The following is a 57,511-nucleotide window of genomic DNA, read 5'->3' as shown; positions in this document are numbered from 1 at the left end:
TGCTCCAGGAAGGCCAGCAGCGGGCGGTAGAAGCCGTCCGGGTCGAGCAGCAGACACGGCTTGCGGTGCAGACCCAACTGGGCCCACGACAGCACCTCCAGCAGCTCCTCCGCCGTACCCAGACCGCCCGGCAGCGCCACGAAGGCGTCCCCCGACTCGGCCATCCGCGCCTTGCGTTCATGGAGATCGGCCACGACCTCGAGCTCGGTGAGCCCGGTGTGCGTGATCTCGTACGGCAGCATGGCCCGCGGCACCACACCGGTCACCGCGCCCCCGGCCGCCAGGGCCGCGTCGGCGAGGGCGCCCATGAGTCCGGTGCGGGCACCGCCGTAGACCAGCCGTGTCCCCGCCGCGGCCAGTGTCCGGCCGAGGCGGGCCGCGGTGCGCAGATGGCCGGGCCGGCGGCCGGGGGAGGCGCCGCAGAAGACGGTCACCGTGCTCACGCCCACAGCCCGTACCCCCTGGTCAGGATGGCGTGCGGGTCGTAGCGGTCCTTGGCGTGCGCGAGGTCCGTCCAGCCGGGGCCGAAGTGGTGCCGCCAGTCCTCGGGTGTCATCGGCAGCGCGCTCATGGGGTGCAGGACCCCGCCGACGGCGCGGGCCCGCTCGTACAGCGCGCGATTGGCGGCGACCATGCGCCGTACCGTGTCCGGGTCGGCGGGCGGTGCGGTGCGCATCAGGGAGAGCAGGCACAGGAGTTCACCGGCCGGCCTGCGCAGCATGGGCGCGCGCAGCGTACGGCCGTTCAGCGGGCGCAGTTGGACCACTCCGCAGGTGCGCAGGCCCTGTTGCTCGGGCTCGGTGAGTACACCCGGGACGAAGGCCTCGGCCACCTCCTCGGGGAGCAGCAGGCCGAGCCACGGGTGCGGGCGGTCCCACTCGCCGGTGGCGCGCAGCAGCCGTTCGTCGCGGTCCAGGCGACGGAGGTACTCCCCGTACGACAGGTCCTCGATCTCCTCGGTGTCCCGGTCGTGGCCGAGGTCGCCGATCAACAGGTCGTCGACGCAGGGGAGTTCACCGCCGTGCGGGGCCACCGCCTCGATCATGTAGCGCCAGCCGCCGCCGAGGGCCGGGCGGGCCTGGCCCCCGACATGGGTGAACCGGCCGTCGCGGGCGATGCGCCGCTGGTCGGCGAAGTACGGTCCGGGATCGTCGTGGTAGAGGCGGTAGCGGCGGACTCGTTCGGGCGCGGGGACCAGGCGGAGGACGGCCCGCAGGATCAGCGCGCACTGGCCGAGACCCGCCAGGACCGCCCGGAAGAGGTCCGGGTGCCGTTCGGGGGAGCAGACGAGGCGCTCGCCGGTGCCGGTGACCACCTCCAACTCCCTTACCCAGTCGGCGACGAGCCCGCACCGGTGACTGGAGGCACCGAAGCTGCCGGTGCTGAGCACCCCGCCGACGCTGGCGCCGAGGTGGTCGGGGAGGACGGGCGGTACGAGGCCCGCTGCCAGCGCGGCGCGCACGACCTCGCCCCAGGTTGCCCCCGCCCCGGCGACGAGCGTCCGGTCGCCCGGCACGCAGCGCACCTCGTTCAGGGCGCCCATGTCGACGACGTATCCGCCATGGGCCTGGCCCTGCCCGTACGGGGCGAGTCCGCGGCCCCGGGCCGTGACCGGCAGCCGGTGCCGGTCCGCGAAGGCGACCAGGCCCTGGACCTCGGCTCCGGAACGCGGCGCGAGGACGTCGAGCGGCCGGGACTCGACGATGTGGCCGAAATCGTGCGCGGCGAATGCCCTGTCCTGATGGACCGTATTCATGCTGCCCGCTCCACTGTCCCGAACCCTGATCCGGACTCCGTTGTTCGACCGTCGAAAATTTCGGAGAACACGCGGTGCTGGAGAAATCCGTGCTCGGCGTGCCGTTCGGCGATCAGTGTGGCCATCCGGTCCAGAACATGCGTGGATAGCGGCTGTTCGCCGAGAGCCGTCACTTCGATTCCGTACTTGGCGCAGCATTCGAGGACCGCCTCGAAGCCGTTGACGGACGCCGCGAGCCACCGCTGCCGGGGCTCGCGCCAGAGCGCGGCGAGTTCGTCGAGGAGGCTGCGGCCGGGCGGGTCCGGGGCGAGCATCTCGTGGGCGCGGCGGGTGAGGGTCGCGACGTACTCGGCCGGGTCGGGCGGCGCGAGCAACTCGACCGTCAGCCGCCAGTCCAGCGCGCTCCGGCGGGCGGCGAGCTCCCGCAGCAGCGAGATCGAACCGCCCTCGACGATCACCAGCCGGTGCCGGCGGCCGAGCCGTTCCACCAGCTCTACCAGCGCGTCCGTGGCCGTCACGGCACACAGGTCGCCGTCGGCGAAGGTGCGGTCCCCGAGCCAGTGGCGGCGCACCCCCGGGACGTCGGCGCCCGCCCGGGCGCTGGTGGTGGCCAGGTCGGTGAAGCACTGCAACCGGTCGGCGACCACGATCGGGGCGCCGGTCTCGCGGGCCAGCGCGGTGGCCGCCGCGCTCTTGCCGACACCGGTCGGCCCGGCGATGAGGCGGACGAACGGACGTGCTGCGGAACGCGGGTCGCTGTGGACCATGACGGGATGTCCCCTTCCACTCCGTCTGCGGGCGAGACGGCGTCCACCTAAGCGCGAAAGGACACGGCGAAGAACCAGGCGGACATCTGGACCGGGCAAAAAGACGGCCACATTCCTGTGAGCTTGTTAAAGGTTGAATTTCACGGGGTGAATGGCTCAAGTGAGGGGAATCCAGAGCCCGATGAGAAACCGTCGAGTTGTTTCCTGACGGATTCTTGACGCCTTTGCAAGAAAACCTCACCTGGAGGCCATCTCATGCAGTCCGACATGCTCCTCGCCGCCGCCGATTCCCTCCAGCAGGACGTCCCCGGGGGTGGCACCCTCCTCCTGGGCTACGGCGCCGTGGAGGAACTGACCCGGTTCGCGGCCACCCCGGGGTGGACCGTGCATGTGCCCGGGCACCCCGACGAGGTGCGCAGGGCCGTGCTGGGCGCGGTGCGGGCCGGGGAGCGGGCGTACGTGCATGTCTCCGCCGAGTCCAACGCCGAGCCGCGCGGCGGCGGGGAGGGCTTCGAGCGCGTACGGGAAGGGCTCGGCGGCGTGGTCCTCGCGGTCGGCGCCACGCTCGACCCGGTGCTGCGCGCCACCGCCGGGCTGGACGTGACCGTGCTCTACGCGACGACCATCCGTCCCTTCGACGAGATCGGCCTGCGGACGGCCGCCCTCGCCGCCGACCGCGCGGATGTCGTGCTCGTCGAACAGGGCCGGCCGGGGATCTCGGCGGGGCACGTCGCCGAGACCCTGGTCCATGTGCCGCACCGGCTGCTGGTCCTGGGTGCGGCCGACACGCACGACGAGCCGGCGCTCGGGCGGTCCGTGCGGGACTTCCTGAGATGAGCCCGGAGGGCTCCGCTCCCGTCCCGTTACTGATCGGTTACACGTAGGGTCGGGGTGAGAACGGACAGGGCCGAAGGAAGGGTTCACCACCATGGCGCAGGAAGTACGCGGCGTGATCGCACCGGGCAAGGACGAGCCGGTCCGGGTGGAGACGATCGTGGTGCCCGACCCGGGCCCGGGCGAGGCCGTGGTGCAGATCCAGGCGTGCGGCGTGTGCCACACCGACCTGCACTACAAGCAGGGCGGCATCAGCGACGACTTCCCCTTCCTGCTGGGCCACGAGGCCGCGGGTGTCGTGGAGTCGGTGGGGGAGGGCGTCACCGACGTGGCCCCCGGTGACTTCGTGATCCTCAACTGGCGTGCGGTGTGCGGGCAGTGCCGGGCCTGTCTGCGCGGACGCCCCTGGTACTGCTTCAACACGCACAACGCCAAGCAGAAGATGACCCTGACCGACGGCACCGAACTGTCGCCCGCCCTGGGGATCGGCGCGTTCGCCGAGAAGACGCTCGTCGCGGCGGGCCAGTGCACCAAGGTCGACCCCTCGGTCTCCCCGCAGGTCGCGGGCCTGCTCGGCTGCGGGGTGATGGCCGGCATCGGCGCCGCGATCAACACCGGCAACGTCGGCCGGGGCGACACCGTCGCCGTCATCGGCTGCGGCGGCGTCGGGGACGCGGCGATCGCCGGGTCGAACCTCGCGGGCGCGGCCCGGATCATCGCGGTGGACATCGACGACCGCAAGCTGGAGAAGGCCCGCAGCATGGGCGCCACCCACACCGTCAACTCGCGCGAGACGGACGCCGTGGCGGCGATCCGCGAACTGACCGGCGGCTTCGGCGCCGACGTCGTCATCGAGGCGGTCGGCCGCCCCGAGACGTACCAGCAGGCCTTCTACGCCCGCGACCTCGCCGGCACCGTCGTCCTCGTCGGCGTGCCCACCCCGGAGATGAAGCTGGAACTGCCGCTGCTGGACGTGTTCGGCCGCGGTGGCGCGTTGAAGTCCTCCTGGTACGGCGACTGTCTGCCCAGCCGTGACTTCCCGATGCTGATCGACCTGCATCTGCAAGGCCGCCTGGACCTGGAGGCGTTCGTGACCGAGACCATCGAACTCACCGACGTGGAGAAGGCGTTCGAGCGCATGCACCACGGCGACGTCCTGCGCTCGGTGGTGGTGCTCTGATGACCGCCCGCATCGAACGCCTCGTCACCTCCGGCCAGTTCAGCCTGGACGGCGGCACCTGGGACGTCGACAACAACGTGTGGATCGTCGGCGACGACCACGAGGTCGTCGTCATCGACGCCGCGCACGACGCCCGGGCGATCGCCGAGGCCGTCGGCGACCGTCGCCTGACGGCGATCGTGTGCACCCACGCCCACAACGACCACATCGACGCCGCGCCCGAACTGGCGGACCTCACCGGCGCCACCATCTGGCTGCACCCCGACGACCTGCCCCTGTGGAAGCAGACCCACCCCGACCGCGACCCCGACGCCCATCTCCAGGACGGCCAGGTCATCGAGGCCGCGGGCGCCGACCTGCGGGTCCTGCACACGCCCGGGCACGCGCCCGGCGCGGTCTGCCTCTACGACCCCGGGCTCGCCACCGTCTTCACGGGCGACACCCTGTTCGCCGGCGGACCGGGGGCGACGGGACGGTCGTACAGCCACTTCCCGACGATCATCGACTCGATCCGTGACCGGCTGCTGGCGCTGCCGCCCGAGACGAAGGTCCTGACCGGTCACGGCGACTCCACGACCATCGGGGCGGAGGCCCCGCACCTGGAGGAATGGATCGCCCGGGGCCACTGAAATTGCCCCAGGTCCACGGCGCGTCGAGGCTAGGCTCGCCTGTCATGACCACTGACGAACTCGTGAACCTCCATGGCGTCACCGTGCTGCGCTGCACGCCCGACGGACCCGCGCTCGACGGCGAGCGTGCCGCGCTGGATCTGATCGGAGACGCCATGGGGCGCGGGGCCGACGTGGTCGCCGTGCCCGCCGAGCGCGTGGCGGAGGAGTTCTTCCAACTGCGCTCCGGCGTGGCCGGGGCGGTCATGCAGAAGTTCGTGAACTACCGGGTGCGACTCGCCGTCGTCGGGGACGTCTCCCGCCACCTGGGCGAGAGCGCGGCGCTGCGCGACTTCGTGCGCGAGACCAACCAGGGCGGGCACGTCTGGATCGTCGCGGACCACGACGAACTGGGCGAGAGACTGCGCCCGGCCGGGTGACCCGGCACGGAAAGCGCTAAAAGGCGACAGAAGATGTCCGGCTTACCGGAGACCGTGGACTCGACACCAACGGTCGTACGGGAGGTTCGGACATGGCAGCACAGCCGCTGAAGGGCAAGGTCGCGCTGGTCGCCGGGGCGACACGGGGAGCCGGGCGGGGCATCGCCGTGGAACTCGGGGCGGCCGGCGCCACCGTGTACGTCACGGGACGCAGCACCCGCGAGCGCCGCTCGGAGTACGACCGCCCCGAGACCATCGAGGACACCGCCGACCTGGTGACCGAAGCGGGCGGCACCGGCATTGCCGTCCCCACCGACCACCTCGAACCGGCACAGGTCCGCGCGCTGGTCGACCGCATCGCCGACGAACAGGGCCGCCTCGACGTCCTCGTCAACGACGTCTGGGGCGGCGAGCGGCTCTTCGCATGGGACAGCCCGGTCTGGGAGCACGACCTCGACGACGGACTGCGGCTGCTCAGGCTCGCCGTCGAGACCCACGCCATCACCAGCCACCACGCCCTGCCCCTCCTTCTGAGGCATCCCGGCGGCCTGGTCGTCGAGATGACCGACGGCACCGCCGAGTACAACGGCACGCACTACCGCAACACCTTCTTCTACGACCTCGCCAAGTCCTCCGTCCTGCGGATGGCCTTCGCGCTCGGCCACGAACTCGGCCCCCGCGGAGCCACCGCCGTCGCCCTGACGCCGGGCTGGCTGCGCTCGGAGATGATGCTCGACGGCTTCGGAGTGCGCGAGGACAACTGGCGCGACGCCCTCACCCAGGTCCCGCACTTCGCCATCTCCGAGACCCCGCGCTATGTCGGCCGAGCGGTGGCGGCCCTCGCCGCCGACCCGGACGTGGCCCGCTTCAACGGCCAGTCCCTCTCCAGCGGCGGCCTCGCCCAGGTCTACGGCTTCACCGACCTCGACGGCAGCCGGCCCGACGCCTGGCGGTACCTCGTCGAGGTCCAGGACGCGGACAAGCCGGCCGACGTGACCGGCTACCGCTGACGGGCGGGGCCGCCTACGGTTCGGCGGCATGACACGTTTCGAGGGGTACGGAGTTCTCGTCACCGGCGGCGCCCGCGGCATCGGCGCCGCCACCGCCCGACGGTTCGCCGCGGAAGGCGCCCGCGTACTGGTGACCGACAAGGACACCGAGGCGGCGGAGAAGACCGCGGCGAGCCTGCGGGAGGAGGGCCTGGCGGCGGAGGCGTACGGCTGTGACGTGGGCGACCGGGCGGCGGTCGAGGCGGCCGTCGCCCACGCGGCCGACGCCTTCGGGACCCTCGACGTCCTGGTCAACAACGCCTTCCACTGCACACCGGACGCCCCGCTGTTCGAGGACGAACCCGACGACGTGTGGACCGCCGACCTCGATATCACCCTCACCGGCGCCTACCGCTGCGCCCGCGCCGCCCTGCCCCACCTGGCCGCCTCCGGGCGCGGTGCGATCGTCAACGTCGGCTCCGTCAACGGCCTCGCGGACTTCGGCAACCACGCCTACAGCGCCGCCAAGGCGGGCCTGGTCTCCCTCACCCGCACCCTCGCCGGGCACGCCGCCGAGCGGGGCGTCCGCGTCAACCTCGTCGCGCCCGGCACCGTCCGCACCACCGCCTGGGAGGGCCGCGACGACCAACTCGCCCTCCTCAGCGCGCTGTACCCCCTCGGCCGCGTCGGCGAGCCCGAGGACATCGCCGCCGCGATCACCTTCCTCGCCTCCCGCGACGCCGCCTGGATCACCGGTACGACTCTCGTCGTGGACGGCGGTCTCACCGCGGGCGACACCGGGTTCCGCCGGGCACGACGCCAACCGCTCGACTAACGGGGCGCGAGGACCCGCCTCACCGCTCCGACGATCCGCTCCACGTCCGCCGCCGACGTACGCCAGTTGCTGAACGCCGCCCGCAGCCCGGGAGTGCCGTCGTAGACGGTCGGGGTCACGAAGACCTCGCCCGTCTCGGCGAGCGCGTGCGCCAAAGCACCCACCCGGTCCTGCGTCGGCTCCTCGGCCAGGGTGAAGCACACCACGTTGAGCCGGACCGGCGCCAGCAGCCGCAGCCCGTCGAGCCCGGCGATCCGCTCCGCGAGGTCACGGGCCAGCGCCACGTTCCGCTCGACGATCTCGCGATGCCCCTCACGGCCGTACGCGACCAGGGAGAACCACGCCGGCAGGGCGCGCAGCCGCCGGGAGTTCTCCGGCGTCAGATGCACGAAGTCGGGCTCGCCGACCGGCAGTCCGAGATACGGCGACGCGTTGTGGAACACCGCCACCTGAAGATCCCGGCGCCGGGTGAACTGGACGGCCGCGTCGTACGGCACGTTCAGCCACTTGTGCAGGTCGACACAGACGGAGTCGGCGGCGTCGAGACCGTCCACGAGAGCGGCGTACGACGGGGAGAGCGCGGCGAAGCCGCCGAACGCGGCGTCCACGTGCAGCCAGAAGTCGTGCCGCTCCTTGAGAGCGGCGATGGCCCGCAGATCGTCGAAGTCGACGGTGTTCACCGTGCCGGCGTTGGCCACCACGATCGCCGGGCGGCCGTCCAGCTCGGACAGCGCCCGGTCGAGGGCGGCGACGTCGACGGCCTCCCGGTTTCCGGCCAGCACGGGCACCGGCCGCAGTCGGTCGCGGCCGATGCCGAGCACGGACAGGGCCTTGCCGATGCTGGAGTGCGGGCTGCCGGACAGCACGTCGACCTGGCCGAGCGCGGCGGTGCCGTCGCGGGACACGGACACGCCGAGCCGCTCGCCCAGCCACTCGCGGGCGATGGCCAGACCCACGGTGTTGGACGTGGTGGCCCCGGTGACGAAGGCGCCGCTGTGCGCCTCGCCCAGCCCGAACAGCTCCCGCAGCCAGCCGACCGTCTCGCGCTCCAGCGCCGTCGCCCAGGAACCGGTCGCCCCCGAGCCGTTCTGGTCGTAGGCCCCGGTCAGCCAGTCCCCGGCGACCGAGGCGGGCGTCGCGCCACCGGTGACGAAACCGAGATAGCGCGGGCCCGCCGAACCGGAGAATCCGGGCGCCCACCGCTCGGCGAACCGCGCCAGCGCCGCCTCACCCCCGGCACCGGCGCCGGGCAGCGCCTCGGGAAGGGGCGCCTTGTCGAGCCGTACGACCGGCCGCTCGGCCAGCCCGGCCAGCTCCTGGACGGCCAGGTCGCGGGCGGTGGAGAGGAGTTCGGGGAGCCGGGAGAGATCGTCGGCGAGAGTGCGGTGCATGGAGGGGAGCGTAGGGGAGGGGAGGTGACGAGAGACTGGTCCACTTGGGTCAAACTGGACCGGTGAACGGACCGGTGAACGGACCGGTGAACGGACCGGTGAACGGACCGGCGAACGGACCGGCGATGATCGGAGCGCATCCATGACCGCAGGCTTCGCGACCGCCCTCGGCCCCTGGCGCGACCGCCCCGGCCCCCTCGCCCGCGCCCTCTCCACGGCCGTCCGCGAGGCCGTCGTCGACGGCCGCCTGCCCGCCGGCACCCGGCTGCCCTCCGAGCGGGAGCTCTCCCGCGTTCTCGGCGTCAGCCGCGGCACGGTGGTCGCCGCCCTCACCCAGCTCCGCAACGACGGCTGGCTGCACACCCGGCACGGCAGCGGCAGCCACGTCCGGCTCCCGGCCCGCCTCACCGAGCGCACCACCCCCTGGTCCCTGGACCGCGGGGGCGCGGGCGACGCCGACCTCGACCTCACCCTCGCCCTGACGGCCGCACCGCACGAGGCCTACCTCGCCGCCCTCGCCCGGGCCGCCGAACGCAGCGCCGCCCTGCTCGTCGACTCGGGCACCGCCACCGCGGGCCTGCCGCGGCTGCGGGAACTGCTGGCCGACCGGTACACCCGGGACGGCCTCGCGACCCGCCCGGAACAGATCCTCGTCACCTCCGGAGCGCAGGCCGCCCTGACCCTGCTCCTCGACCACCTCCACACCGACCGCCGCCGTCCGGTTGCCGTGGAGAGTCCGTCGTACCCGGGCGCCCTGGCGGTCCTGCGGGCCCGCCGCGCCCGTCTGCTGCCCGTGCCGGTGACGTCGGACGGCGGCTGGGACACCGGGCACCTCGCCGCCGCCGCACGCACCCGAAGTCCCCAACTCGCCTATCTCGTCCCCGACTTCCAGAACCCCACCGGCGCCCACATGGACGCCGCGACCCGCGCGGAGATCGCCCGGCTGCCGCTGACGGTCATCGCCGACGAGACCCTGCGCGACCTCGATCTGCGGACCCCGCCCGGCACCGAGCCCCACCTGGCCGGGCCGCGCGTGATCCAGATCGGCTCGGCCAGCAAGACCCTGTGGACCGGCCTGCGGATCGGCTGGATCAGGGCCACCGCCGATCTCGTACGACAGCTGCGGCGCAACCCGCTCCAGGCGCAGCTGTCGCCACCGCCGCTGGAGCAGCTCATCGCGGCCGAGCTGCTGGGCGAGGGGCTGCCCGCGGTTCTCGCCGACCGCCGGTCACGGCTGCGTGCCCAGCGCGATCACCTGGCCGGACTCCTCGACGGGACCGGATGGACGTACACGGTCCCGGACGGCGGGCTGTCCCTGTGGCTGCACCTCGGTGCGACCCCCGCGACGGAGCTGGCCGCCCGCGCGGCCCGGCACGGGCTCGCGGTGACGCCGGGCCCGCACTTCGCCGCCGACCGTGCCACGCTCACCCACCATCTGCGCCTGCCGTTCACCGCGACCCCGGACGTCCTCGGCCGGGCGGTGGAGCTGCTGCGCCGCCGTGACGAGCAGGAAGTTCACCGTTTCGTCACAGCCTGAACCGGCATACAACCGCCGCCCCCGTACACCGGTCAAACAGGGAGATCGCACCGGACACGTACTGGAAAGGCAAGGCCCACCATGGGGGACATACGCAGACGAGGGGCCGTCGCCCTCGCTCTCACCGGACTGGCCGCACCGCTCACCCTCGCGCTGGGCACCGCGCCCGCGCAGGCGGCCACGAGCTGCACCACCCAGACCGGCCCGTACCAGAAGCAGGTCGAGAAGTTCCTCGGGCTCCCGGTGGACGGCAAGCAGTCGACGACCGACTGCAAGGCCATCCAGGCCTTCCAGAACAAGCACGGCATCACGCCGAACGTCGGCTACGCGGGTCCTGTCACCTGGGGTGTGATGGACCTGATGAAGAAGCAGAAGGCGGTCGGCAACAACCCCAACAAGGAAGGCAAGTGCCCGACCAACAAGGGCCGCATCGCCTGCGTCAACCTCACGCTCCAGCTGAGCTGGATCCAGGACGGCGACAGGCTCGTCTACGGCCCCGTCCCGGTGCGCACCGGCCGCGACGGCTACGAGACCCGCACCGGCCTGAAGAAGATCTACTGGCGGGACATCGACCACGTCTCGAACATCTACAACGTGCCCATGCCGTACAGCCAGTTCTTCGACGGCGGCCAGGCTTTCCACTCGGTGAACCTCAGCATGTGGAACCCGCCGGGGTCGCACGGCTGCGTCAACATGACGAAGACGACCGCGAAGAAGTACTGGTCGTTGCTGAAGAAGGGCGACGACGTCTTCGTGTACGGCCGCAAGCCGGGCACCTGATCGCCACCCGGCCCACGGCGTACGCGTGTTACTGCGGCGCGTCCCCGAAGTCCGGGATCTCCAGTCGTACCCCGCCCTGCCGCGCGGACTCGTGCGCGATGATGCCCGGCAGGGTGTAGCGGGCCGCCACCCAGGCGTTGACGGACGGCAGCGTGCGGGAGTTGACCGCGGTGACGAAGTCGTCCACCAGGAAGTGGTGGCTGCCCTCATGGCCGTTGTGCAGGTGGTCGAACTCCCGCGGCAGCCGCGAGCGGTCGTGCACCGGCGCCGAGCCGGAGGTGAAGGCGGCCCGAAGGTCCGGCGCGATGTGCTGGAGTGACGGGTCGTCAGGCGACAACGTCGGCTTGGGCTCCAGGAGTTCGCTGATGTCCTTCACACCCTTCTTGTCCTGCCACAGCGCGTACGTGGCGAGCTGCTCCATGCTCGCCTCCGTGCCGAAGAAGCGGAAACGGGACTCGCGGATGTGCGAGGGGTAGCCCACCCGCCGGAACTCGTTGGTACGGAACGAACCGCCGCCGGCCACCTCGAACAGCGCGGTGGCGTTGGAGAAGTCATTACCGAACTGGCTGACCTCCTTGTCGAACACCCCGTCCCCGCGGTCGTCCACGACCCCGATCGCCGACACGCTGACCGCGTGCGTCTGCCAGGCGCCGAGTACCCCGCCCACCGAGTGGGTCGGGTACAGCAGCGGGGGATAGCTGGCGGTGGCCTTCCAGTTGTCGCCGCCGCTGTACTGGTACGCCTCGTAGAAGCCGAGATCCATGTCGTGGACGTAGTCGCCCTCGGCGTAGAAGAGCCGTCCGAAGGCGCCCTCGGCGATCTGGTTGCGGGCGTGCACGGTCGCCGGGTTGTACTGGCTGGTCTCGCCCATCATGTACGTCAGCCCGGTCGCCTTGACCGCGTCGATGATCGCCGCGATCTCCTCGGTGGTGATCGCCATGGGGACCGCCGAGTAGACGTGCTTGCCGGCGTTGAGACCCTGGAGGACCAGCGGGCCGTGCGTCCAGCGCTGGGTGAAGATCGCGACCGCGTCGACCGCCTCCGACTCCAGCATGGCCTGGTACGACGGGAAGGTGCCCGACAGGCCTTCGGCGGCGGCGAGTTGCTCGGCGCGCTCGGGCAGGAGGTCGGTGACGTAGACGTCGCGGACACCGGGATGGGCCAGGAACAGCTTGGCGAACTGGCCCGAGAACTGCCCGGCGCCGACGATGCCGAGGGAGAACGTCATGGAGGAGATGCCTTTCACTACTGGGCTCGCTACCGAGCTCACTACCGGCCTCACTACTGGCCGAGGATGAAGTTGATCTGGTCGTTGGTCTTGGTCAGGCCGCTCACCGGGGCGTCGTTGGCGAAGACGTCCTGCATGGCCGGGCGCATCAGCGCGTACACGTCCGCCGCGTAGTCGGTGACCGGGAAGGAGAACGTCCGGGCGTGCTGCTTGTCGGTGACCGGTTCGGTGAAGGCGGACACGTCGATGCCCTTCTTCCGGTACGCCGCCACGGCCGCCGCGGTGCCGTCAGGGGTGGCGGGGAAGACGATGCCGTAGCCGCCGACGGTCTTCTGGCACTCGTTCGAGGCCAGGTACTTCACCCATTTCTTCGCGCCCTCCTTGTTGCGGGCGTTCTTGGTGACCGAGTCGGCGAGGCCGTTCATCATGGTGGCCCGCTTGCCGCTCGGACCGGTGGGGGTGACGGCGGTGCCGACGCTCAGCCCCTTGGTGCCGTAGTACGTCGAGATCATCCAGGCGCCGTCGAAGGCCGCAGCGGCCCTGCCGGACGCCACCTGCGCGTTGGCCGGGTTGGCGCCGTCGGTGTAGTCGGTGAAGGGCGCGAGATAGCCCTTCTTCGCCAGCCCGAAGTACCAGTCGATCACCGACTGGAAGGTCTTGCTGTTGTACTCGTAGGCGTCGCCCCAGCGGGCCTTGTCCGTGTAGTTCCAGCCCGTCGAGGCGGTGAACGGGCTCCAGGTGGTCTGCCCGTCGCCGTCGCCCGCGCCGCCCGTGGCGAGGCCGTACACCTTGACGTGGTTCTTGTCGAAGCCCGGTTCGTCGCCGCGCTTGCCGTTGCGGTCGACGGTCAGATGGGCGATGGCCTTCTCGAAGGTGCCGCCGTCCTTCGGGTTCCAGGACAGGGAGTTGAGCTGGTCGGCGGTGAGACCGGCCGCCTCGGTCAGCTTCTTGTTGTAGAAGAGGGCGACGGTGTCCCAGTCCTTGGGGGCGCCGTAGCGGTGCCCGTCCTGGCCCACCCAGTTGGCGCCGAGCCCGGCCTGGTAGGCGGAGTCGTCGATGCCCAGGTCGTCCAGCGGTTCGAGCACGTTGAGGTCGGCGAACTGGCCGAACTTCTGGATGTGGTCGGTGAAGACGTCCGGCTCGGTGCCCGCGATGAAGCTCGCGGTGAGCTTGGTCCAGTAGTCCGCCCAGCCCATCTGTGTGATCTTGACGTTGAGGCCCGGGTTCTCCTTCTCGAAGCCCTTCGCGCAGGCCTGGTAGGCGGGCAGCTGGTTGGCGTCCCACAGCCAATACGTCACGGAGTTGGCGCCCGAGCCGGCCGCGCCGCCCTGCGCGCAGCCGGAGACCAGGGACAGCGTCAGCGCTCCCGTGAGCGCCATGACGGTTCGAATTCGCATCCCGGTCCCCTTACTTGACGCCGGTGAAGCTGATGGTGCTGACGATGCGGCGCGCGAAGACACCGAACAGCAGCAGCATGGGAAGGGCCGCGATGAGCGTGGCGGCCATCAGGCCGGACCAGTCGTAACCGGTCTGCGGGGTCTGCGCCCGGAAGATGGCGAGCGCCACGGTCAGCACCCGCGAGCTGTCGCTGTACGACACCATCAGCGGCCAGAAGTAGTCGTTCCAGGAGGTGATGTACGTCAGCACACCGAGCGTGAGGACCGGCGTGGACGCCATCGGCAGCATCACCCGGAAGAAGATCCTGACCTTCCCGGCGCCGTCGAGCAGCGCCGCCTCCTCGACCTCGCGGGGCACGTTCATGAAGAACTGCCGCAGGAAGAACACCGCGAACGGCGTCATGAACATCGTCGGCAGGGCGATGCCCAACAGGTTGTCGATCAGGCCGAGTTGCTTGATGAGCACGAAGTTCGGCAGCAGCGTGAAGATGGTGGGCACCATCAGCCCGGCCAGGAACAGGCCGAAGACCTTGTCCCGGCCGCGCCAGCGCAGCCGGGCGAAGGCGTAGGCGGCCATCGCGGAGAAGAAGATCTGGCAGACGGTGATCAGGGTCGAGACGGCGACCGAGTTGATCAGATAGCGCCAGAACTTCAGCCCGCCGCCCGATCCGCCCTGGGCGATGGCCTCCTCGGTGGACTGGAGTCCGAGCGCCCGCTCGAAGCCGCCGGTGGTGAAGTCGACGGGCAGCGGGTCGCCGGGGTGGGCGGCGAGCGCGGTGTTGGAGGACAGCGCGGTGCGCAGGATCCAGTAGAACGGCAGCAGCGTCACGAGCACGATCGCGGCCATCACCACCCAGGCCGCGACCCGGCCCAGGGAGGGCCGGCGCCTGAGCGGTCGTACGGACACGGGACTCGTCGTTGCGGTCACAGCGGCCATGTCGATGTCTCCCCTCTCCTCAGCCCAGGTCCGTCTGGCCGGCGCGCGTGATCCGGTACTGGAGCACCGTGATCGCGCTGAGCACCACCAGCAGCGCGACCGACATCGCGGAGGCGTAGCCGAACTGGAAGCGGCCGAAGGCGGAGCCGTAGATGTAGAACTGCAGGACGTTGGTGGCGTTCGCCGGTCCGCCGTTGGTCGTCACGGCGACCGTGTCGAACACCTGGAACGACCCGATCACCGTCATGATCAGCACGACCGCCAGGACCGGACGCAGCAGCGGCAGCGTGATCCGCCAGAACATGCGCCACTCGCTCGCGCCGTCCACCTTCGCGGCCTCGTACATGTCGTTCGGGATGGCCTGGAGCCCCGCGAACAGCAGCAGCGCGGTGTAGCCGACGTGCCGCCACACGTTGATCAGCGCGATCGTCGGGATCGCCCAGGTCTCGTCGTTGAGGAACGGGATGCGGTCGAAACCGAGCCCGGCGATGATCTCGTTGCCTATGCCGAGCTGGGTGTCCAGGACCCAGAGCCAGACGATGCCCGCGACGACGTTGGACATCAGATACGGCGTGAGCACGATGCCGCGCAGCACGGCCGACTGGGTCAGCCGCTGGAGCAGTACGGCGATGGCGAGCGCCGACACCGTCTGCACCCCGATGTTGATGACCACGTAGACGACGGTGACCCGTAGCGAGTCCCAGAAGATCGGGTCGTGGACCATCCGGTCGTAGTTGTCGAGGCCGACCCACTCCGCGGGCGTCAGCAGGTTGAAGCGGGTGAAGCTCAGATAGATGCCCCGCAGGGTCGGCCAGAGCAGGAAGACCAGGAAGCCCAGCAGCGCCGGCGCGAGGAACACCGCGGCGAGCCGGCCGTCCCCGCCGCCCTCCCGGGCTTTCACCTTCCTCGTCCTCGGTGTCGTCCGTGCGCCCTCGGCGCCACCCACGGGGAGGCGCGACGGAGGGCTGCTGGAGGCGATGGTCATCGGGAGACTCCCTCGTCTGCGGCGGCTCGTCCTCGGCCACTTACTTTTGTAGCGAAAGAATAAGGGCGTCAAGAGGCGTGCGAACATTGTTTCCAAGCCACTCCTCGCGTCCTAGAGTGGTCATGTTGCTTCCATGGCAAAAGAAATGATCGGGGGATACTGATCGTCATGACCGCAGCAGCCGCCAGCTGGCACCCCCTGAGTCCCGGTGAGCGCTCGGTGGCGATCGAGGTGCTCGTCCACGGGCCGCTGTCGCGCACCGAGCTCGCGCGCCGACTCGACCTGTCCGCGGGCAGCCTCACCCGGCTGACCAAACCGCTCATCGAGTCCGGGCTGCTGATCGAGGTCCCCGAAGCGGGCGGCCCCGCCGAGGTCCGCCAGGGCCGACCCTCGCAGCCGCTCGACGTCGTCGCCGACTCCCGGTCCTTCATCGGCTTCAAGGTGACCGGTGACATGGTCTACGGCGTCGTCACCACCCTGCGCAGCGAGATCGTCGCCCGCCACGACCGCGCCCTCACCACCCATGACCCCGCCGAAGTCGCCGACGTGCTCGCGGAGATGACCGACGAGCTGTCCCGCGCCCACCCCTCACGCGTCGCCGGTATCGGCATCGGCGTGGGCGGGCTGGTCCAGGAGCGTGCCGTCGTGGGGGAGTCGCCGTTCCTGGACTGGCGCGACGTCCCGCTCGCCGAACTCGTCGAGGACCGCACGGGGTTGCCGGTCGTGGTGGAGAACGACGTCGCCGCGCTCGTCGAGGCGGAGACCTGGTTCGGCGCCGGCCGCGGCCTCGAGAGGTTCGTCGTGCTCACCATCGGCGCCGGCATCGGCTACGGACTCGTGCTGAACGGACGGCGGGTGCCCTACGCCGAGGAGGACCGCGGCTTCGGGCGCCACTGGATCGTCAACCCCAACGGCCCGCTCACCCCCGAAGGCGAACGAGGCAGCGCCGTCTCCCTGTTGACCATTCCCAACATCCGCTACCAGGTGCGGGCCGCGACCGGCCGTGACCACACCTACGAGGAGATCCTCGCCCTCGCCGCCGCGGGCGAGCCCATGCCGGCGCGGGTCATCGACGAGGCCGCGCGGGCGCTGGGCACCCTGGTCGCCCAGATCGCCAACTTCGCGATGCCGCAGAAGATCCTGCTCGCCGGTGAGGGCGTCGGCCTGATGGACGTGGCGGGCAAGGTCGTGGACGACACCGTCCGCTTCCACCGGCATCCGCTGGCCGCGCCGATCGACCTGGAGACCAAGGTGTCCGACTTTCACGACTGGGCGCGCGGCGCGGCGGTCCTGGCCATCCAGGTCCTGGTGCTCGGCACCGCGGAAGCGTGAGTTCCACCACGTCTGAGCTGGGTGAACTCCCTGACCGGGGTGGACAGATGGACGTGATCAGCAACACGGTCCGAAATGTCCGTATTGCTCGTACTTACTCACGTGGCCTTCACGTCGGGGCCCGTATGCTTCACATCATGTCCACCACTGTTGAACCCGCCTCCGACAGGTCGGCTGACGAGGTCAACGAGGAGATCCGGGCCCTGTGGTTCCGGTCGGGCGGGACACTGAGCGGCGAGCAGCGCGAGGAATACCGGCGGCTCGTCCTGGAGTGGGCCGCCGCGGCCCCGCAGCCGGCCTGACATCAGCCTCGAAAGACACTCAAGGCCACCTGAGGCACCCGTTCCCACGGGTGCCTTTTCCATTCCATGCCCGGCCTCAGCCCCAGGACGCCGAGTAGTACCGCTGGTACGCCTTGCGGTCCTGCTCCGCCCGGATGTACCGGGTCGCCACCAACGCGATCAGACTGCCCCCGACGACCAGCAGCCCCGGGCCGACGTTACGGGTGTCCGTGAGCCGGGCCAGCAGCGTCTCGCCCTCCGCGCCACCGCCCGTCGCGGGCGTCGACGACCCCGGCGTGGCCGCACCCGGAGCGGCCGCGCCCTGGGTGGCGGACGCGGACGGGGCCGGCGAGGCGCTCTGCTGCCCGCCGCCCGCGGGAGCGGACACCAGCAGCCGCACCCCGAGCTGGTTCAGCGCCGCCGTCACCGGCTGGAAGAACGTCGTGCCGCCCGCCGTGCAGTCACCGCTGCCGCCCGAGGTCACCCCGAGCGCGATCCCCTCGGAGAACAACGGGCCACCGCTGTCCCCGGGTTCGGCGCACACGTTCGTCTCGATCAGCCCGGTCACCGTGCCCTCGGGATAGTTGACCGTCGCGTTGAGCGCCGTCACCTGGCCGTCGCGCAGCCCGCTGGTGCTGCCGCTGCGGAACACCCGCTGCCCGACGGCCGGATCGGCCGCGCCGGTGATCAGCACGCCCTTGCCGCCGCCGACGGCCACCACCGCCGCGCCGTCGCCCGCCCGGCCGCTGTCGTACTTGACCAGGGAGAAGTCGGCGCCGGGGAAGTTCTGCACGGTCGTCTCGCCGAGCTGGGTGCGGCCCCGGTTGTCCGCGAACCACACCGATCCGGTGGGCCCGCAGTGCCCGGCGGTGAGGATGAAGTCCTGCTGTCCGTCGGTCACGTTGAAGCCCGCCGAACAGCGCCCGCCCGTCGACAGGATCGGCTGCGCGCCGTTGACGCGGGGCGTGAACGTGCCCTCGGTGCGCTCCATGCGCACGAAACCGCCGATGCCCTCGGCCACTTCGGTGAGCCGCTTCCAGTCGCCGGCGGAGACGGTGCTGTCGGCCCGTACCACCACCTCGTTGGTCCGGTAGTCGACGGCCCACGCCGTCCCGGCCACCCGGGGCGCCGAACGCAGCGTCCCGGTCGCCGACTTGAGCTCGTTCATGCTGTGCGGAACGACCTTCGCCGTGGCACCCGCCTTGCGCACCTGCGCCGCGGCGTCCTGGTCGGTGACGGCGACGACCTCGCGGCCGTCGTCCCCGATCCAGCTGCCCGCCGTACGGGAGGTGCCCAGCCGTGCCACCAGATCGGTGCCGGTCTGTGCCGCTGAGGCAGCGGTCGTACGGGGAAGGGCGGAGGGGGCGTCTGGTTCGCTCGCGACGGCGCGGGTGACCATCGTGCCGCCCAGCAGGAGTCCGCCGACCGCGGCCAGCCGTGTCACTCGCCGGACCATCCGTCGTCGTGCGTGCCTCATGCATGGCTCCCGAACCCCGAACGTGCGGCGGCAACACCGCGGGGCCTCGGGGAAGTCGAGTGCCCTCCCTTCATACGCGCCCCACGGCTGCCGTGTTCACCACGACAGGGATCACTTCTTGCGGCCGACCCCGCCGTAGAGCGCCACCTCGGCCGGCTCGGCCCCGTGCGCGCCCTCCGCCCGCCATCGCGAGCACGACACCACTCCCGGCGCCAGCACCTCCAGGCCCTCGAAGAAGCGGGCCACCGCCTCGGGCGTGCGCTGCGTCAGCCGGGGCGTGCCGTGCGCGTTCCAGAACTGTACGGCCGCGTCCACGTCGGGCATCGCCGGATGGGCGACGGTGTGCGACAGGACGAGGTGACTCCCGGCGGGCAGCGCGTCCATGAGGCGGCGCACGACGCCGTACGGGTCCTCGTCGTCGCCGAGGAAGATCACCACGCCGAGCAGCATCAGCGCGACCGGGCGGGTGAAGTCCAGGGTGGCGGCGGCCCGTTGGAGGATGGCGTCGACATGACGAAGGTCCTCGTCGAGGTGGTCGGTGCGGCCCTCGGGCGTACTGGTGAGCAGGGCACGGGCATGGGCCAGGACGAGCGGGTCGTTGTCGACGTAGACGACCCGCGCGTCCGGCGCGAGACGCTGGGCGACCTCATGCGTGTTGTCCGCGGTGGGCAGGCCGGTGCCTATGTCGAGGAACTGCCGCACGCCCGCCTCGGCGACGAGATGGCGCACCGCGCGGCCCAGGAACAGGCGGTCGGCGCGGGCGTACTCGTCGATGGCCGGGTGGAGTTCACGGATGCGGTCGCCCGCCACCCGGTCCACCTCGTAGTAGTCCCCGCCGCCCAGCCAGTAGTTCCAGATCCGCGCCGTGTGCGGCTGAAGCGTGTTGATCCGGCCGCGCAGGGACGCGGCGGCGGCAGGCGAGTGGTCCGTCACGGGGCTCTGTTCTCCTGGAGTACCTGCTCGGATAGGACGTCAAGTGCGCAATCTAGACCGCGAAGTTGATGTCTGCCGAGAGTGCGGAGGCAACTCCCTTGACCGGCCCCGGTGAGAGCATCGCCCAGCTGCGCTCGTCGCCCCACACGGACGTCCGCCCGACGTAGGGCCGCAGCAGCGCCACGAGCGCCGGATCGACGTGCCCGTTGAGCACGTCGGAGGCGATCTTGCGGGCGATCCCCGCGAGGAAGTCGGCCAGTTGGACGCGTGGGTCCCAGCGCGCCTGGACCAGTTCCATGCCGCCGAACCCGACCCCGGCCCGCACCGCCTGCTCCTCGATCCAGGCGATGCGCTGCTCGGTGAGCATGTTCTGTCGGTCGTGCACCACCCGCACCGTCCGCCCGCCCGCGCTCCAGTGCGCGACCGTGTGCACGATGGCGGGCAGCAGCGGATTCAGCACGGGGACCAGGGGCGGCCCTTCGAGCAGCCGCGCCCGGTAGGCGTCGGCGCGGGGCCGGGTCGTCGCGAGCCGCTCCAGGATCTCCGTACGGGGACGAGCGCACCGCAGGTCGTCCACGGCACGGAAGAAGCCGTCGACGGCACCGTCCGCCGCCCCGTCGAGCCGGACCCGGAGCAGTCGGTTGGCGGCGCCGAGGAAGGTCCGCCACCGCTCCGCGCCGACCGCCGGCCGGTCCTCCCGGTACAGGGCGAGCGCCTCGGTCCCGTCGCCGAGCAGCAGGTCGACGGCCCGGTTCACGACGAAGTACGCCTTCTCGGTGAGATGGACATGAGCGTGACCGTCGAGCGGGCCCGAGGGCGAGAGCAGCCACTCCAGGACGGCCCGGTGCTTCTCCCGCAGCAGATGGCCCGCCTTGTACTCGGTGGCGGGCGAGCGGATCCGGTCCCGGACCTCCTGGACGTACGCGGCGGCGACCTCCACCGGCAGGGACACACTGCCGTGCGCGAACACATCGGTGTTGCCGCCCGTGAGGTTCTCCCCGTCCGACCCCGACTCGTCGCAGACGACTTCCAGCGGGCCCCGTACGTCGTGCTCAGGATTCCAGGTCACGCACAAGCCCCCTGTCCGGTCCGTCACCACCAGCATCCCCCGGACGAAACCGGAGATGAACCGAATTGTTCGCGCGCCCTGGCGACGGCGGTCCGACGCCCGCTGCCTAGACTCCCGCCATGAGTGACACGCCGCTGGATCGGCTCGGTGCCGGCAAGTACCTGTTGATCACCAGCTATCGCAAGAACGGCACCCCGGTTCCCACCCCGGTATGGGTGGTGCGCGACGGGGACGCCCTCGGGGTGTGGACGGTCGCCGACTCCTGGAAGGTCAAGCGGATCCGGAACCGGGCCGACGTCCTCGTCGGCCCGTGCGACCTGCGCGGCAACCCGACCGGCGATCCGGTACCGGCGACCGCCGAGATCTGCGACGCCGAGACCAGCGCCCGGTACCGCACACTGATCGCCCGCAAGTACGGCATCACGGGTCGGCTCAGCCTTCTGGGCAGCCGGTTGCGCCGGGGCGTGAACGGCACCGTGGGCATCCGTGTCACCCTGTGACGACCGAAGGGGCACGGACCGACTCGTCCGTGCCCCCCAGGTGTGTGCTGCGCCGTTACGAGGCGTCCAGGACCGTCCCCGTCAGCACCGGGCGGTCGGGCAGCGGCTCGGCGTCGTAGTCGGTGAGCGCGAGCCGCATCGACTCGGTCGGCTCGGCCACCTGGTCCCGGCTCGTCACGACGTCGAAGTCGGTGCTCGTGCTTCCCGCCGGAATGTTGATCCACACCCACAGGTTCGCCCGGGACAGCGGCCGCTCCGGGTCCGGCACGTCACCGGCGTAGTCCATGAGCCACTGCGGGTCCACGTCCTTCGTGGACAGCTCGGCCCCGTCCGTGACCGGCAGCACCCGGACCGGCTGCCAGATGTCCACGGCCGCGGGCTCGGCCAGCGACAGCCGCCACTTGAGCGTCTCGCCCTCGGACACGCGGTCGGCGACCGGGGACAGGGTGAACACCGGCTCGGGATCGTCGTTCTGGACGGTGATCCCACCGCGGTGCGCGCCCACGACGGCGCCCCGCACCGCCTTCACCGCGATGTCGTGCTGGATGTCGTAGCCGAAGGCGGTGTCCCCCTTGACCTCGACCGGTACGTCGATGACGTCGCTGCCGGGGCGCACGGTCACCAGCTTCTCCGTGCCGGAGCCGGATTCCGGGTCGAGCACGTACACCCGGACCTGCCCGCTGCCGTGCCCGGAGATCCGTACCGGGACCCGGTAGGTGATGGTTCCCGAGTCGCCCTCCTTGACGACCGTGCGGCCGACGTCGACGCGGGGCAGGGCCGCCGCCGTGACCGCCGGGGTACCGGGGGCCCAGCCCCAGGCGTCCATCAGCCAGGCCTGCCCCGAGCCGGAACGTGGGGTCAGTCGAAGGGACTTGATGTGCCTGAGGTCGAGTCCCGCGCGGGTCGCCGCGGTGAGCGGTACGCGTACCTCGCGCGCCCAGTAGGAGGCGGTGCGGTCGGTGCCGGGCAGGCCGTCCACCTGGACGCGGCCGAGGTCGGCCGTGCGTCCCGCGGTGTCGGTGACGGACACGTCGAGCTTGGTGCCGGTGGTGTTCGGCGGTACGAAGACCCGCAGCGCGAGCTTCTGGGAACCGGCCAGGGACAGCGGCTTGTCCGGGGTGATCCGCGCCGCCGTGCCCGGCGCCGACCACTTCAAGGCGACCGCGCGGCGACCGGCCTCCCGCTCGGTCTCCCACCCCGCGAAGTGCGGCGACGAACCCTTCGTGTCCGCGGGCAGACAGGCCACGGCGGGGGCGGGGTCGACCGCCGAGCACAGCCGGGCGCCGCTCACCTCGACCGGGCCGTCCGGCAGGAAGCCGCCCGCACGGCGGCCGCCGACCGCGTGGGTCAGCACCCGGGCCGGGTCCGCGGACGGGGCCCGCTTGTCGGAACCGTCCAGCAGCGGACGCACCTTGTCGTCCCCGGCGACGAACAACCGTGCCGCGGCGGCGATGTAGGTGGCGCCCGCCTTGTGCTGCTGATCGGCGGTCAGCCTGGTCGCGGTGCCCGGATCGCACACCGGGTCGGGCCGCTCCTCGTCCGTCCCGAAGTCGTCCCAGGCGGGCGCCTGGGCCTGGCCCGGGGTCCACTCGCTGTTGAAGTAGTTGTGGTTGGCGCCGACCACGTAGACCGCGCTGTGCAGTGCGCGGCCCCGGCTGATCCCGCGCGTCCCGTCGGTGAACACCTCGCCCTGGAGGTCCGACACATCGCCGTCGCAGCCCGGCAGCAGCGTCACCGACGGCACGTCCGCCACCGGATTCTGGCCGAAGATCGTCGGTCCGATGAGCACGGTCCCGCGCACCTTCCAGCGCACCGGACCCCGATAGCCGTCCTGGGCGGCGGGCGCCGGGTACAGGCTGTCCATGGCGGCCCGGTTGACGCCCTCGCCGCCGCGTGAGTGCCCGACGAGCAGGACGCGGGAGAGATCGGCCTTCGCGCCCTGCCGTGCGGCGGCCGGGGCGGTGCCCGGCCGGGCGGCCCAGTCGGCCCAGTGGGCGAGGTGCAGCCGCACCAGCGAGGAACGCGCCTGCGCGCCGGCGTCGTCGGCGTCCGCGTCCTGGGCGTTGATGCCGTTCGCCGAGATCGACACCGTCACATAGCCCTGGGAGGCCAGAAGTTTCTGGTCGCGCAGGTAACCGAGATGGCTGGGGATCGGCTGGTAGCCGTCCGCGCAGGGCCAGTCGCCGGTCACGTCGTCCTCGGTGCCCGGCTTGTAGCAGGTGGAGTGGCGGCCGTGCAGGAACAGCGCGAGCGGCCGGGCACCCGTGGCGCCCTTCGGGGCCACCACCTCGGCCCGCATCTCGATCGGCTCCTTGTAGCCGGGCAGCCGCACCGAGTCGAGCGTGTACTCCCCGCTGACCGTGCGGTACGCACCGGGCTTGCCGGGGTCGACGGAGTTCGCGGGCAGTGCGGCCGGGCGCTGCGGAGCGGCCCCGGAGACCTTGCCCCGGTGGCCCGCCGCCGAGTCCAACCGGCGTCCCCCGGCCGTCACTTGAAGGTCGGCCAGACCTCCGGTGGCGGCGTCCGCCAGGTCCAGCCGGAAGGTGCGGCCGTCCTTCGCCGGCCGGGGCACCCCGAGCAGCCGGTCCCCGGCCCGGAACTCGACGCGGGCGTCTCCCATGGGTACGGGCTTCGAGGCGCGCCAGACCAGCGCACGCCCCGCCCCTTCCCCGTCGATCCGCCACCCCGGCGGCAGCCCGTTCTCCCCACTCGCACTCAACACCCCCGCATCAGGCGGCTGTTGCGCCTGTACCGGTCCGGGCGAGCCCGCCAGGGCCGCCAGCACCGCCACGGCGGTCACACATATTCGCCGGGCACGGATCAAGGTTCTCTCCTCAAAACCCAGAGCGCAGGCGTCCCGTCGGTCCCGGAAGCCTCTCGCGCCCCGGAGGAGGGCGGCGGACGCCTGTGGGTTGTCTGTGCGCGCGGACGGAGGACGACCGAGCGATGCGATCAAGCCAGCGGGGCGACCGCCGGACTGGTCCGCCGTACGACGGGAAAAGGCCTCACCATGAGCCGAACTCCCCTTGTCCGCACGGCAGTCGTCGGCACCGGGCACCGCGCCCGGCTGTACACCCGGGCCCTCGCCGCCCGCCCGGGCCGCCAGGTGGCCGCCCTGTGCGATCCCAGCCCGACCCGGATGGCCTTCCACAACGGGCTGCTGGCGGCGGCCGGTGAGCCCGCCGCCGCCCAGTGGGAGCCCGAGCGCTTCCCCGACCTACTGGTCAAGGAAGAGATCCACGAGGTCGTCGTCACCACCATCGACGCCGAGCACGACCGGTACATCGTCCCCGCGCTGGAAGCGGGCTGCCGCGTGGTCACCGAGAAGCCGATGACCGTGGACGCGGAGCGCTGCGCCCGCGTCCTGGAGACGGTCCGGCGCACCGGCAACTCCCTGACGGTGGCGTTCAATTACCGCTTCAACCCGGTGCACGAGAACGTCCGCGCCCTGCTCGCCGAGGGCGCGATCGGCGAGGTCGTCTCCGTCCACTTCGAGTGGCTCCTCGACACCCGCCACGGCGCCGACTACTTCCGCCGCTGGCACCGCGACCGGCAGCGCAGCGGCGGCCTGCTGGTGCACAAGGCCGGCCACCACTTCGACCTGGTCAACTGGTGGCTCGCCGACACCCCGCAGGACGTCTTCGGCTACGGCCGGCTCGCCTTCTACGGCCGTGCCGCCGGCGAACGCCACGGACTGCGCCGCGAGTACGAGCGCGCCCACGGTGCCGGGCCCGCCGCCGACGACCCCTTCGCCCTCGACCTCGCCGCCGACGACACCCTGCGCGCCCTCTACCTGGACGCCGAGCAGGACGACGGCTATCTGCGCGACCGCAATGTCTTCGGGGACCCCGTCACCATCGAGGACGACATGGCGGTCCTCGTCCGCTACACGCGGGGCGCGACCATGACGTACCACCTCACCGCCTACTCCCCGTGGGAGGGCTACCGGGTCATGTTCAACGGCAGCGCCGGGCGGCTGGAACTGGAGGTCGAGGAGAGCCGCTGGCAGCGGCCCACGACGAGGATCACGTCCCGTAGCGGCGCGCTGCACGGGGACACCGCCGCGGAGCACGCGGGTGGGGCCCGGCTGACGCTGCGGCCACTGTGGGAGCCGCCGGTGGACGTGCCGCTGGTGACGGCGCACGAGGCGCACGGCGGGGGAGACCCGCGGATGCTGGACGTGCTCTTCGGGCCGGTGGGCGGGGGCGCCCCGGCAGCGGGCGCGGCCTCCCGGGCGACGGCGACGGAGCGCGACGGTGCCCGTGCGCTGGCCGTCGGGCTCGCGGCCAACCGGTGCTTCGAGACGGGGCGGCCGGTGGCGGTGCGGGAACTGATCGACGGGGTGTGGGACTGAGCCGTGGGCGGCGGACGGTCTGCGCCGGTCGGGCGCCGGGTGGCCCGTCAGGTCCCGGCGCTCTCCTCCCCGGCCGTCAGGTCCAGGCCCGGTAGGGCTCGTCGAGCAGCTGGAAGACGGGCTCGCCGCGGACGGGGTCCTTGGCCGTGGACAGCCGCACCCGGTCGCCGCTGTGGATACCGATGGGCGGGCCCATCACCCGGCCGCGGACGACGAAGCCCTCGGCCATCTCGATCATCGACACATTGCGCGCGGCGGGGGTGTTGCGGTGCACCACGGTCGAGTGCCGGACCGTCCCGACGCCCTCGCTGCGCTCCGTCCGCAGGTCGCTGCCCTGGCAGACCGGACACAGCAGCCGGTGGTACATGGCGGTGCCGCACCAGTTGCAGCGCTGGAAGACCATGGCGTTCTGATCCGGAGCCGCCGCGGGTTCGAGGACGGCCGCCGCGGAACCGGATGACTGATGAGCAACGCTTCCTGAGTAGTGGTACACGCTGGTCAACTCCCTGCGCTCGACCGGAATCCCACGTGCGCGGGTCACCCGGGCACGGACGTGCGCGGCGCTCTGTGCCACCGTGCACAACCGCAGCGTATGGCACTCAGTGTCATACGTAAAGGTACTCGGTACCCCAGAATTGCGGCGATGGGCCGACGACCGGGTCAGACCTGTCCCGGATCGCGGCCCAGCGTCGCCTCGATCTCCTGGACGACCCGCCACAGCGGCGCCCCGCGGCGGGAGACGAGGACCACGACGTCCTCGGGCTCCTCGGCGTTCCCGGGGTCGGCGGGCGCGGGGGAGGGGCTGAAGGCGGCGTGGACGTAGCCGAGCGCGTGGTCCATCTCCGTGCCCACGTCGCCCTTGCCGTCCGAGCGCAGCCAGGAGCGCAGCGCGTTGTTGTGCGCCGCGGCGACGGCCGCCGCGACCACGTCGGCCTGGAGGGACCCGTCGCGCCGCCCGGCGAGGCGGCGGCGCAGGTACTCGGCGAACGCCCGCTCGTAGCGCCACACCACGGACAGCTCGTACGCGCGCAGGCCGGGAACCTTCTTGGTGAGCCGGTAGCGCTGCACCGAGAAGGTCGGGTTCTCGGTGTACATCCGCAGCACCAGCCGGACCGCCTCGCAGACCCGCAGCACGGGGTCGTCCGCGTCGTCGCCGGCCGCGAGGAACTCGGTGACGTCGGCCAGGGAGCGCTCGTGGTCGGGGAAGACCACGTCCTCCTTGGAGGGGAAGTAGCGGAAGAACGACCGCCGGCCCACACCGGCCAGCGCCACGATGTCGTCGACCGTGGTCTGCTCGTACCCCCGCTCCAGGAACAGCTGGAACGCCGCCGCGACCAGGGCGTCACGCATGGGCGGCTTGGCGGCCGCCGTTTCCGTCTTCTCACCGCGCCGGGGAGCCGCGCTGCTGGAGCTCATGGACGGGAACGTAGCATCGGTACGTCCCGTATGGCACTCAGTGCTCTTCCGGCGGGGGACTGAGTGCACTCCGAGCGGGTTACGGCCCCCTGTGAGCGTATTGATCGGAAGTGATCGATACGCTTGTGGGCGTAGAGTGAGCGGCCCGGGATCACGCTCCGCGTCGGCCCCGAGCACGTTCGTCCAGGCCTCGCACCAGGGGGATTCCATGCGACTGCATGTCGACCAGCGTCATGAGCGGGTGCTCGAACTCGTCCGGCAGCGCGGCAGCCTCCGGGTCGCCGAACTCGCTGCCGAGCTGGGGGTGTCCGCGGTCACCCTGCGCCGTGACGTGGAGGCCCTCGCCGCACAGGGGCGGGTGCAACGACTGCACGGAGCGGTGGTGTGGCCGGGGGGGAGCGCGGTCGAGACCCAGGTGCGGCCGGAGCGGGCCGAGGGCGCGGTGATCGGAATGATCGTGCCGAACACCCAGAACCTCTTCGCGGACATCGTGCACGGCGCCCGGGAGGCCGCCGCCGCGCAGGGCGCCCGGCTCGTGCTGGGCGTGACCGGATATGTGGAGGCCGAGGACGCGGTACAGGCCGAACACCTGGTCGCGGGCGGGGCGGAGGGGCTGATCGTCGCCCCGAGCTGGTTCGACGGCGTCCCCGTGGACGGACAGGAGAAGTGGCTGCTGGAGCACGGTGTGCCCGCCGTCCTGGTGGAACGTCTGGCCCCGCCCACCAACCCGGCGGCGGCGCTCGACCGGGTCCGCACCGACCGCGCCCACGGGGCGGCCGTGGCGGTGAGCCACTTCGCCGCGCTCGGCCACCGCAAGATCACCGCCGTGCTCCAGGAGGGCCCGCACGCCGCGCAGATCACCGCCGGTTATCAGGCCGCCGTGCAGTCCCTGGGCCTCGACGTCGCGACGGGGGCGCCGACCGTGCGGGAGCACGGCGACTACGAGGCGAGCGTCGACTACCTGGTCGAGGCGGTGAAGAAGCTCGGTGTCACCGCGGCGCTCGTGCACAGCGACGCCGACGCGATCGTGCTGGTGCCCCGCCTGCAGGCCTGCGGCATCCGAGTGCCCGACGACCTCGCGCTGATCGTCTACGAGGACGAGGTGGCCGGCCTCGCCGACGTGCCCCTCACCGCCGTCGCGCCCCCCAAGCGGGCGGTCGGGGAACTCGCCGCCAAGCTGCTGCTCCAGCGGCTCGCGGAGCGCGCGGACGGGGCGGCGGACCCGGCGCCGCGTCAACACCTCGACCTGCTCCCGGAGTTGAAGATCCGCGCGTCCTGCGGAGGCCGCCGTCCCGCGAACTGAGTCGAGCTGAAGCAAAGTGATCGATCGCTGAGCGATGTTCGATCGTTTTGATTGTCTTGCGCGAACGCTCTTGACTCCGATCGTCCGCGCACAAAAGATGTCCTGCGACCGCCTCTTCCCGTTCGAGGTCTCGTAGGAGACGTGCAATGACGCGCACTTCACGTTCGTTCCGTACCGCATCCCTCGCCGCCGTCACGGCGCTGGGCCTGCTGGCCACCGTCACCGCATGCGGCGGCGGCGACTCGTCGGGCGCCGCGTCCGACGGCAAGCCGGTCACCCTGACCTACTGGACCTGGACCCTCGGCGCCAAGTCGACCGTCGAGGCGTTCAACAGAACGCACAAGGACATCCAGGTCAAGTTCGCCGAGATACCGAGCGGCACGGAGGGCTACAGCAAGCTCGCCAACGCCGTGAAGGCGGGCAACGCGCCCGACGTGGCCACGATCGAGTACCAGATGGTCCCCGAGTTCGCGAGCCAGGGAAACCTGATCGATCTGACCGAGTACGCGGGCGAAACGGTCAAGTCGAAGTTCCCGGAGTCCGTTCAGAGCCTCGTGACCTTCGGCGGCAAGACCTGGACCGTGCCCTACGACGTCGCCCCGCAGCTGTACTACTACCGCACCGACCTGTTCAAGAAGTACGGCATCGAAGTCCCCAAGACCTGGGACGAGTTCAAGACCGCCGCGGAGAAGGTCAAGAAGCAGGACAAGAACGTCCGCCTCGCCTCCATGCCGAAGAGCGACCCGGCGCTGCTCGCCGCGCTGTCCTGGCAGGCGGGCGGCAAGTGGTTCGCGACCGAGGGCGACGCCTGGAAGCCCGGCGTGAACGACGCCGCCACCAAGAAGGTCGCCGCCTACTGGGACGGCCTCGTCAACGACGACCTCGTGCAGTCCTACGCCGGCTGGAGCCCCGAGGAGACCAAGGCGCGCACGTCTGGCAAGACGCTCTCCTTCCTCGGCGCGTCCTGGTCCGCGGGCGGCATGAAGACCTCCATGCCCGACCTCGCCGGCAAGTGGGCCGCGGCCCCCATGCCCAACTGGGGCACCGCGGCGAGCGGCAACTACGGCGGCACCTCCTACGGCGTCCTCAAGGGCAGCGATCACGCCGAGGCCGCGACCGAGTTCATCACCTGGCTCACCACCAACAAGGCCGGCGTCGAGGCCCGCCTCGCCGACCTGGAGTCACCCAGCAGCGCGCTCCCGGCGAACCCCGAGATGCGTGAGGTGGCCGCGGCCAAGTTCGACACCGCGTACCTGAACGGGCAGGACGTCTACGCCCTCGCCTCCCAGCAGGTCGACACCATCGTCCCCGGCTGGACATGGGGTCCGAACCAGATGGACGTCTACACCGCGGTCCAGGACACGGCCGCCAAGTCCGGCTTCGTGGCGGGCGTGGACGCGGGCCAGCAGAAGGCGGAGTCGGGCATCGAGGACCGGGGCCTGAAGCTCGCGAAGTAGCGAAACGGGCGCCACACAACAACGCCGCGCACCCGCCAGGACTGCCCCATGTCCCCACCTGGCCGCGGGCAGTCGTGCCGCAGGGCGGCGCCCGGCCCAAAGAAGCGGCACCCCGCACGCGCGGGCAAGTGAAACCCACCCCCGGCCCACCCCCAACACCCCCGCCCGTCAAGGAGCCCCCGTGGCACTCCCCTCCGCCGCCTCCCCGCTCCGGCGCAGCCAGCGCCGTACCGCCGCGCTCTTCATCGTCCCGTTCTTCGTCCTGTTCGCCGTGGTCATGGTGGCCCCCATCGGCTACGCGCTCTGGATGGGCCTCTTCCAGGAGCGCTCCTCAGGACTCGGCTTCGGCGGCGCCGAACGCGTCTTCTCCGGTCTCGACAACTACACCGACGCCCTCGCCGACGACGGCTTCCGGTCGTCCTTCGCCCACATCGCGCTCTACTGCGCCCTCTACATCCCGGTGATGATCGGCGGCTCCCTCGCCCTCGCGCTCCTCGTCGACTCGGCCCTGGCCAGAGCCAAGCGGTTCTTCCAGCTCGCCCTGTTCCTGCCGCACGCGATCCCCGGACTGATCGCCTCGATCATCTGGATCTATCTCTACACACCCGGCCTGAGCCCCGTGCTCGACTGGATCGGCGCGTTCGGCGGGACGTGGGACTTCTACAGCAACGACCATGTGCTCGCCTCGATGGTCAACCTGTGCGCCTGGCAGTGGACCGGCTACAACATGGTCATCTTCTACGCCGCGTTGCAGGCCGTTCCGCGCGAAGTGATCGAAGCGGCCGTCGTGGACGGCGCCGGAGCCCTGCGCACCGCGCTGCGCATCAAGGTCCCGATGATCGCTTCCGCGGTCGTCATGACCGTTCTGTTCACCTGTGTCGGCGCGATCCAGATCTTCACCGAGCCGAAACTCCTCAACCAGCGGGGCGCGCCCTCCATCGACACGGAGTGGTCGCCCACGCTCTTCATCTGGAAGGCCGGGTTCGTGCAGCACGACTACGGGCTCGCCGCCGCCGCGTCCCTGCTGCTCGCCGCGCTCGGCATCGCCCTCTCCTATTTCGTCACCCGGCTCGGCAACCGGTGGAAGGCGGCCACGTCATGAGCACCCTCACCCACGACACCACACCCACGTCCCAGAGCGACACCGGCCCACGCCCCGCCCCGGCCGAGACCCGGCGCCGCCCCGCCGCGAACCTCCTGCTCTCCAAGGGCATCGTCAACGGCATCCTCCTCGTCGCCGCCTTCTACACGCTCATGCCGGTCAGCTGGCTGCTGTTCGCCGCCACCAAGAACCACCGCGACCTGTTCGCCACGTCCGGGTTCAGCTTCGGCGACTTCAACCTCTTCGCGAACCTCGAGCGGGTCCTGACCTTCAACGACGGGATCTATCTGCGCTGGTTCGGCAACAGCATCCTGTACTCCGTCGTCGGCTCGGCCGCCTCCACCCTCCTGTGCGTGGCCACGGGCTACGCCTTCGACAAGTACGCGTTCCGGGGCAAGGAGAAGCTGTTCGGCGTGGTGCTCGGCGGCGTCCTCGTCCCCACCACCGTGATCCAGCTGCCGATGTACCTGCTCGCCAGCAAGGCGGGCATCGTCAACACCTACTGGGCGCTGCTGTTGCCGGCCCTGGTCAACCCCTTCGGCGTCTACCTCGCCCGCGTCTTCTCCGAGGGCTATGTGCCGAACGAGGTCCTGGAGGCGGCCCGCGTCGACGGAGCCGGTGAACTGCGCCTGTTCGCCCGGATCTCGCTGCCCATGCTGGCGCCCGGCTTCATGACGATCTTGCTGTTCTCGTTCACCGCCAGCTGGAACAATTTCTTCGGCGCCCTCGTCATGCTCAACGACGACTCGCTCTACCCGGTCAACCTGGGCCTGTTCATGTGGAACAGCGTCACTCAGCAGCAGCCCGAGTACTACTCGCTCGTCATCACGGGCTCCCTCGTCGCCGTCGTCCCGCTGATCGTCGCCTTCGTGTGCCTCCAGCGCTTCTGGCGCTCCGGCCTGACCGCCGGCGCGGTCAAGTGACGGTTCCCGCGTGCCCGACGCCCCCCGCCCCGCCCGTACCGGAAGGCACCCCCCTGAACAGCACCCGCCCTCTGCCGGCCGTGCCCCGACCGCACACCCTGCTCGCCATGGGCACCGACATCCACCAACGCCTCCTGGCCGAAGGCGCACTCGACCGGCTGAACTCCGTGGCCCGCGTCGACACGACCACCACCGTCACCACCCTGACCGCCACGGACCGAACAGCGCACGCCGACCAACTCGCCCGCACCGAAGTCCTGTTCACCCATTGGGGCGCACCGGAGCTGACGGAGGAGGCGCTGCGCCGCCTGCCCCGGCTGCGGGCAATCGTCCACGCGGCCGGCTCCGTCAAGCACCATGTGACCGAAGCCGTCTGGCGGCACGGCATCACGGTCTCCTCCGCGGCCGCCGCCAACGCCCTGCCCGTCGCCGAATTCACCCTGGCCGCCATCCTGTTCGCAGGCAAGCGCGTCCTCGACATCGCCCAGGTGTACGCCACCACACGGACCCAGCCCGACCTGCTCCCGTACTACAGCGGCCACGGCAACTACCGGCGCACCGTGGGCATCGTCGGCGCCTCCCGCATCGGCCGCCGGGTCGTCGACCTGCTGCGCCCGCACGACTTCGACGTCCTCCTGCACGACCCGTACGTCGACGCCGCCGAGGCCCGCAGGCTCGGGGTGACGCCGGTGACGCTCGACGAACTCGTCCGGTGCAGTGACGTGGTCTCCGTCCACGCGCCCCAACTCCCCGAGACCCGCCACATGTTCGACGCCCGTCGCATCGCCTTGCTGAAGGACGGCGCGACGCTCATCAACACCGCGCGCGGCTCGCTCGTCGACACCGCCGCCCTCACCGCCCACCTGGTCACCGGCCGCGTGCACGCCGTCCTCGACGTCACCGAACCGGACGTGCCGCCCGCCGACTCGCCCCTGTACACGCTGCCCAACGTCCTGCTCACCCCGCACATCGCGGGCTCCCTCGGCAACGAACTGCACCGCACGACCGACTGGGCCATCGACGAGGTCGTCCGCTACGCGCAGGGCGTGCCGTTCGCGTACGAGGTCGGCCCGGAGGAACTCTCCCGCTCGGCCTGACACGCCAACCCCCCTTTCCCGAAAGGACGTACCATGCAGAGCCGTGTCCTCGTCGTCGGCATCGACGGCGTACGTCTCGACGTACTGCGCCGCCTGCCCACCCCGCACCTCGACGCCCTGGCCGCCGACGGCTTCCTCACCCCCGTCGAGGTGGACGCGGACACCCCCACCATGTCCGGACCGTGCTGGGCGACGATCGTCACCGGCGTCACCGCGGCCAAACACGGCGTGTGGAGCAACGACTTCACCGGACACCGCCTCGACGTCTTCCCCGACTTCGCCACCCGGCTGGCCGGACAGGACGGCCGCCGCACGTTCGTCGCCGCCGGCTGGCGCCCGCTGATGCAGGCCCGCGACGGCGGCCCCCTGTTCCGCGCCCCGTCCAGGAGCGTCTTCATCGAGCCCGCCGCCGACACCCCTGAGGCCTGGGAACGCTGCGACGAACAGATCACCGACGCGGCCGTGGCCGTCCTGACCGTCGACGACATGGACGCCTCGTTCGTCTACCTCGGCGCGCCCGACGAGACGGCCCACTTCCTCGGCTGCGGCGAGGCGTACGAGGCGGCCGTACGACAGGCCGACCGCCGCCTCGGCCGGCTGCTCGCCGCGATCCGGTCCCGCCCTTCGTACGCCGACGAACGCTGGACCGTCCTCGTCGTCACCGACCACGGCCATGTCGACGCGGGCGGCCATGGCGGCCGTACCCCGCAGGAGCGCACGGCGTGGCTGGCCGCGACCGGTCCGGGCATCGGCGCCGCACCGCCCGAGGTCCGCCATGTGGACGTCGCCGCCCAGGTGTGCGCGGCCCTCGGCCGCCATCCCGACCGGCACTGGACCCTGGACGGCCGCCCCTTCGCCGCCGCCCCGCACGCCGTGCTCCTCGACATGGACGGCACCCTCGTCGACACCGAGGCGCTGTGGCTGCGCACCGTCCGTGAGACCGTGCCCGAGGCCGACGTGACCCACGTCCTCGGCCGCTCGGTCTCCGACACCGCCGCCCACCTCCACACCCTCACCGGCGACGACCCGCGGAAGCTGGCCGCCGATCTGGAGGCACGCTTCCTGGCAGCCGTCCGCCAGGAGGCGACCCCACTGCCGGGAGCGCTCGAACTCCTCGACCTCCTGCGGGAGTTGAACATCCCGGCCGCGCTGGTCTCCGCCTCCTCGCGGCCCGTCATGGACGCCGTCCTCGGCATCCTCGGCCCCGACCGGTTCCGTACGACGATCGCCGAGGGCGAGACGCCCCGCACCAAGCCGGCCGCGGACCCCTACCTCGCCGCCGCCCGCAGCCTCGGCGTCGACCCGGCGGCCTGCCTCGCCGTCGAGGACTCGCCCACCGGCGTCACCGCCGCCGAGGCGGCAGGATGCAGGGTCCTCGCCGTCCCGTCGTACGCCCCCGTCGCTCCCGCGCCGCGCCGCACCGTGCTCCCCGACCTCAAGGGGATCGGCCCGCACGAGCTGTGGACGGCAGGTCTGTGACCTGGCCATCCGGCATTTTGTTCGACGGACGCCCGCCGCATACGATCGCCTCCCGCCGCCGTCGAGGAGACCAGCCGAGGAGAGACCCCGCATGCCGCGCATCCTGTACGTCACCGACCTCGCCTACGAGGCACGCGGGCGGCGGTACTGCGACGAGGACATCTTCCTGACCTCACGGCTGCGCGGGGACTTCGACCTCGCCCTGTGCGGCCCCCGGGACGCAGTGGCCCTGATGGACTCCTTCGACGCGGTCGTCGTACGCAACAGCGGCCCCGTGCTCACGTACCAGGAGGCCTACGACACCTTCCGCGAGCACGCGCTGGCGACCGGGGCGCGCGTCTACAACCCGCTCTCCGGCAAGGCCGACATGGCGGGCAAGCAGTACCTGCTCGACCTCCACGCGGCGGGCTTCCCGGTCATCCCCACCGTCGACCGCGCCGAGGACCTGCACCGGCTGCCGGACACGGACCGGTACGTCGTCAAGCCGAAGCTCGGCGCCGACTCCATGGGCCTGAAGATCGTCCCCGCCGACGAGGCACGCGCCCTCGCGACCGGGGACGTCCTGGTCCAGCCCTGCGTCGACCTCGCCTACGAGGTGTCCTTCTACTTCGTCGACCACGACTTCCAGTACGCCCTCTTCGCCCCGCACCCCGACCGGCGCTGGCAGCTGGAGCCGTACGAACCCACCGCGCAGGACCTGGAGTTCGCCCGCCGGTTCGTCGACTGGAACACCCTCGACCACGGCATCCAGCGCGTCGACGCCTGCCGCGCGCCGGGCGGCGAGCTGCTGCTGGTGGAGTTGGAGGACCTGAACCCGTATCTGTCGCTGGATGTGCTGGGCGACGCGGCGCGGGACGCCTTCGTGACGGCGATGAAGACGTCCCTGCACCGGTTCCTCAGCCGAGTGTGACGGTGATCTTCTGGGAGGCTCCGGCCAGGCCGGTCATGTCCCCGAAGGTGAGCCGCAGCGCGGATCCCGTCGTCGCCGACGTCACACCGGCCGGCTTCGACAGCACGGCGGACACCGCCCGGTTCCAGGTGAGCGTGAGGCTCGTGCGCATCCGCATCGGGTCGCTGACGCAGATCACCGCCGTACCGTCGCTCTTCTCGCTGATCGTCACGGAGCACGGGTCGCTCGCGACGAGGTCGCCGACCGTGCCGCCGAACCAGAAGTTGACGCCCGTGAACCCCGACGAAGGTACGGCCACGCCCTGTTGGTCGTCGGTGTTGGCGAGGACGGTCAGCCAGCCGGTGGCGGCGGCCCGCGCCTGGGTCTGGGCGGCCGTGGCGCCCGGCATGAGCAGATACGCGTAGCCGCCGTTCGTCGGGTTCGTGCCGTGATCGACGTACAGCGTCAGGTACTTGCGGTTGAGGACCGTCGTGGAGCCGCCCTTGTTGATGTCGCTCCACTTCCCGTCACGTGTGTCACGGAGGGCGTCGAAGGTCGCGCCGCCGGGGAAGACGTAGCCGCCCATGCCGCCGATGTGCGCCCAGCCGGCCCCGGTGAACGTCTGCGACCAGGGGTAGGTGGCCGGGTAGGCGGTGCCGTCCACGGTGAAGGAATGGCCGCCGGTGGGGCCGAGGTTGCGGTTCTCGATCGTCGACTCGACCGTCGTGCCGTCGGTGCACTTGATGCCCGCGCCCAGGCAGACGATCGAGTCGTCCACGCAGAACCACGACTTCTTCGCCATGAGCGTGGACTGAAGTCCCTTCAGGTACTGGCCGATCGCGGCCCGCTGCCCGTCCGTGGCCCCGCCGACCCAGTTCACGTCCGGCAGCGACGCGCCCCAGTCGCCGCCGGCCGCGTCCGCGAGCGCCGTGCGGGAGGCCGTGGTGCCGGGCAGGCGGTACGGGTCGACGGTGGGCCAGAAGGCGTCGCTGTACTGGCCGTTGGCGTAGGTGTCGCCCCACCAGTAGAGCATTCCGGAGCCGGTGTGCCAGCTGCGCAGGTTCTCGCCGTTGCCGGTCTCGTAGTACGTGATCCTGCGGTCGGCCATGCTGATCGACGCGGCCCAGCCGGGTCTGCGGTGGGTGGCCCGCGCCATGCCGGTGAACAGGCGGTGGCCGGTCGGCTCGGCGATCGCGGTGACCGTCGTGTCGTCGACGACGCCCTTGAGGCGGGCGAGCCCCGTCAGCCCGAGCGACGGGTCGCTCATCGGCGGGCTGTAGTAGTCGCGCTGGATCCAGCCCTTCACCAGACCGCGCCAGCGCGCGTTCTCGGTGGCGCTCGCGCTCTGCCCGAGCAGGACGATCGACGCGAGGATCGGATGACCGCGCAGATGGTCGTTCTGCTGGATCTGCTTGGCGTCGGTGGCGGAGACGCCCCGGCTGATCGCCCGGCCCGAGACGCCGTCCATCACCAGCCCGTTGTAGAGGAAGGGAGCCCAGGCGTTCTCCACGGCGTCGAACACGATCTGCCGGTTCGCGTCGGTGATCTGCCAGGTCGACCCGGTGAGCAGCGCGAACAGCATCCCGAGCCCGCCGAGCATGACCGAGCCGTACGAGCCCGTGTAGGGCACGGTCGTGTGCTGGACGAACGACCCGTCCTTGTAGAGGCCGTCGCCGCTGGTGACGTACGGGAAGACCGGGGAGAGGGCGTCCCGGGCCAGCGCGACCTTCGCGGAACTCGCGCCGACGATCCCGCGCAGCGCCAGCACCCGGCACAGGTCGACGCGGTTGGCGCCGGTGCTGGTGCCGCTGTAGCTCGCGACCGCCGAATCGGGCACGAAGTGGTCGACCGCGGCGACGTAGTTCGCGATCTGCGTCGCCGACAGGGAGTCGTACATCAGCACGCACACGTCCAGCAGCGCCTGCGGGGCGCCGATCTGCCAGCTGTACCAGTTGCCGTAGCGGGTCTGGCCGGCGTTGTAGACCTCGTCGTGCAGGTGGTCGAGCCCGGTGAGGATCGCGGCCTTGAGCGTCGCGTCGCCGGTGAGGCCGGTGCCTTGCTGGCAGTAGGCCTGGGCCAGCGTGTTGAGGCGGTTGTAGCTGGTGTTGAGGTTGCCGGAGTAGCCGTACGACTCCTGGTCGGTGTCGGGTTCCGGGTCGGCGTACACCAGGTCCGGCCACAGCGAACCGGACGCCGGTGCCATGGCGGACCGCAACTGGGTCGCGGTGGTGCCCAGTTCGGCGAGCCGGCTCTTGAAGGGCTCGGCGGTGGGGCTGAAGCCCTCGCCGAGGATCAGCGTGCGCCACTTCGCCCGCAGGGTCGTGAACTCGTCCGCCTCCGCGGCCCGCACGGCGGACTGGGGAGCGGCGTGCGACTGGGCGGGGACGCCGAGCGCGACGGCGGTACCGGTGCTTGCGGCTGCGGCCAGCAAGCCGCGACGTGACCAACGAGTCGTCATGACGGCGGTTTCTAGCACGGTATCGCTCAAACGCTCAATGGATCCCACCGAATCGATCGTATTGATCGTTTCTTGTCGGCGGGTGGGGATGAACCGCCCGGTCGTCTGACCCGTATCCCTACCCGAAGCACGGGGACGGAAGGAGAACCACGTGTCGACATCGCCCGAGCCCGGGGAGCCGGACGACCGCCCGGTCCTCGAACCGATCCGTGTGCTGCGCCCGCGCCGGACCGACGCCCTCGCCGAACTCATGAAGGACATGCCCGCACGCACCACGGGCTTCGAGTCCGTGATGATGCCGCGACGGCCGTCCGTCGACGAGGACTTGGGCGCGGCCGACTTCGGTGCCGAGGACTTCAGCGCGGAGGGTGCGACTGAGGAACTGCCGCCCGTCCGTGGCCGCTTCGAGGTGAGGTCACGCGGAATCCGCCGCCCCGTCGGCCGCGGCGACGGCTTCGGTTTCGGTCCCGGGCTGCGCCGCGCCGCGATCGTGGTCGCCGTCAGCGCCGCGGCCCTGGTCGGCTTCGGCTGCGCCCTGCTCCTCCCGGGCCGGGCCGACGGCACGGCCGCACCCGCACCGACCCCCGCGCCCTCCACCCCGCCGGCCTCGCCGACCGCACCCGCCACGACCGACCCGGACGGCGCCGGCACCCTGCGCGAGGGCGACAGCGGCCCCGAGGTGACCGACCTCCAACAGCGTCTGCTGCGCATCCCGAACGTCTACGAGAACGGCTCCACCAACGGCACCTACGACCCCGGCCTCACCGAGGCCGTCGCCCGCTTCCAGCTCTGGTACGGCATCCGCGGCGACGAGACCGGCGTCTACGGCGACGACACCCGCCGCGACCTGGAAGCAAGGACGACCACCGGCGGCGGCTGACTTCGGCGCGGCCCCGGTCGAACGCCGGGCATCGCCCGGCAAAAGAAGCACGGATGACGTGTCGAGGGGCGTCATCATGGGTGGTCCAGCGCACCTTGCCACCGAAGGCCACGCCGATGACCCTCTCCCGCGTCCCGGGCCTCGTCCTCCCGACCGTCCTCCTGCTGGCCCTCGTCATCGGCGCGATCTGGTACTGGCGTCACCGCGACGACGACACGCCCTGACCGGCGCCTCCGTCAGCGCGGGAGGTCAGATCTCGTCCTCCGGCACCCGGATGTCCAGCACGCACACGTCGTCGCGCCGCTCCCCTTCGAGCAGGTCCGCCAGCAGCGGGCGCAGCGAGCCGGGCCCGTCGGCCTGGTGGCTCACGACCGCCTCGGAGAGTCGCTTCAGGCCTCGGTCGATGCCCTCGGAGGGCCGCTCCACCAGCCCGTCCGTGTAGAGCAGCAGCCGGTCGCCCGGTTCCAGCAGGATGTCGGCCTCCTCGAAGGCCGGTGACGCGCTCGCCCCGAGCAGCATGCCGCCCGGCCGGCCCAGATAGCGGACCTCGCCGCCGCGTTGCAGCAATGGCGGCGGATGCCCGGCCTGGGCCCACACCAGCCGGTGCTCGGCGGGGGAGTAGCGGGCCAGGACCAAGGTGGCCGTGCCGTGCGAGTCGCGGGAGTGCAGCAGCAGGGTGTTGAGCCGGGTCAGCGCGCCGGTCAGCGACGAGCCGGTGATGACCATGCCCTTGGCGGTGAACCGGAGCTGGGCCATGGTGGCGACGGCGTCGAGGCCGTGCCCGGCGACGTCGCCGACGACGAACAGGGCGTCGCCGTCGGGCAGTTCGATGGCGCTGAACCAGTCTCCGCCGACATGGACCCCCGACTGGGCGGGCAGGTAGGCGACTTCGACGCGCAGTCCGGCCAACCGCACGGGGCGGGTGGGCAGCGGGAGCAGCGCCTGCTGGAGGCTGGCGGCGAGGGTGCGTTCGGCGCGCAGGACGTCGTGCTGCGTGAGGATGGCCTGTTCGCTCTCGACGAGGGCCAGTTCGGCGCTGCGTTGCGCGGTGAGGTCCTGGAGGAAGCCGTGCACCTCGACCGGGGTGCCCTGCACGTCGGTGACCGCCTCGGCGACGATCCGCAGGTGCCGGACGCCGTCCGCGGCCCTGATCCGGAAGGGCATGGCGAGCGGGCGGCCGCGGCGCACAAGGTCCCCGACGGCGCGGTCCAGCGCGGGCGCGTCCTCGGCCAGCGCGAGGTCGGGCAGCGCGGTGATCCGCAGGGGGCCGTCGGCGGGATCGCGGTCGAGGACGGTGTAGACCTGGGAGGACCAGCCGACCTCGTGGGTGAGCAGGTTCCAGTTCGCCCAGCCGAGGTTGCCGAGCCGTTGGACGTCGGCGAGCCGTTGCTCCTGGAGGTCGGAGGTGTCGTGCCGGATCCAGGTGAGGGCGAGCGCACCGCCCAGTTTCGCCACCCGCACCGTGAAGGTGGACAGTTCGGCGACCCCGGCCACCATCGCCTGCTGAACGAAGGGCTCGCCGTCGTACGGTTCGCCGGTGGCCAGCGTGTGCAGGCACCCGCGCCACAGCGGTTCGCCCGCGAGGTTCGGGAAGCACTCCAGGAACCGCAGCCCGATCAGTTCGCGGCCGGTGCGGCCGAGTGCGTCGAAGGCCTCCTCGGTCGCGGCGGCGATGCGGTAGTCCTCGACCTCGCCGGACGCGGTACGCAGCGGTGCGAGCAGCAGACTGGCCCCGGGCAGCGCGTCGAACACCTCCTGCACGGGGCTGGCGTCGGCCGGTTCGGTGCGGGAGTCGAAGGCGCGCAGCCGGCCGGAGCACAGCTGGGAGACCGCCAGCAGATGCTCCCGTTCGTGTGCGGCGAACGGTCCGCCCCGGGCGCGCAGAAAGCCGATGCAGACCTCGGCGGTGTCCCCGGCGACGACGGGCACCCAGGCGCGAGACCGCCAGCGGTCGGGCGGGTCGCCGATCAGCAGATGCCGCTCGCTGTCCGAGCCGATGTCCTCCAGCCAGCGCGGTTCCCGGCTGCGGAGCGCTTCGAGCGGCGCGATCCCGCCGACCGGCGGCACCTGGCGCCACTGGGCCGCCAGCGTCTCGTCTATGCCGGCGTGCCCGATCAGTTCCAGGCCCCCGGCGGGCAGTCGCGCGAAGATCATGATCGCGTCGGCCTCGGCGCCCGGCGACAGATGCTCCAGCAGACAGCGGGCCAGGTCCTGAGGCGTGCCCACGCGCACCAGGGCCTTGCCCAGCCGTCCGAGGTCGGCGGTGCTGCGCAGCGCGAACGGGATCTCGGGCACGGTGGGGCGGGGACCGGGTTCGGGCGCCGTGGCGCTCAGGGGCGGCACCAGGTCGCCGAGGGTGAGCCAGCACTCCTCGAGCAGCGTGCGGTGGGCGGCCTTGGCGCGCTTGACCAGTTCCTCGCCGGCGGCGTCCGGAGAACAGCCGGTCAGGGCCATCACGGCACCCTTCGCCCGTTCCACGACGGTCGAGGTCGCAGCCTGGTCCCGCAACCGGTCCATCTCGGCACGCTGCCTGGCGACGATCTTGGCCAGCGCGACCGTGTCGGGTGCGGAACCGGACTCCGCTGGGATGGCGGGCTCGGTCGTCACGCCATGAGCATCGCACATGGAGCGGACCACGACGGTGGTCTTGCCGGGACCGGCTTCACTCGAAAGTGCGGGGTCGGGGAACTTTCGCCGACGTGCGGCGTTATCGCCCGGCGCTGTGGTCGATCAGGGCGCCGGTGACCGCGCGGACGCTGCGCGCGATGTGCTGGAGTTGCAGCACCTCCGCCGCGTACAGCTTGATCGTGTGCTCGATGACCGACTCGGGCAGCCCGAGGCCGGGCAGGTCGGCGCGGGCCGTCTGCAGGGCGGTGCGGGCGACCCGGATCTCGTGCTGGACCTGGATCTGCGCGTGCCGGGCGAGCAGGACGGGGTGGCGGATGAGCGCCGGATAGCTGGCGTAGCGGGCCGGCACCAGCTCGCGCAGCCACTTGGCGGCCGAGCGTTCCCAGTCGTAGCTGCCGGGCTGCTTGACCTGGCAGGGCCAGTCCGGGCTGATGCGCGTCGTCGTCGTCACAGTCATGGTCATCGCTTCCGGGTGTGCGGCGTCGTGTGGGGTGGTCCGACGGTTTTGGGCGGCCCCGGCCTAGGGGATGACCGGGGCCGCCGCCACGGGCGCTCGCGCAGGCGATGCCCGTCCGGGCATCCGGGGCGCCGACGCGGGTAGGAGACGGCGGCTTCGGATGTCCGTGCTGGGGGACGGAGGTGCGGAACGTCGTGCGGAACGCCTCCCGGGAGCGGCCCGGTCGCGATCCGTGAGCAGTATTTATATATGCCGTCCTCTTTGCAAGACGTATGAAAACATTCATGCGTGATTTGAGCCGGTTGATCCCGTTGTGAGGATGTTCGTCGGGAGTGGCCGAAGGGGCCGGAGGGGGCGGGGTCAGTCCCGCAGGAAGAACTGGTGCTGCTCGGAGATCTGCTCGTACTCCTCGAGCCGCGCCTGGGTGCGCTCGGGGTCCGCGTCGGTCATGGCCTGGAGCAGCGCGGCGGCCATCACGCCGGGGGCGGCGTAGGAGTCGAAGACCAGGCGGGAGCCGGTACCGGTGGCGAAGACGACGTCCGCCTCGTCGGCGACCGCCCCGAGCGCCAGGTCGGTGATGAGGGCGACCTTCAGACCCGCGCTGCGCGCGACCCGCAGCGCCGTGAGCGTCTCCTGCGCGTGCCGGGGCATCGAGAACGCCAGCACCCAGGTGCCGCCCGCCTCACGGGACTGCAACAGCGCGTCGTAGGCGACGCTCCCGCCCAGCGTCACCAGCCGCACGTCGGGATGGACGCGCCGCGCCGCGTACGCGAAGTACTCCGCCAGCGACACCGAGATCCGCACCCCGAGGACGGTCAGCGGCGTCGACGCCGACAACTCGCGGCCGATGTCGATGACCTGGTCGGGGTCGGCGAAGTCGCGGCGCAGGTTCTCCAGGTTCTCGATCTCGGCGTCGACCGCGGCCTGGAGTTCGTTGCCCCGGTTCTCCTCGGCCGCGACGGGCCCGCCGGCCAGGGTGCCCAGCGCGATCGACTGCAACTTCTCGCGCAGCGCCGGATAGCCGCTGAACCCCACCGCCGCCGCGAACCGTGTCACCGAGGGCTGGCTGACACCGACGCGCTCCGCGAGATCGGTGATCGAAAGGAACGCCGCCTCGGTGATGTGCTCGATCAGATACTGCGCGATCCGACGCTGCCCAGGGGACAGCCGGGGCCGGTCGAAGAGGGTTCTGAGCTGGGAAGTCGGTGCGGCCTCCGCTTCCGGAACCGACTTCCCCGAAGTGATCGCGGATGCCTGCGCACGTGCCTGCTGCAGCGAGGGCACGGGTGCGTCTCCTTTGTCTTCCACAGTGCCTCAACATAGCTCACGCACCGCCGTGACCAGGGGTTGTGGACCGGCCCCCGGAGCCCGGCGGACGCATGCTCAAGTGGCTCACGAGGGACGGGTGTCACCGTCGATAGACCGTGATCGAATGACCAATATGGTCGATCGAACGGGCGCTGTCGATCAGTTCGGCCAGTCGGCCCGTGGCCTTCGCGGCCGCCGAGTCCGACACGACCAGCAGTCCGCGCACGTCGGCCGCCGGCGCCTTGCGCGGATCGGCCGCCTCGATGCCGTAGTAGGACGGCACCCCGGCGCCCTTGTACACGAGCCAGATCCGCTCGCCCGGATACCGCTCCCGCAGCCGGTCGGCCAGTCGGCCCAGGTCCTGGCCCCAGTCCACGTTGGAGTCGTGCAGCCGCAGATGCGTCTGGTCCGGGCCGCCGAACGCCTCGTTGGAGTACGGCAGATAGAAGGGGTACGTCCGCAGCGAACTGCCCGCGACGAACAACACCAGCGCCCCGGTCAGCGCCGCCGCCCACCGCCACCGCACCGCGAGGACCCCGGCCGCCGCCACCGCCAGGAACATCGGCACGAAGATCGCGTACCGGGTGCCGAAGTCCCGTGAGCCGGTCATGGCGGCGCCGAGCAGCACGGCGGTGGGCACCAGCAGATAGGGCGCCGCGGGCCGCAACCGCCGTACCGCCACGACGGCGACGACACCGGCGGCCCACAGGGCGAGCATGCCGAGGGGCGTCTTCACCAGCAGCGCGGCCGGCAGGTAGTACCAGAGGGACCCGGTGTAGAGGCGCCCGAACAGGAAGCCCTGCCATGGATAGTCCTCGAACCCGAACTGCACCCGCATCCCGTCCCGGTAGGCCTCCGGGAACGGCAGCAGATCGACGAGCACCGCCCGCAGCCCGTGCACGACCGGAACCGGCTCCTCCGGCGTCCACCGCAACCGCGGATCGACCACGAGATACGACGCCCATACGACGACCACGGCGCCCAGCGCGAGCACGGCAGCGCCGCCGAGCGCACGCAGCAGCGCCTGACGCCGACTCCTCGCGTCCGGCGCGACGCCACATGAGACCGCCGCGACGCCACCCGCGACCGGCGCTACGCCGCCCGCGACCGGCGCTACGCCGCCCGCGACCGGCGCTGCGCCGCCCGCGACCGGAGTGATGTCATCGGCGACCGTCTCCGAGCCGCCAGCGACCGTCGCCGCTCCTTTCGCGACGCCGCCTGCGACCGGTGCCGCATCCTTCGCGACCGTCTGCGAGCCGCCCGCGGCCGCCGCCACTCCCTTCGCGACCCTCGCCCTGCCGCCCGCGACCCCCGTCGCGCCCTCCGCCGCCGATGCCACGCCATCCGCGCTGCGTTCCCCGGTATCGGAGTCGGCGTCGGCGTCTGCGCGCCACACCGACCACCCCGCGAGCGCCAGCAGCACCGGAACCGCCGCCAGCGTGCTCATCTTCGTGGCCAGCGCTGCCCCGGCCGCCACCCCGGCGAGGGGCACGTACAGCCGGGGTCGGCGCCGGGCCCGCCACAGCAGCCATACCGACGTCAGCAGGAACCCGGCCGCCGGTACGTCCAGGGTCGCGAGGGAGCCATGGGCGATGAGGTCGGGGGAGAAGGCGTACAGGGCGAGCGTCACCACCCCGCCCGCCGGGCCCATGAGGTCGCGCGCGAACGCGAACGCGACCAGCCCGAACGCCAGCGTCAGCGCGATCACCGGCAGCCGGGCCCACAGCATCACCCGCCAGGGGTCGTTGCCGGACTCGTAGAGGAGATGCCGTCCGACCTGTCCCTGGTCGCCGGCGAAGGACGGATCGTAGTGCGGGTCGGCGAACGCCAGGCCGGCCGCGACGACCAGCTTTCCCAGCGGCGGGTGTTCGGGGTTGTAGCGGACGCGGTGCTCGTGGAGGTAGTCGGTGGCCGTGGCCACGTACACGGGCTCGTCGATGGTCGGCGTCTGCTGCACCGCCGTCGTCACCATCGCGACGGCCATCTGGGCGAGCAGCACGCACACCAGGAGCGGCACCAGCCAGGGCCGTCGGCGTGGTGGGCGCGCGGGGGCGGTGGGGAGGGGCTCCCGGTCCAGGACCGTGTGCAGTTCGCGCGCCATCATCCGCCCCGCGATGACCGGGGCCGCACGGGAGCGGGAGCGATGCGAGGACGCCTCATGCGCCTACTCTGCATCAGCTCCCGCCTCGCGGGACGTCACCGCTTCAGGAGTCGTACCGACAGACCTTCCGCCGTGTAGACGGGTACGGCCCGCAGCGTCTCGGAGTTCAGCTCCACCCGGTCGAACCGGCCGCGCAGTCCGGCCGCGCTCAGCACGCGGACCACGCTGCCGACGGCCGGCGGCCTCTCGGCGTCGAGGTGCAGCGACAGCACGCTGCCCATGCCGAGCACCGCGCGCCGCGTGACCTCCAGCGCGGGGCCGCGGCCCGAGCGCAGGGTGACGTCGAGCGTCGCGGACTCCTGGGCGTAACCGCCGTGGATCTGCACCGACTTGGCCGTCGCGACCGTCAGCGTGCCGCCGGAGACGCGGACGTCGCCGTGGCCGAGGGCGTGCGCGGAGGCCGCGGCCAGGACGCCTTCCTTTACGACGGTTCCGCCCGTGTAGCGGTTGTGGCCGGTCAGGGTGAGCGTGCCGGTGCCGCGCTTGGTCAGGCCGCCGCAGCCGTCGATGTCGTTGCGCCAGCTGTCGGCGGCCTGGAAGCCGCCGGCCGACGCGTCGAGCGTGACGGTGACGTCGGAGTCGAAGGAGCCGTAACCGTCCGCTGCGGCGAACAGGTTGAGGCGGCCCCACTGCTCCCACCCGTCCAGCAGGACGTACCCCGAGGGCAGCGCGGTCGAGCGCAGCACCTCGCGGCGCTGGTCGGCGTCCAGGTAGGGCAGCCGCGTCTCCAGCAGCACCTCGGCGCCCTTGGGCACGGTCAGCGGCTCGCTGCGGCCGTGCCGGGTGAGGACGTACGTCAACTTCGGCTCGACCAGGCGGGCGTTGGCGTCGCGGTCGGCGTAGGCATCGCCGGACTCCGGGTGGGCGTAGGCGAAGAGGGTGTCCGCCGTGGTGCCGGTCTTCGCCTGGAAGTAGGCGAGGGCCTGGGCGCGGGCGGCGGCCTTGAGGTCGGCGTTCGCGGGGTCGGCCAGCGCGGCGGCGGCGAGGGCGGTCGCCATGACCCGGCCGCCGAGCACGTCGACGGTGGAGTGCATGCCGGACATGATCCGGGTGTGGCTGAGCTCGAAGGCGCGGGTCACCAGCTCCTGGAAGCGCTCCGGCACCGCGTACGCGAACGCCAGCGCCGCCAGGTGGAAGGCGTTGGTGTGGCCGCTCGGGAAACCGCCGTCCTCGGAGGCGGTGGCGCCGCGCTGGCGCAGCAACTGCGTCACCACGACCACGTCCGAGTCGTACACCGGGTAGCCGAGCGCGTCGGTCTTCCCGGTGTCGACGACCTCGCTGTCCTCGTTCATGCGCCACGGACGCGGGTACTGGAAGGCGAACTTGGCCGGGTTGCCGGAGGCGAACGGGCCGCGCACGGTGTCCACCAGCTTGGCCACCTGGCCGAGGTCGGAGGTGTACGAGCCGGCGCCGAGCGCGGAGCCGGCGGGCGCGTCGGCGGGGACGGCGTCGCTGATCGTGGTCGCGGGCGTGGTGTCCGGCGCGCTGGTGATCGAAGTGACCGCCTTGGCACCCGACTTGTACAGGTCGGCGAGCGGACCGAGCGCACCGATCATCGCGTAGCTCTGGTGCTGGCGGTCGTAGACGAACGCCTCCTTCGCCTGCGCCTCGGTGCGCCCCTGGGTGAGGCGGGCGCAGTAGCGCATGTTGGCGCGCAGGATCTCGGGCAGCAGCGGGGTGCCGGTGTTCCAGGCGCCGCCGGTCTTCCAGATCTCGGCGAAGCCGCCGAGGGCGCGGATGACCGCGTTGGTCTCGGGCGTCTGGTTGGCGACGACGTTCGTCTTGTAGTCGTCGACGAACGCGAGGGCGGCGCCGGCGGCCTTGGCGTCGGCGGCGCCCAGCCAGGAGGCGAAGGTGGGCGCGGCCAGTACCCCGGCGGAGACGCCCAGGGACGTCCGGAGGAATCCCCTTCTGCTCGGGGCGAGTTCAGTGACCGGCGTGTGCGAGCGGTGCCCGGCGGTGGACGGCATGCGGCTGCCTCTCTTGAGTTCTTCGGCCGTGGCGGCCGGGGGAGTCGTGCGAAGGACTGCCGTGGGGCGCGGGAGGACGAACGGGCCGTATGCGCTTTCTGCGGCGTACGAGCGAAGATCTACGGGCGAGTTGTGTCGGACGGGGGTGGGCCCGGCGTCCGGCGGGTGTCACAGAAGTGAACGCGCCAGCGTCACCGCCCCCTCGACCGGCGGCACCCGCAGCGGCTGTGGCCTGGCTGTCGGGACGCTGTCGGCGAGGGCGGTGGTGAAGGCGTCGTACAAGAGGGGTTGGGCGAGGATCGTGCCGCCCGCCACCACCACGTCGTCGACCGCGACGCCGCGTGCGGCGAGGCGTCCGACCAGGGCGGCCAGTTCGCGGCCGCCGTCGGCGATCACCGTGCGGGCGAGGTGCGAGCCCGCCTCGGCGGCGGCGAACACGGCCGGGGCGTGCCGGCCCCATTCGGCGGAGACGTCCTGGGCGCGTTCGAGCGCCGCGCCGAGGGCCGGTACCTCGGGCACCTCGAAGGCGGCGACGAGTCCGGCGGCGAGCGTGTCGGGCTCCTCCCCGCGGTCGTGGGCGGCCCATACGGCGCGGGCGGCCTCGCGGACGAGACCGGCCGAACCGCCCTCGTCACCGAGGACCGCGCCCCAGCCGCCGACCTGGACGAGCGAGCCGTCGGCGGTCCTGCCCACCGCGACCGAACCGGTCCCGGCGACCAGGCCGATCCCCTTCTCCAGGCCCGCAGCGGGGGCGAGGAGTTCGGCGTCGCCCACGACCAGCGCGGGCACGTCGAAGTGGAGTTGCAGGGCGGTGCGGATCTGGGCGCACTGGCGAGGGGTCTCGCAGGCGTGCCCGCCCACGGCGAGAGCGGAGGGGCGGACGCCCGGCGGCAGGGCTTCGGCGACGAGCGCGGCCAGCCAGCCGGCGGCGGCCACGGGGTCGTGCGGCCGCCAGCCCACACTGAAGCGGACATGGTCGGCCACCGGGGTGTCTCCCGCGAGCGCACGCAGGTGCGTCTTGGTGCCGCCCACGTCGATGCCGAGCACGAGAGGGCCGGAAAACGAGGCTTCCTGCACGGATCCTCTTTCGTCGTTGCGTCATGCTGCGACGGCGGGCGAACCGTGCCTGGAGGAAGGGCAGTTCAGGAACTAGGGAAGCCCCGGGACGGGCCTCTGTCGGACCACGGCAGGCGAGTACCGTGACGTTCGTTAGGAAGTTAACTAACGAAGTACAGTGCGTCAAGAGGCATCACACACTCGACCCCTGGGTAGGCCCGTCCGGGCCGCCGCGGGGGCGGGAACGCGTGCTGCCCGAGCCATCCCATCGCCGCCTCCCGCCGAGTCGATCGAACGCGATCGAACCGGGAGCGCGGCCCGTGACCTGTGGGGGACATGTGGAATATGACGTGGCTATCGCCCCCCGTCTGACCGATAGCGCGAACGCCGTCTTCACCGTGCTGGCCCAGGCGGGCAGTGCGACGCGGCCGCAGTTGGCGAGCCTGGCGCGGCTGTCCAAGCCGACGGTGTCCTCGGCCGTCGCGGAGCTGGAGAGCGTCGGGCTCGCCGCCCACTCCGGCACCGCGTCCAGCGGTACGGGCCGCAATGCCGCCGTCTACCGGCTCGGACCCGCCGCGGGTGCCGTACTGGCCATCGACCTGGGGCCGGCCCTCACGCGCGTCCGTGGCTGCGCCCTGGACGGCTCCCTGCTCGCCGAGGCCACCGGCTCCCGGGCCGACGCCGCCGACGTCGTCCGCGAGGCGCTGTTCACGCTGCCCGCGGACGCGCCCGTGCGCTCCATCGTCGTCGCCGTCGGTGACGTCACCGCGCAGCAGGACGGCGCGGGCATGCGGCCCGCCACCGCCAAGGCCGGGCCCGTTTTCGACGCCGTGGCCGTCACGCTGCCCCGGGGCGTGCCCGTGCACCTCGAGAACAACGTGAACTGCGCCGCCCTCGCAGAGCTGCACGAGGGCGCCGCCCAGGGCCGCCACACCTTCGGCTACCTGCGGATTGGCGTCGGTATCGGTCTGGGCATCGTCGTCGGCGGCCGGGTGCTCTCGGGCGCCAACGGGGCCGCCGGAGAGCTCGCCCGGCTGCCCTACCCCTGGGACGACGACCGCCAGCCCCGCCACGAGGCGCTGGAGGAGTACATCGGCGCCCGTTCCCTGCTGCGCCGGGCCGCGGAGGCCTGGCAGGACGGGGAGGGGCCCTGCCCGCACACCGCGGAGCAGCTCTTCGCGCTGGCCGGCGAGGGGCGGGCCGCGGCCCGTGCGGTCGTCGACCGGCACGCCGTGGACGTGGGCCGGCTGGCCGCCGCCGTGACCGCCGTGCTGGACCCCGGACTGATCGTCCTCGGTGGCAGCACCGGCTCGGATCCGCAGCTCCTGCCAGGGGTGAGGGCCGAGCTGGAACGGCTGAGCTGGCCCACCGAGGTCGTCAGCAGCACTCTCGGTGAGCTGGGCACCGTCGTGGGTGCCGCACGGCTCGCGGTGGCCCGGGGAGTCCAAACCGTGACCCACGCCGTGCGGGCGAAGGATTGACGGTTTCGCATCGGTCTGCCAATGTCCGGACAAGCGCTTTCTAAGCCGGTCGGGACACCGGCTCAGGGTGAGCGTCCCGGCCGTACGTGACGTACGGCAGCCGCACGAGGGTGAGCTTGTGCGACGACGGCCCTCATGGCCGGGGATCCCACCCGATCAAGGCGACGCGGCCGGGCGAGGCCGCGCCCTCGGGAAAGCAAACCTTCTTGCAAAATGCACCCGTGCCGCCTGTGTCGGCGCCGTGCTCCGTCCCCTACCACGAAATGGGATCGAAGATGACCACTGTGGGTGTGCGGCGCTCTCGCCGACTCGGCCGCGGCGGTGTGCGCCGCCTGGTTCCCCTCGCTGCCGTGGCTTCGGCAGGTGCCCTGCTGCTGACCGCCTGCGGAGGCGGCTCCGACTCGGGCGGCACCTCCAAGTCGCTGACGTTCTGGATCTCCACGGTTCCGGGGCAGGACGCGGGCTGGAAGAAGATGGTGGCGCAGTACAAGAAGGAGACCGGCGTCGCGGTCAAGCTCGTCAACATTCCTTACGACGGCTACACCACGAAGCTGCACAACGCCGCGCAGGCGAACTCCCTGCCCGACGTGGCCGCCGTCCCGGCGCTGGACCCGATCTGGTCGAACAAGCTGATCGACCTCAGCTCCATCGCCAACAACAAGACCAACAAGATCAACGGCAACTTCGTCGCCAAGGACTCGTCCGGGAAGGTGCTGTCCATCCCCTCGGACGTCACCGCGTCCGGCATGTTCATCAACAAGTCGCTGTTCGAGAAGGCCGGCGTCGAGTACCCGACCTCGCCCGACAAGACCTGGACCTGGGACGAGTTCATCAAGGCGGCCGACAAGGTCCGCGAGAAGACCGACGCCAAGTACTCCCTGACCTTCGACCAGTCGCCGTCGCGACTGCGCGCCATGGTGTACGAGATGGGCGGCAAGTACGTCCACGCCGACGACTCCGGCAAGTTCTCGGTGGACGACGCGACCAAGAAGGCCGTGAACACGTTCGTCGGCTGGAACGACGACAAGACCATGCCGAAGTCGGTGTGGACGAGCGGCGCCGACCCGTCCGCCATGTTCCAGAGCGGTGACGTCGTCGCCTACTGGTCCGGCGTGTGGCAGGTGCCCGCCTTCGCGGACAGCATCAAGAAGTTCGAGTGGGCGAGCGTCCCGACCCCGGCCCAGCCGGTGCAGGCCAGTGACGTCAACAGCGGCGGCATGACGGTCGGCTTCAACAACAACGCCGACGCCGCCAAGGCCGCGACGAAGTTCCTGTCCTGGCTGTACGAGCCGGCCCACTACAAGGCGCTGTGCGAGGCGTCCGGCTTCCTGCCGGTCGAGAGCGGTCTGAACCCGGAGTACCCCTTCAAGTCCGAGGCGGCGCAGGCGGCGTTCAAGCTCTACAACGAGGAGATCCCGCTGTACGACCCGATCTCCGGCTACTTCAACAGCGCGCAGACCAACTGGGTGCTGAAGGGCAAGAGCCTCACCGAGGACCCGACCAAGACGGAGCTCGGCAAGGCGATCAACGGCCAGCAGTCGGCCGACAAGGCCCTGCAGAACATCGTGGACGGCTACAACCAGCAGGTCGGCGGCTGACCGTAGGCCACCGGCAGGCCCGGGCGGCGGAGTCGACACCCCGCCGCCCGGCCCCGGAAGCCCCACATGACGCCGGGCGCCTGGCCTGAGCCCACCGCAATCCATTCCACCAGCACGGAGTCAGGAAGATGACAAAACGCGCCTCGGACGTGTCCGTGAGCCCGCCCAGGAGACGCAGCAAGTACACGCTCGCGCCGCTCGTCCTCATCGCGGCCAACGTCGTGCTCTTCGGTCTGTTCTTCGTCTGGCCGGCGGTGATCGGGCTCGTCTACTCGTTCACGAACTACACGGGCGTGGGGGCGTTCCAGTTCGTCGGACTGGACAACTACCAGAACCTGTTCGGGGACTCCACGTTCTACGACGCGCTGTCCCGGACGCTGCTGTACACCGTGCTCGTCGTACCCCTGAACTTCGTGCTCTCGCTGCTCATCGCCAACCTCGTGGTGAGCAAGCAGGCCAAGGGCGCCTCGATCGCCCGGGTCGTCTTCTTCGTCCCGTGGCTCATCTCGCCGATCGTCGTGGGTGTCCTGTGGCGGTGGCTGTTCGGTGAGAACTTCGGACTGATCAACTACGTCATCGAGAAGCTCGGCGGCAGCGCGATCGCCTGGCAGTCCAACGCCGACCTGTCGCTGGGCGTCGTCGTGATGGCCGGCGCCTGGTGGGGCACGGCCTTCTCGATGCTGCTGTTCATCGCGGCCATCAAGAACGTGCCCACCTCGTACTACGAGGCGGCCTCGCTCGACGGGGCGGGCCCCTGGCGCCAGTTCTTCAGCATCACGCTGCCGAGCATCGCGCCCACCTCGTTCATCGTCATCCTGCTCAACACGATCAACGCGATGAAGGAGTACCCGCTCTTCCTCGCCCTCAACAACGGCGGACCGGGCACGTCGAACAACCTGCTCGTCCAGTACATCTACCAAACCGGCTTCAAAACCGGCCAGATCGGCTACGCGAGCGCCGCGTCGTTCGTGCTCATGCTCATCCTGATGGCCGTCGCGATCATCCAGCTGATCGTCAACCGGCGGATGGAGAACCGATGACCACCACCGACACCCCGCGCAAGGTCGACACCGGTTCCGTCCGGGCCCTGTCCAAGAGGCAGCCCCGCAACGGGCGCCGCGGTGGGCTGCGGGCCGCGGTGTCCGCGACGACACTGCTGTGGATCCTGGCCGCCCTCTACGGGCTCCCGGTGCTGTGGTTCGTCCTCAGCTCCTTCAAGCCGGCCGGAGACCTGTTCTCCCTCCCGCTGACGATCCTTCCGCACAACCCCACGCTGTCGGGCTACACGGCGGCCTGGGACAGCGCCAACTTCTCGCAGTACTTCATCAACACGGCCATCGTGTGCGTGATCACCACGATCCTCACGGTGGGCGCGAGCTGCTGCACCGGGTACGCGCTGGCCAAGTACGACAACAAGTGGCTCAAGGTCTTCTTCGTCTGCATCCTGGCCACCACGATGCTGCCGTCCGAGGTCATGCTCGCCCCGGAGTTCCTGGTCGTCCGCGACCTCGGCCTCTACAACTCCTTCGGCGGCATCATCCTCCCGGCCGTCCTCACGGCCACCGGCTGCTTCATGTTCCGCCAGTTCTTCCTGACGGTCCCCGACGAGCTCATCGAGGCCGCCCGCATCGACGGCGCCCGCGAACTGTCCATCTTCCTGCGGATCATGGTGCCGATCTCCCGGCCCATCATGCTGACGCTCGCCATCCTGTCCTTCCAGTGGCGCTGGAACGACTACATCTGGCCGCTGCTGATGCTGAACGACCCGGACAAGTTCACCGTGCAGATCGGCATCCAGAGCCTCGTCGGCGCGCAGAACATCAACTGGTCCGTGCTGCTGGGCGGTTCGGTCATCTCGATGATCCCGCTGATCGCCGTCTTCCTGGTCTTCCAGCGGTACGTCATGAACGCCGACATCAACGCAGGCCTGAAGGACTGATCTTGCCCACCCCGCTCGACCACGAGTTCGTCCGCGCGGTGGCAGTCGCCGCCGACGGGTCGGCCGCCCCGCTCGCGGCCGACCCGTCGGCGGAACCCACCGGGCCGCACCGCACCCTGGCCCGCCGTGTGAAGACCCTGGTCGCGGCATACCGCTCCCCGGACTCGGCACTGCACGGCAGCGGACAGGCGGTCGCCGCCGCGCTGACCCACCTGCGCGCCCTGCGGGCCGTGCAGACGCCCTCCGGTCTCTTCGCGGGCGGTGACAACGTCCAGTCACCGCCCGACTCCGCGTTCACCGTCAACGACGTGTGCGACGCGTACGTCCTCGCCGCCGACGCGGGACCGGACCTGGACGAGGTGACGGCCGCGCTCGCCGAGATCGCCGGCGCCGCCACCGAAAGCCTCCTGACCGGTGGCGTGCACACCCCGAACCACCGCTGGGAGCTGTCGGCAGCGCTGGCCCGGCTTCACCGGTCGTTCCCCGACGACCGGCTGCTCGACCGCGTCGAGGAGTGGCTCGCGGAGGGCGTCGACATCGACGCGGCGGGCCTGTACTCGGAACGCAGCGCCGTCTACGCGTCCATCGTGACCAACCCGGCCCTGCTGTTGCTGGGCGAGGTGCTCGGGCGCACCGACCTGCCGGCCGCCGTCGAACGCAACCTCGCCGCGACCCTAGACCTGATCAGGCCGGACGGCACGGTGGAGACCGTCCACTCACGCCGCCAGGACCAGCGGCAGTCGTTCGCACTGTGGCCCTACCTGCCGCACTACCGGCTGCTCGCGATCCGCACCGGCCGGGGCGACTTCGCCCGCGCGGCCCGCCTGGCGGCCGCCGACGGCATCCACGACCCCGACCTGCTCGCCCAGACCCTCCTCACCCCGGAGCTGTGCCGCCCCCTGCCGGCCCCGGACGCGGAGCAGCTCCCGCGCGACCGGTACCTGCCCACCGCACGCCTCGCCGTACACGCCTCGGCCGACGCGCACACCGTGGTGTACGGCGGCTCAGACGTGCCCGAGCAGCGGCGCATCCGCTCGGGCCTCGCCTGCAACCCCACCTTCCTGCGCCTGTTCGCCGGTGCCGCCGTCCTCGACGCGGTCCGCCTCTCGCGGGCGTTCTTCGACCTGGGCCCGTTCCGCGCCGCCGCCACGGAACGGCTCGCCGACCACCGGTACCGGCTCACCCAGACCCTCACCACCGCCTACTACCAGCCGCTCCCGAAGGACCGCAGGCGCGACGACGGCGCCTACCGCCTGGTGGACGAGGGCCGCTTCTCCGCCGCGATGTCCTTCCCGGACCGCCCCCAGGACGAGGTCTCCCACACGACCAGAGTCGAGGTGGACCTGCGGGACGACGGCGCCGACCTCAGGATCGACATCAGCGGCCCCTCGGTGCCCTGGGCCCTCGAACTCACCTTCCGGCCGGGCGGCGAGCCGCAGGGCGCGATACCGCTCGGCGACGGACGCTGGTGCATGACGACCGAACCGTTGACCTACCGCGTCGGCGACGACGAGATCCGCGTCGAGGCCGCCGTCGAGACGGGCGAACCGCTCGCCGGGCCGGACCGCACCGACGTACTGCGCTACGACCCGGGGCAGGACTACACCGTGGTCGGCGGCACCGACGCGACCACCGGGAACCGCGTCTACCTCGGTGGGCACGGACCGCAGACACTGACCCTCACACTGCGCGCCAAGGCCGTCTCCGGCACGAAGGACTGATTTCCGTGTACCTCCCTCGCCAGCTCGGCCCGCTGCACGACCTGCCGGACACCCCCGAGGCGTACGACGCCGTCCTCGCCGACGTCACCGAGCAGGCCCTCGCCCGCCTCACCCCCGAGGGCAACCTCGAACACCCCGACTGCGTCGACGACATCGGCGACACCTCCCTCGGCATCACCTCCCTGCTCGCCTTCGCCTGGCAGCGCACCAAGGACGACCGACTGCCGGAGGCGGTCCGCCGCAGCCTCGCCTTCCACCTGCGCGAGCGCGTCTACGTCGACGACAACCCCGGCTACCCGAACCTCAAGGTCCGCAACTCCGGTCTGCCGTACGCCCGTTACACCCTCGCGGCCGGCGCCCACCCCATCGGCGACTGGCCCAGCACCGTGTGGGCGCTGCTCCAGGCGGTGAATCTCCTCGACGCGGCCGACGGTCTCGTCGACGACGCCCAGCGCGCCGAACTCCTCGACGTGGCCCACGGATACTGGCGCTGGCTCACCGAGGCGACCTTCTTCAACCCGCAGGAGGCCGGCAACCAGGCGATCGGGTGTGTCGTCGGCGGCCTGATGCTCGCCCGCCATCTCCCGCCGGAGGAAGGCGAGTCGGTCCGTACCCGCGCGATCGAGCTGTACGTCGAGAAGATCCGCGACCACCGGGTCGCCGACCGGGGTGCGCTGCTGCCGCCCGAGCACGGCGGGGCGTACGACAACAACTACGGCCCGATCTCCCTGTCCTTCCTCGCCCAGGCCCACCGGGTCAGCGGCGCGGAGATCTTCGCCGAGGACGGCGAGGCATTGGCCCGTTATATCGACGCCCGCCTGACGAACGGCGGCTTCGACAACGGCGGCCCGCGCTACAGCGAGCAGCACTCCGCCTTCGAATCGGTCCTGGGACTGCGCTACTTCGGCGCCCGCATCGGCTCCGACCTCGGCCGCTACCGGGGCGACAGCCGCTGGGCCCGGCACGCGGTCAAGGACGACGGAGGCGTCGACGGCCACTTCGCGTGGATGCTGGTCTGGCAGATCCAGGACACCACACGCTGGCACCGGGAGCCGTCGACCGCCCCCGCCCGGCACCAACTGCGCGCCGGGACGGTCTCGGTGGCCTTCGACGACCGTATGACCCCGGCGGTGGTCGAGGCGGCGGGCACCTACTACCTGCCCGCCGCCGTGAACCGCCAGCACGGCTTCGGACCGGTCGTCGACGGTTTCCTGCTGTGCCGGCCGATGGGCGAGGTCCGCGTCCGCGACCTGCGCACCGAAGGCCTCGCCGCGAAGCTCGTCACCAAGCCCGCCGTCGGCCGCGACCACGTCCTGCGGCACGTGCGGTCCCTGTACGTCACCGACGGCACGAGCCTCTGGATGACCGTCGCGGTGGAACGCCTCCCCGGCACGCCCTACCTGCTCGCCGGGCTGCCGTACGCCGCGGACGACGGCGACCGGGTGCGCCGTACCTCCGACGCCGAGGTCGTCGCCGCCGGTGAACTGCGGCTGACACACCCCGAGTCGGAAGGTGTCGAGCACTTCGACGCCCGCTCGGGGCAGACCCAGGAACAGGCGGCGTTCGCACTCGCCGCCGACCCCCGGGGCTACGGCAACCCCGACGAGGGCTGGCGGCATCTGGTCTCGTCGACGGCCCTGGAGGCGGGGCCGGTGCCGGACGCGCCCGAGGGCCTGCACATCTTCGCGGTGCGCTACGGACCCGGCAGGCAGTTCATGCCGACGTTCGAGCAGAGCGCCTCCGGCCTGACCGTCCGCACGGAGGCCTTCACGGCGGTCATCGGCGACCCGGCCGGAGACGCTTACGGGGAACCGGAGTTGACGCTGTACGCCTGAGGCCCAGGGCTGACCGGCGGATCACCGCTCTTCTCCTGCGACCTGGTCCACCGGACAGCCCTGACGGAACGCGGCGGCGTTCCGGCGCGCCCAGTCCGCGAACGACCCCGGCGCCCGGCCCGTGACGCGCTCGACGTCGGGGCTGATCCGCTGCTCGACCTCCGTGGGTGCGCCGAGGACGTCGAGGGTGGTGTCGGCCACCGGCTCGGGCATGAACCGCAGCAGCCGCGCCCGGGCCTCGTCCCGGCCCAGCTCGACGAACCGGACCGGCTCACCCACCGCTTCCCCGAGGGCCGCCGCCTGCTGACGGGGTGTCACGACAGCCGGGCCGGTCAACTCGTAGGCTTGGCCCGCGTTTCCGTCCTCGCGCAGGGCCACCGCCGCCACGGCCGCGATGTCGGCCGGGTCGACCGTGGGGAGCCCGGTGTCGCCGAACGGCGCGGCCACAGTGCGCTGTTCACGCACCGACTCCGCCCACTGGAACGCGTTGGAGTGGAAACCGCCCGGTCGCAGCAGCGTCCAGTCCAGGCCGGACTGCCGTACGGCCTCCTCGATGGCACGGCCCGTGCCGCCGTGCGAGGCCGACTCCGGCCTGGTCAGCACGCCCAGCGAGGACAGCAGCACGATCCGCCGCACCCCGCCGGCCTTGGCCACGTCCAGCAGATGCGGCACGTCGAGCAGATGCGCGACGGGACCGCCGTCGTGCAGGAACAGCGCCTCCGCGCCGTCGAACACGGGCCTGA

49 protein-coding genes (2 of these 49 only partly in view) are annotated in these 57,511 nt (G+C 71.4%); 27 read left to right on the top strand and 22 right to left on the bottom strand.

From position 1 onward, the window contains the following. The 3 genes in view from IQ210_RS29455 to IQ210_RS29445 are tightly spaced (each overlapping or abutting the next) and all read right to left on the bottom strand, a layout consistent with a single transcriptional unit that may run on beyond the window. Positions 1-443, bottom strand: partial view of a TIGR00730 family Rossman fold protein gene (locus tag IQ210_RS29455; RefSeq protein WP_322656928.1) — the start only. It extends 1,060 nt beyond the left edge of the window; 443 of the gene's 1,503 nt are visible here — the first part of the coding sequence; it begins with the start codon at positions 441-443; its stop codon lies off the left edge, out of view. Then, a complete protein-coding gene (locus tag IQ210_RS47960; RefSeq protein ID WP_194082184.1) occupies positions 440-1,756 on the bottom strand; it encodes an FAD-binding protein in 1,317 nt (438 codons plus the stop codon). Before IQ210_RS47960 ends, IQ210_RS29455 begins: the two co-directional genes overlap by 4 nt. Continuing rightward, the gene (locus IQ210_RS29445; protein WP_194082183.1) at positions 1,753-2,523 is read right to left on the bottom strand and encodes an isopentenyl transferase family protein; all 771 of its coding nucleotides are present in this window, start codon (positions 2,521-2,523) and stop codon (positions 1,753-1,755) included. The genes IQ210_RS47960 and IQ210_RS29445 overlap by 4 nt, the downstream gene beginning before the upstream one ends. 255 nt (positions 2,524-2,778) lie before the next feature. On the opposite strand from IQ210_RS29445, the gene IQ210_RS29440 reads away from it, so the two are divergent. The 6 genes from IQ210_RS29440 (at position 2,779) to IQ210_RS29415 (ending at position 7,409) form a co-directional block, all read left to right on the top strand. Then, positions 2,779-3,360 carry a transketolase gene (locus IQ210_RS29440; RefSeq protein ID WP_194082182.1) on the top strand — a complete coding sequence of 194 codons (582 nt, stop codon included), beginning with the start codon at positions 2,779-2,781 and terminating at the stop codon, positions 3,358-3,360. A gap of 91 nt (positions 3,361-3,451) precedes the next feature. After that, a complete protein-coding gene (locus IQ210_RS29435; protein ID WP_194082181.1) occupies positions 3,452-4,537 on the top strand; it encodes an S-(hydroxymethyl)mycothiol dehydrogenase in 1,086 nt (361 codons plus the stop codon). Next, positions 4,537-5,166: an MBL fold metallo-hydrolase gene (locus IQ210_RS29430; protein WP_194082180.1), complete on the top strand. Its 630-nt coding sequence runs from the start codon at positions 4,537-4,539 to the stop codon at positions 5,164-5,166. The genes IQ210_RS29435 and IQ210_RS29430 overlap by 1 nt, the downstream gene beginning before the upstream one ends. A 44-nt stretch (positions 5,167-5,210) precedes the next feature. Continuing rightward, entirely contained in the window at positions 5,211-5,585 is a 375-nt protein-coding gene (locus IQ210_RS29425) for a DUF4180 domain-containing protein (protein ID WP_194082179.1), read from the top strand. 92 nt (positions 5,586-5,677) lie between these two features. After that, positions 5,678-6,595 (top strand): SDR family oxidoreductase, encoded by a 918-nt coding sequence (locus IQ210_RS29420; protein ID WP_194082178.1) that lies wholly within the window; start codon positions 5,678-5,680, stop codon positions 6,593-6,595. Between the two features lie 28 nt (positions 6,596-6,623). Then, positions 6,624-7,409, top strand: coding sequence for an SDR family NAD(P)-dependent oxidoreductase (locus IQ210_RS29415; RefSeq protein WP_194082177.1), 786 nt, complete (start codon positions 6,624-6,626; stop codon positions 7,407-7,409). On the opposite strand, the gene IQ210_RS29410 is transcribed toward IQ210_RS29415, so the two are convergent. Continuing rightward, a complete protein-coding gene (locus IQ210_RS29410; protein WP_194082176.1) occupies positions 7,406-8,800 on the bottom strand; it encodes a pyridoxal phosphate-dependent decarboxylase family protein in 1,395 nt (464 codons plus the stop codon). The two genes, IQ210_RS29415 and IQ210_RS29410, sit on opposite strands and share 4 nt — an antisense overlap. A gap of 142 nt (positions 8,801-8,942) precedes the next feature. Here IQ210_RS29410 and IQ210_RS29405 point away from each other — a divergent pair, with 142 nt between their 5' ends. Beyond that, positions 8,943-10,337 carry an aminotransferase-like domain-containing protein gene (locus tag IQ210_RS29405; protein ID WP_194082175.1) on the top strand — a complete coding sequence of 465 codons (1,395 nt, stop codon included), beginning with the start codon at positions 8,943-8,945 and terminating at the stop codon, positions 10,335-10,337. Between the two features lie 81 nt (positions 10,338-10,418). Further along, complete coding sequence (locus IQ210_RS29400) at positions 10,419-11,117, top strand: L,D-transpeptidase family protein (RefSeq protein ID WP_194082174.1); 699 nt, start codon at positions 10,419-10,421, stop codon at positions 11,115-11,117. A gap of 28 nt (positions 11,118-11,145) precedes the next feature. On the opposite strand, the gene IQ210_RS29395 is transcribed toward IQ210_RS29400, so the two are convergent. From IQ210_RS29395 to IQ210_RS29380, 4 genes are read right to left on the bottom strand one after another with little or no spacing between them, the layout of a single operon-like run. Then, positions 11,146-12,345, bottom strand: coding sequence for a Gfo/Idh/MocA family protein (locus IQ210_RS29395; RefSeq protein ID WP_194082173.1), 1,200 nt, complete (start codon positions 12,343-12,345; stop codon positions 11,146-11,148). 53 nt (positions 12,346-12,398) lie between these two features. After that, a complete protein-coding gene (locus IQ210_RS29390; protein ID WP_194082172.1) occupies positions 12,399-13,742 on the bottom strand; it encodes an ABC transporter substrate-binding protein in 1,344 nt (447 codons plus the stop codon). 10 nt (positions 13,743-13,752) lie between these two features. Beyond that, on the bottom strand, positions 13,753-14,679 hold the full coding sequence (locus IQ210_RS29385) for a carbohydrate ABC transporter permease (protein WP_194082171.1): 927 nt from the start codon (positions 14,677-14,679) through the stop codon (positions 13,753-13,755). 19 nt (positions 14,680-14,698) lie between these two features. Then, positions 14,699-15,664 (bottom strand): carbohydrate ABC transporter permease, encoded by a 966-nt coding sequence (locus tag IQ210_RS29380; protein ID WP_194082170.1) that lies wholly within the window; start codon positions 15,662-15,664, stop codon positions 14,699-14,701. Positions 15,665-15,832: 168 nt separating this feature from the next. On the opposite strand from IQ210_RS29380, the gene IQ210_RS29375 reads away from it, so the two are divergent. Continuing rightward, positions 15,833-16,996 (top strand): ROK family transcriptional regulator, encoded by a 1,164-nt coding sequence (locus IQ210_RS29375; protein ID WP_194082169.1) that lies wholly within the window; start codon positions 15,833-15,835, stop codon positions 16,994-16,996. 137 nt (positions 16,997-17,133) lie between these two features. After that, positions 17,134-17,298, top strand: coding sequence for a hypothetical protein (locus IQ210_RS29370; protein ID WP_194082231.1), 165 nt, complete (start codon positions 17,134-17,136; stop codon positions 17,296-17,298). A 76-nt stretch (positions 17,299-17,374) separates the two neighbouring features. Here IQ210_RS29370 and IQ210_RS29365 read toward each other — a convergent pair whose 3' ends face one another. The 3 genes from IQ210_RS29365 to IQ210_RS29355 form a co-directional block, all read right to left on the bottom strand. After that, the gene (locus IQ210_RS29365; protein WP_194082168.1) at positions 17,375-18,754 is read right to left on the bottom strand and encodes a S1 family peptidase; all 1,380 of its coding nucleotides are present in this window, start codon (positions 18,752-18,754) and stop codon (positions 17,375-17,377) included. 111 nt (positions 18,755-18,865) lie between these two features. Then, the gene (locus tag IQ210_RS29360) at positions 18,866-19,687 is read right to left on the bottom strand and encodes an SAM-dependent methyltransferase (protein WP_194082167.1); all 822 of its coding nucleotides are present in this window, start codon (positions 19,685-19,687) and stop codon (positions 18,866-18,868) included. Positions 19,688-19,739: 52 nt separating this feature from the next. Then, positions 19,740-20,756, bottom strand: a complete 1,017-nt coding sequence (locus tag IQ210_RS29355) for a hypothetical protein (RefSeq protein WP_194082166.1) — start codon at positions 20,754-20,756, stop codon at positions 19,740-19,742. 119 nt (positions 20,757-20,875) lie between these two features. Between IQ210_RS29355 and IQ210_RS29350 the strand changes: the two genes are divergently transcribed. Beyond that, positions 20,876-21,256: a PPOX class F420-dependent oxidoreductase gene (locus IQ210_RS29350; protein WP_194082165.1), complete on the top strand. Its 381-nt coding sequence runs from the start codon at positions 20,876-20,878 to the stop codon at positions 21,254-21,256. A gap of 55 nt (positions 21,257-21,311) precedes the next feature. On the opposite strand, the gene IQ210_RS29345 is transcribed toward IQ210_RS29350, so the two are convergent. After that, entirely contained in the window at positions 21,312-24,080 is a 2,769-nt protein-coding gene (locus tag IQ210_RS29345; RefSeq protein WP_194082164.1) for an alpha/beta hydrolase, read from the bottom strand. A 186-nt stretch (positions 24,081-24,266) separates the two neighbouring features. Between IQ210_RS29345 and IQ210_RS29340 the strand changes: the two genes are divergently transcribed. Beyond that, the gene (locus IQ210_RS29340; RefSeq protein WP_194082163.1) at positions 24,267-25,610 is read left to right on the top strand and encodes a Gfo/Idh/MocA family protein; all 1,344 of its coding nucleotides are present in this window, start codon (positions 24,267-24,269) and stop codon (positions 25,608-25,610) included. Between the two features lie 76 nt (positions 25,611-25,686). Here IQ210_RS29340 and IQ210_RS29335 read toward each other — a convergent pair whose 3' ends face one another. Continuing rightward, positions 25,687-26,103: a Zn-ribbon domain-containing OB-fold protein gene (locus IQ210_RS29335; RefSeq protein ID WP_194082228.1), complete on the bottom strand. Its 417-nt coding sequence runs from the start codon at positions 26,101-26,103 to the stop codon at positions 25,687-25,689. A gap of 167 nt (positions 26,104-26,270) precedes the next feature. Beyond that, the gene (locus tag IQ210_RS29330; RefSeq protein WP_194082162.1) at positions 26,271-27,026 is read right to left on the bottom strand and encodes a TetR family transcriptional regulator; all 756 of its coding nucleotides are present in this window, start codon (positions 27,024-27,026) and stop codon (positions 26,271-26,273) included. 208 nt (positions 27,027-27,234) lie between these two features. Here IQ210_RS29330 and IQ210_RS29325 point away from each other — a divergent pair, with 208 nt between their 5' ends. The 7 genes from IQ210_RS29325 to IQ210_RS29295 all read left to right on the top strand — a co-directional run bounded on the left by IQ210_RS29325 (position 27,235) and on the right by IQ210_RS29295 (position 35,297). Further along, the gene (locus IQ210_RS29325) at positions 27,235-28,329 is read left to right on the top strand and encodes a substrate-binding domain-containing protein (protein WP_194082161.1); all 1,095 of its coding nucleotides are present in this window, start codon (positions 27,235-27,237) and stop codon (positions 28,327-28,329) included. A gap of 146 nt (positions 28,330-28,475) precedes the next feature. Then, positions 28,476-29,786, top strand: coding sequence for an ABC transporter substrate-binding protein (locus IQ210_RS29320; protein WP_194082160.1), 1,311 nt, complete (start codon positions 28,476-28,478; stop codon positions 29,784-29,786). 277 nt (positions 29,787-30,063) lie between these two features. Then, positions 30,064-30,888: a carbohydrate ABC transporter permease gene (locus tag IQ210_RS29315; RefSeq protein ID WP_228048531.1), complete on the top strand. Its 825-nt coding sequence runs from the start codon at positions 30,064-30,066 to the stop codon at positions 30,886-30,888. Beyond that, on the top strand, positions 30,885-31,811 hold the full coding sequence (locus IQ210_RS29310) for a carbohydrate ABC transporter permease (protein WP_194082159.1): 927 nt from the start codon (positions 30,885-30,887) through the stop codon (positions 31,809-31,811). Before IQ210_RS29315 ends, IQ210_RS29310 begins: the two co-directional genes overlap by 4 nt. Positions 31,812-31,918: 107 nt before the next feature. Next, positions 31,919-32,908 (top strand): hydroxyacid dehydrogenase, encoded by a 990-nt coding sequence (locus tag IQ210_RS29305; protein WP_194082226.1) that lies wholly within the window; start codon positions 31,919-31,921, stop codon positions 32,906-32,908. Positions 32,909-32,941: 33 nt separating this feature from the next. Continuing rightward, entirely contained in the window at positions 32,942-34,387 is a 1,446-nt protein-coding gene (locus IQ210_RS29300) for an HAD-IA family hydrolase (RefSeq protein ID WP_194082158.1), read from the top strand. A gap of 91 nt (positions 34,388-34,478) precedes the next feature. After that, positions 34,479-35,297 (top strand): ATP-grasp domain-containing protein, encoded by an 819-nt coding sequence (locus IQ210_RS29295; RefSeq protein ID WP_194082157.1) that lies wholly within the window; start codon positions 34,479-34,481, stop codon positions 35,295-35,297. Here the strand turns inward: IQ210_RS29295 and IQ210_RS29290 are convergent. After that, positions 35,284-37,734 (bottom strand): polysaccharide lyase 8 family protein, encoded by a 2,451-nt coding sequence (locus IQ210_RS29290; protein WP_194082156.1) that lies wholly within the window; start codon positions 37,732-37,734, stop codon positions 35,284-35,286. The genes IQ210_RS29295 and IQ210_RS29290 overlap by 14 nt on opposite strands. 151 nt (positions 37,735-37,885) lie before the next feature. On the opposite strand from IQ210_RS29290, the gene IQ210_RS29285 reads away from it, so the two are divergent. Both IQ210_RS29285 and IQ210_RS29280 read left to right on the top strand, forming a co-directional pair. Beyond that, positions 37,886-38,614 (top strand): peptidoglycan-binding domain-containing protein, encoded by a 729-nt coding sequence (locus tag IQ210_RS29285; protein WP_194082155.1) that lies wholly within the window; start codon positions 37,886-37,888, stop codon positions 38,612-38,614. A gap of 80 nt (positions 38,615-38,694) precedes the next feature. Next, a complete protein-coding gene (locus IQ210_RS29280; RefSeq protein WP_194082154.1) occupies positions 38,695-38,838 on the top strand; it encodes a hypothetical protein in 144 nt (47 codons plus the stop codon). Between the two features lie 25 nt (positions 38,839-38,863). Here IQ210_RS29280 and IQ210_RS29275 read toward each other — a convergent pair whose 3' ends face one another. From IQ210_RS29275 to IQ210_RS29245, 6 genes are all read right to left on the bottom strand, one after another. Continuing rightward, on the bottom strand, positions 38,864-41,239 hold the full coding sequence (locus IQ210_RS29275) for a SpoIIE family protein phosphatase (RefSeq protein WP_194082153.1): 2,376 nt from the start codon (positions 41,237-41,239) through the stop codon (positions 38,864-38,866). A gap of 82 nt (positions 41,240-41,321) precedes the next feature. Then, positions 41,322-41,705, bottom strand: coding sequence for a hypothetical protein (locus tag IQ210_RS29270; RefSeq protein WP_194082152.1), 384 nt, complete (start codon positions 41,703-41,705; stop codon positions 41,322-41,324). Between the two features lie 354 nt (positions 41,706-42,059). Continuing rightward, complete coding sequence (locus IQ210_RS29265; protein WP_194082151.1) at positions 42,060-42,983, bottom strand: MurR/RpiR family transcriptional regulator; 924 nt, start codon at positions 42,981-42,983, stop codon at positions 42,060-42,062. Positions 42,984-43,107: 124 nt separating this feature from the next. Then, on the bottom strand, positions 43,108-45,111 hold the full coding sequence (locus IQ210_RS47355) for a phospholipid carrier-dependent glycosyltransferase (protein ID WP_228048484.1): 2,004 nt from the start codon (positions 45,109-45,111) through the stop codon (positions 43,108-43,110). A 92-nt stretch (positions 45,112-45,203) separates the two neighbouring features. Next, complete coding sequence (locus IQ210_RS29250) at positions 45,204-47,138, bottom strand: phosphatase PAP2 family protein (protein WP_194082150.1); 1,935 nt, start codon at positions 47,136-47,138, stop codon at positions 45,204-45,206. Between the two features lie 168 nt (positions 47,139-47,306). Further along, positions 47,307-48,215 carry an N-acetylglucosamine kinase gene (locus tag IQ210_RS29245; RefSeq protein ID WP_194082149.1) on the bottom strand — a complete coding sequence of 303 codons (909 nt, stop codon included), beginning with the start codon at positions 48,213-48,215 and terminating at the stop codon, positions 47,307-47,309. 329 nt (positions 48,216-48,544) lie between these two features. Here IQ210_RS29245 and IQ210_RS29240 point away from each other — a divergent pair, with 329 nt between their 5' ends. The 6 genes from IQ210_RS29240 (at position 48,545) to IQ210_RS29215 (ending at position 56,768) form a co-directional block, all read left to right on the top strand. Continuing rightward, the gene (locus IQ210_RS29240; RefSeq protein WP_256784738.1) at positions 48,545-49,675 is read left to right on the top strand and encodes an ROK family protein; all 1,131 of its coding nucleotides are present in this window, start codon (positions 48,545-48,547) and stop codon (positions 49,673-49,675) included. 275 nt (positions 49,676-49,950) lie between these two features. Further along, entirely contained in the window at positions 49,951-51,273 is a 1,323-nt protein-coding gene (locus tag IQ210_RS29235) for an extracellular solute-binding protein (protein ID WP_194082147.1), read from the top strand. Positions 51,274-51,401: 128 nt separating this feature from the next. Then, positions 51,402-52,313 carry a carbohydrate ABC transporter permease gene (locus IQ210_RS29230; protein ID WP_194082146.1) on the top strand — a complete coding sequence of 304 codons (912 nt, stop codon included), beginning with the start codon at positions 51,402-51,404 and terminating at the stop codon, positions 52,311-52,313. Then, positions 52,310-53,212 (top strand): carbohydrate ABC transporter permease, encoded by a 903-nt coding sequence (locus IQ210_RS29225; RefSeq protein ID WP_194082145.1) that lies wholly within the window; start codon positions 52,310-52,312, stop codon positions 53,210-53,212. Before IQ210_RS29230 ends, IQ210_RS29225 begins: the two co-directional genes overlap by 4 nt. Before the next feature lie 2 nt (positions 53,213-53,214). Next, complete coding sequence (locus tag IQ210_RS29220; RefSeq protein ID WP_194082144.1) at positions 53,215-54,933, top strand: hypothetical protein; 1,719 nt, start codon at positions 53,215-53,217, stop codon at positions 54,931-54,933. 5 nt (positions 54,934-54,938) lie between these two features. Next, positions 54,939-56,768, top strand: a complete 1,830-nt coding sequence (locus IQ210_RS29215) for a hypothetical protein (RefSeq protein WP_194082143.1) — start codon at positions 54,939-54,941, stop codon at positions 56,766-56,768. Between the two features lie 21 nt (positions 56,769-56,789). Here IQ210_RS29215 and IQ210_RS29210 read toward each other — a convergent pair whose 3' ends face one another. Continuing rightward, on the bottom strand, positions 56,790-57,511 hold the 3' portion of the coding sequence (locus tag IQ210_RS29210) for an SDR family oxidoreductase (protein ID WP_194082142.1). 163 nt of this gene lie beyond the right edge of the window; only the last 722 of its 885 coding nucleotides appear in the window; its start codon lies beyond the right edge, outside the window — the gene reads right to left on this strand; its stop codon occupies positions 56,790-56,792.

It is taken from the genome of Streptomyces justiciae, from assembly GCF_015163075.1.
Taxonomy (GTDB): domain Bacteria; phylum Actinomycetota; class Actinomycetes; order Streptomycetales; family Streptomycetaceae; genus Streptomyces; species Streptomyces justiciae.
The sequence above is the reverse complement of the archived record's forward strand: the minus strand, read 5'-3'. Positions and strand labels throughout refer to the sequence as shown.

Bases quoted from the DNA above. Each gene is read 5' to 3' on its own strand.
- IQ210_RS29395 (WP_194082173.1), bottom strand. From the start codon at position 12,345: ATGACGTTCTCCCTCGGCATCGTCGGCGCCGGGCAGTTCTCGGGCCAG.
- IQ210_RS29325 (WP_194082161.1), top strand. From the start codon at position 27,235: ATGCGACTGCATGTCGACCAGCGTCATGAGCGGGTGCTCGAACTCGTC.
- IQ210_RS29440 (WP_194082182.1), top strand. From the start codon at position 2,779: ATGCAGTCCGACATGCTCCTCGCCGCCGCCGATTCCCTCCAGCAGGAC.
- IQ210_RS29445 (WP_194082183.1), bottom strand. From the start codon at position 2,523: ATGGTCCACAGCGACCCGCGTTCCGCAGCACGTCCGTTCGTCCGCCTC.
- IQ210_RS29415 (WP_194082177.1), top strand. From the start codon at position 6,624: ATGACACGTTTCGAGGGGTACGGAGTTCTCGTCACCGGCGGCGCCCGC.
- IQ210_RS29380 (WP_194082170.1), bottom strand. From the start codon at position 15,664: ATGACCATCGCCTCCAGCAGCCCTCCGTCGCGCCTCCCCGTGGGTGGC.
- IQ210_RS29230 (WP_194082146.1), top strand. From the start codon at position 51,402: ATGACAAAACGCGCCTCGGACGTGTCCGTGAGCCCGCCCAGGAGACGC.
- IQ210_RS29295 (WP_194082157.1), top strand. From the start codon at position 34,479: ATGCCGCGCATCCTGTACGTCACCGACCTCGCCTACGAGGCACGCGGG.
- IQ210_RS29235 (WP_194082147.1), top strand. From the start codon at position 49,951: ATGACCACTGTGGGTGTGCGGCGCTCTCGCCGACTCGGCCGCGGCGGT.
- IQ210_RS29300 (WP_194082158.1), top strand. From the start codon at position 32,942: ATGCAGAGCCGTGTCCTCGTCGTCGGCATCGACGGCGTACGTCTCGAC.
- IQ210_RS47960 (WP_194082184.1), bottom strand. From the start codon at position 1,756: ATGAATACGGTCCATCAGGACAGGGCATTCGCCGCGCACGATTTCGGC.
- IQ210_RS29225 (WP_194082145.1), top strand. From the start codon at position 52,310: ATGACCACCACCGACACCCCGCGCAAGGTCGACACCGGTTCCGTCCGG.
- IQ210_RS29405 (WP_194082175.1), top strand. From the start codon at position 8,943: ATGACCGCAGGCTTCGCGACCGCCCTCGGCCCCTGGCGCGACCGCCCC.
- IQ210_RS29330 (WP_194082162.1), bottom strand. From the start codon at position 27,026: ATGAGCTCCAGCAGCGCGGCTCCCCGGCGCGGTGAGAAGACGGAAACG.
- IQ210_RS29350 (WP_194082165.1), top strand. From the start codon at position 20,876: ATGAGTGACACGCCGCTGGATCGGCTCGGTGCCGGCAAGTACCTGTTG.
- IQ210_RS29420 (WP_194082178.1), top strand. From the start codon at position 5,678: ATGGCAGCACAGCCGCTGAAGGGCAAGGTCGCGCTGGTCGCCGGGGCG.
- IQ210_RS29275 (WP_194082153.1), bottom strand. From the start codon at position 41,239: ATGTGCGATGCTCATGGCGTGACGACCGAGCCCGCCATCCCAGCGGAG.
- IQ210_RS29425 (WP_194082179.1), top strand. From the start codon at position 5,211: ATGACCACTGACGAACTCGTGAACCTCCATGGCGTCACCGTGCTGCGC.
- IQ210_RS29390 (WP_194082172.1), bottom strand. From the start codon at position 13,742: ATGCGAATTCGAACCGTCATGGCGCTCACGGGAGCGCTGACGCTGTCC.
- IQ210_RS29340 (WP_194082163.1), top strand. From the start codon at position 24,267: ATGAGCCGAACTCCCCTTGTCCGCACGGCAGTCGTCGGCACCGGGCAC.
- IQ210_RS29385 (WP_194082171.1), bottom strand. From the start codon at position 14,679: ATGGCCGCTGTGACCGCAACGACGAGTCCCGTGTCCGTACGACCGCTC.
- IQ210_RS29270 (WP_194082152.1), bottom strand. From the start codon at position 41,705: ATGACCATGACTGTGACGACGACGACGCGCATCAGCCCGGACTGGCCC.
- IQ210_RS47355 (WP_228048484.1), bottom strand. From the start codon at position 45,111: ATGATGGCGCGCGAACTGCACACGGTCCTGGACCGGGAGCCCCTCCCC.
- IQ210_RS29290 (WP_194082156.1), bottom strand. From the start codon at position 37,734: ATGACGACTCGTTGGTCACGTCGCGGCTTGCTGGCCGCAGCCGCAAGC.
- IQ210_RS29365 (WP_194082168.1), bottom strand. From the start codon at position 18,754: ATGAGGCACGCACGACGACGGATGGTCCGGCGAGTGACACGGCTGGCC.
- IQ210_RS29435 (WP_194082181.1), top strand. From the start codon at position 3,452: ATGGCGCAGGAAGTACGCGGCGTGATCGCACCGGGCAAGGACGAGCCG.
- IQ210_RS29375 (WP_194082169.1), top strand. From the start codon at position 15,833: ATGACCGCAGCAGCCGCCAGCTGGCACCCCCTGAGTCCCGGTGAGCGC.
- IQ210_RS29370 (WP_194082231.1), top strand. From the start codon at position 17,134: ATGTCCACCACTGTTGAACCCGCCTCCGACAGGTCGGCTGACGAGGTC.
- IQ210_RS29310 (WP_194082159.1), top strand. From the start codon at position 30,885: ATGAGCACCCTCACCCACGACACCACACCCACGTCCCAGAGCGACACC.
- IQ210_RS29320 (WP_194082160.1), top strand. From the start codon at position 28,476: ATGACGCGCACTTCACGTTCGTTCCGTACCGCATCCCTCGCCGCCGTC.
- IQ210_RS29305 (WP_194082226.1), top strand. From the start codon at position 31,919: ATGGGCACCGACATCCACCAACGCCTCCTGGCCGAAGGCGCACTCGAC.
- IQ210_RS29400 (WP_194082174.1), top strand. From the start codon at position 10,419: ATGGGGGACATACGCAGACGAGGGGCCGTCGCCCTCGCTCTCACCGGA.
- IQ210_RS29430 (WP_194082180.1), top strand. From the start codon at position 4,537: ATGACCGCCCGCATCGAACGCCTCGTCACCTCCGGCCAGTTCAGCCTG.
- IQ210_RS29250 (WP_194082150.1), bottom strand. From the start codon at position 47,138: ATGCCGTCCACCGCCGGGCACCGCTCGCACACGCCGGTCACTGAACTC.
- IQ210_RS29410 (WP_194082176.1), bottom strand. From the start codon at position 8,800: ATGCACCGCACTCTCGCCGACGATCTCTCCCGGCTCCCCGAACTCCTC.
- IQ210_RS29315 (WP_228048531.1), top strand. From the start codon at position 30,064: ATGGTGGCCCCCATCGGCTACGCGCTCTGGATGGGCCTCTTCCAGGAG.